General features: G+C 48.4%; 44 protein-coding genes and 4 tRNA genes (1 of these 48 cut by a window edge). 15 read left to right on the top strand and 33 right to left on the bottom strand.

Annotation, left to right across the window (positions count from 1 at the left end):
* Positions 1-129: 129 nt before the first annotated feature.
* On the top strand, positions 130-1,359 hold the full coding sequence (locus tag KOI40_RS09755; protein ID WP_369413170.1) for an SLC13 family permease: 1,230 nt from the start codon (positions 130-132) through the stop codon (positions 1,357-1,359).
* 50 nt (positions 1,360-1,409) lie between these two features.
* A complete protein-coding gene (locus KOI40_RS09750; RefSeq protein WP_216097309.1) occupies positions 1,410-2,306 on the top strand; it encodes an AEC family transporter in 897 nt (298 codons plus the stop codon).
* 7 nt (positions 2,307-2,313) lie between these two features.
* On the opposite strand, the gene KOI40_RS09745 is transcribed toward KOI40_RS09750, so the two are convergent.
* The 3 genes from KOI40_RS09745 to KOI40_RS09735 form a co-directional block, all read right to left on the bottom strand.
* Positions 2,314-5,664: a mechanosensitive ion channel domain-containing protein gene (locus KOI40_RS09745; RefSeq protein ID WP_216097308.1), complete on the bottom strand. Its 3,351-nt coding sequence runs from the start codon at positions 5,662-5,664 to the stop codon at positions 2,314-2,316.
* 113 nt (positions 5,665-5,777) lie between these two features.
* A complete protein-coding gene (locus tag KOI40_RS09740; RefSeq protein ID WP_233710140.1) occupies positions 5,778-6,638 on the bottom strand; it encodes an SPFH domain-containing protein in 861 nt (286 codons plus the stop codon).
* Between the two features lie 44 nt (positions 6,639-6,682).
* On the bottom strand, positions 6,683-7,129 hold the full coding sequence (locus tag KOI40_RS09735) for an NfeD family protein (RefSeq protein ID WP_216097307.1): 447 nt from the start codon (positions 7,127-7,129) through the stop codon (positions 6,683-6,685).
* A gap of 311 nt (positions 7,130-7,440) precedes the next feature.
* Between KOI40_RS09735 and KOI40_RS09730 the strand changes: the two genes are divergently transcribed.
* Positions 7,441-7,719, top strand: a complete 279-nt coding sequence (locus KOI40_RS09730; protein ID WP_216097306.1) for a polyhydroxyalkanoic acid system family protein — start codon at positions 7,441-7,443, stop codon at positions 7,717-7,719.
* Between the two features lie 36 nt (positions 7,720-7,755).
* Here the strand turns inward: KOI40_RS09730 and KOI40_RS09725 are convergent, their stop codons facing one another.
* From KOI40_RS09725 to KOI40_RS09705, 5 genes are all read right to left on the bottom strand, one after another.
* Positions 7,756-8,748: a YhdH/YhfP family quinone oxidoreductase gene (locus KOI40_RS09725; protein WP_216097305.1), complete on the bottom strand. Its 993-nt coding sequence runs from the start codon at positions 8,746-8,748 to the stop codon at positions 7,756-7,758.
* A gap of 30 nt (positions 8,749-8,778) precedes the next feature.
* Positions 8,779-9,840 carry a protease SohB gene (gene sohB, locus KOI40_RS09720; protein ID WP_216097304.1) on the bottom strand — a complete coding sequence of 354 codons (1,062 nt, stop codon included), beginning with the start codon at positions 9,838-9,840 and terminating at the stop codon, positions 8,779-8,781.
* 119 nt (positions 9,841-9,959) lie between these two features.
* Complete coding sequence (locus KOI40_RS09715) at positions 9,960-10,613, bottom strand: multidrug transporter (RefSeq protein ID WP_216097303.1); 654 nt, start codon at positions 10,611-10,613, stop codon at positions 9,960-9,962.
* A gap of 119 nt (positions 10,614-10,732) precedes the next feature.
* Positions 10,733-11,545 carry an NAD(+) diphosphatase gene (gene nudC / locus KOI40_RS09710; protein WP_216097302.1) on the bottom strand — a complete coding sequence of 271 codons (813 nt, stop codon included), beginning with the start codon at positions 11,543-11,545 and terminating at the stop codon, positions 10,733-10,735.
* Between the two features lie 11 nt (positions 11,546-11,556).
* Complete coding sequence (locus KOI40_RS09705; RefSeq protein ID WP_216097301.1) at positions 11,557-13,269, bottom strand: FimL-related protein; 1,713 nt, start codon at positions 13,267-13,269, stop codon at positions 11,557-11,559.
* Positions 13,270-13,680: 411 nt separating this feature from the next.
* On the opposite strand from KOI40_RS09705, the gene nhaB reads away from it, so the two are divergent.
* A complete protein-coding gene (gene nhaB, locus KOI40_RS09700) occupies positions 13,681-15,186 on the top strand; it encodes a sodium/proton antiporter NhaB (protein ID WP_216097300.1) in 1,506 nt (501 codons plus the stop codon).
* A gap of 129 nt (positions 15,187-15,315) precedes the next feature.
* On the opposite strand, the gene dnaQ is transcribed toward nhaB, so the two are convergent.
* The 3 genes from dnaQ to KOI40_RS09685 form a co-directional block, all read right to left on the bottom strand.
* Positions 15,316-16,020 carry a DNA polymerase III subunit epsilon gene (dnaQ, locus tag KOI40_RS09695; RefSeq protein ID WP_216097299.1) on the bottom strand — a complete coding sequence of 235 codons (705 nt, stop codon included), beginning with the start codon at positions 16,018-16,020 and terminating at the stop codon, positions 15,316-15,318.
* A gap of 62 nt (positions 16,021-16,082) precedes the next feature.
* A complete protein-coding gene (rnhA, locus tag KOI40_RS09690; protein ID WP_439653238.1) occupies positions 16,083-16,520 on the bottom strand; it encodes a ribonuclease HI in 438 nt (145 codons plus the stop codon).
* 11 nt (positions 16,521-16,531) lie between these two features.
* On the bottom strand, positions 16,532-17,452 hold the full coding sequence (locus tag KOI40_RS09685) for a class I SAM-dependent methyltransferase (protein WP_216097298.1): 921 nt from the start codon (positions 17,450-17,452) through the stop codon (positions 16,532-16,534).
* A gap of 124 nt (positions 17,453-17,576) precedes the next feature.
* Here KOI40_RS09685 and gloB point away from each other — a divergent pair, with 124 nt between their 5' ends.
* From gloB to KOI40_RS09655, 6 genes are all read left to right on the top strand, one after another.
* Complete coding sequence (gloB, locus tag KOI40_RS09680; protein ID WP_216097297.1) at positions 17,577-18,350, top strand: hydroxyacylglutathione hydrolase; 774 nt, start codon at positions 17,577-17,579, stop codon at positions 18,348-18,350.
* A 126-nt stretch (positions 18,351-18,476) separates the two neighbouring features.
* On the top strand, positions 18,477-20,102 hold the full coding sequence (locus KOI40_RS09675; RefSeq protein ID WP_216097296.1) for a lytic transglycosylase: 1,626 nt from the start codon (positions 18,477-18,479) through the stop codon (positions 20,100-20,102).
* Positions 20,103-20,425: 323 nt separating this feature from the next.
* Positions 20,426-22,294: an extracellular solute-binding protein gene (locus KOI40_RS09670; RefSeq protein WP_233710139.1), complete on the top strand. Its 1,869-nt coding sequence runs from the start codon at positions 20,426-20,428 to the stop codon at positions 22,292-22,294.
* 11 nt (positions 22,295-22,305) lie between these two features.
* Positions 22,306-23,382, top strand: coding sequence for a microcin C ABC transporter permease YejB (locus tag KOI40_RS09665; protein ID WP_216097295.1), 1,077 nt, complete (start codon positions 22,306-22,308; stop codon positions 23,380-23,382).
* Between the two features lie 4 nt (positions 23,383-23,386).
* The gene (locus KOI40_RS09660) at positions 23,387-24,439 is read left to right on the top strand and encodes an ABC transporter permease (RefSeq protein ID WP_439653237.1); all 1,053 of its coding nucleotides are present in this window, start codon (positions 23,387-23,389) and stop codon (positions 24,437-24,439) included.
* Positions 24,436-26,118, top strand: a complete 1,683-nt coding sequence (locus KOI40_RS09655; RefSeq protein WP_233710138.1) for an ABC transporter ATP-binding protein — start codon at positions 24,436-24,438, stop codon at positions 26,116-26,118. The genes KOI40_RS09660 and KOI40_RS09655 overlap by 4 nt, the downstream gene beginning before the upstream one ends.
* 94 nt (positions 26,119-26,212) lie before the next feature.
* Here KOI40_RS09655 and KOI40_RS09650 read toward each other — a convergent pair whose 3' ends face one another.
* The 13 genes from KOI40_RS09650 to KOI40_RS09590 all read right to left on the bottom strand — a co-directional run bounded on the left by KOI40_RS09650 (position 26,213) and on the right by KOI40_RS09590 (position 44,423).
* Positions 26,213-28,087, bottom strand: a complete 1,875-nt coding sequence (locus KOI40_RS09650; protein ID WP_216097294.1) for a SurA N-terminal domain-containing protein — start codon at positions 28,085-28,087, stop codon at positions 26,213-26,215.
* 219 nt (positions 28,088-28,306) lie between these two features.
* Positions 28,307-28,579: a non-specific DNA-binding protein Hbs gene (gene hbs / locus KOI40_RS09645; RefSeq protein ID WP_216097293.1), complete on the bottom strand. Its 273-nt coding sequence runs from the start codon at positions 28,577-28,579 to the stop codon at positions 28,307-28,309.
* Between the two features lie 245 nt (positions 28,580-28,824).
* A complete protein-coding gene (lon, locus tag KOI40_RS09640; protein ID WP_233710137.1) occupies positions 28,825-31,245 on the bottom strand; it encodes an endopeptidase La in 2,421 nt (806 codons plus the stop codon).
* Positions 31,246-31,458: 213 nt separating this feature from the next.
* Positions 31,459-32,769 (bottom strand): ATP-dependent Clp protease ATP-binding subunit ClpX, encoded by a 1,311-nt coding sequence (gene clpX / locus KOI40_RS09635; RefSeq protein ID WP_216097292.1) that lies wholly within the window; start codon positions 32,767-32,769, stop codon positions 31,459-31,461.
* Between the two features lie 222 nt (positions 32,770-32,991).
* Complete coding sequence (clpP, locus tag KOI40_RS09630; RefSeq protein WP_216097291.1) at positions 32,992-33,630, bottom strand: ATP-dependent Clp endopeptidase proteolytic subunit ClpP; 639 nt, start codon at positions 33,628-33,630, stop codon at positions 32,992-32,994.
* A 232-nt stretch (positions 33,631-33,862) separates the two neighbouring features.
* The gene (tig, locus tag KOI40_RS09625) at positions 33,863-35,179 is read right to left on the bottom strand and encodes a trigger factor (protein ID WP_216097290.1); all 1,317 of its coding nucleotides are present in this window, start codon (positions 35,177-35,179) and stop codon (positions 33,863-33,865) included.
* A gap of 82 nt (positions 35,180-35,261) precedes the next feature.
* Positions 35,262-35,346 (bottom strand) — tRNA-Leu (locus KOI40_RS09620).
* 200 nt (positions 35,347-35,546) lie between these two features.
* Positions 35,547-36,440: a TraB/GumN family protein gene (locus KOI40_RS09615; protein ID WP_216097289.1), complete on the bottom strand. Its 894-nt coding sequence runs from the start codon at positions 36,438-36,440 to the stop codon at positions 35,547-35,549.
* Positions 36,441-36,491: 51 nt separating this feature from the next.
* Positions 36,492-37,877: a hypothetical protein gene (locus tag KOI40_RS09610; protein ID WP_216097288.1), complete on the bottom strand. Its 1,386-nt coding sequence runs from the start codon at positions 37,875-37,877 to the stop codon at positions 36,492-36,494.
* A gap of 195 nt (positions 37,878-38,072) precedes the next feature.
* A complete protein-coding gene (fadA, locus tag KOI40_RS09605; RefSeq protein WP_216097287.1) occupies positions 38,073-39,248 on the bottom strand; it encodes an acetyl-CoA C-acyltransferase FadA in 1,176 nt (391 codons plus the stop codon).
* Between the two features lie 34 nt (positions 39,249-39,282).
* On the bottom strand, positions 39,283-41,433 hold the full coding sequence (fadB, locus tag KOI40_RS09600) for a fatty acid oxidation complex subunit alpha FadB (RefSeq protein WP_216097286.1): 2,151 nt from the start codon (positions 41,431-41,433) through the stop codon (positions 39,283-39,285).
* A 365-nt stretch (positions 41,434-41,798) separates the two neighbouring features.
* Positions 41,799-42,317 carry a helix-turn-helix domain-containing protein gene (locus KOI40_RS18880; protein WP_216097285.1) on the bottom strand — a complete coding sequence of 173 codons (519 nt, stop codon included), beginning with the start codon at positions 42,315-42,317 and terminating at the stop codon, positions 41,799-41,801.
* A 210-nt stretch (positions 42,318-42,527) separates the two neighbouring features.
* A complete protein-coding gene (locus KOI40_RS09590) occupies positions 42,528-44,423 on the bottom strand; it encodes a beta-ketoacyl synthase (RefSeq protein WP_216097284.1) in 1,896 nt (631 codons plus the stop codon).
* A gap of 288 nt (positions 44,424-44,711) precedes the next feature.
* On the opposite strand from KOI40_RS09590, the gene KOI40_RS09585 reads away from it, so the two are divergent.
* Complete coding sequence (locus KOI40_RS09585; protein WP_216097283.1) at positions 44,712-45,710, top strand: GlxA family transcriptional regulator; 999 nt, start codon at positions 44,712-44,714, stop codon at positions 45,708-45,710.
* Positions 45,711-45,758: 48 nt separating this feature from the next.
* On the opposite strand, the gene KOI40_RS09580 is transcribed toward KOI40_RS09585, so the two are convergent.
* From KOI40_RS09580 to KOI40_RS09555, 6 genes are all read right to left on the bottom strand, one after another.
* Complete coding sequence (locus tag KOI40_RS09580) at positions 45,759-46,301, bottom strand: class I SAM-dependent methyltransferase (protein ID WP_369413169.1); 543 nt, start codon at positions 46,299-46,301, stop codon at positions 45,759-45,761.
* A gap of 224 nt (positions 46,302-46,525) precedes the next feature.
* Positions 46,526-47,011: an Hsp20 family protein gene (locus tag KOI40_RS09575; RefSeq protein ID WP_216097281.1), complete on the bottom strand. Its 486-nt coding sequence runs from the start codon at positions 47,009-47,011 to the stop codon at positions 46,526-46,528.
* Between the two features lie 176 nt (positions 47,012-47,187).
* A complete protein-coding gene (modC, locus tag KOI40_RS09570; RefSeq protein ID WP_216097280.1) occupies positions 47,188-48,312 on the bottom strand; it encodes a molybdenum ABC transporter ATP-binding protein in 1,125 nt (374 codons plus the stop codon).
* A 3-nt stretch (positions 48,313-48,315) separates the two neighbouring features.
* Positions 48,316-49,008 (bottom strand): molybdate ABC transporter permease subunit, encoded by a 693-nt coding sequence (gene modB / locus KOI40_RS09565; protein WP_216097279.1) that lies wholly within the window; start codon positions 49,006-49,008, stop codon positions 48,316-48,318.
* Between the two features lie 142 nt (positions 49,009-49,150).
* Complete coding sequence (locus tag KOI40_RS09560) at positions 49,151-50,098, bottom strand: TIGR01777 family oxidoreductase (RefSeq protein WP_216097278.1); 948 nt, start codon at positions 50,096-50,098, stop codon at positions 49,151-49,153.
* 148 nt (positions 50,099-50,246) lie between these two features.
* Positions 50,247-51,323, bottom strand: coding sequence for a coiled-coil domain-containing protein (locus tag KOI40_RS09555; protein ID WP_216097277.1), 1,077 nt, complete (start codon positions 51,321-51,323; stop codon positions 50,247-50,249).
* Between the two features lie 206 nt (positions 51,324-51,529).
* Here KOI40_RS09555 and KOI40_RS09550 point away from each other — a divergent pair, with 206 nt between their 5' ends.
* The 3 genes from KOI40_RS09550 (at position 51,530) to glpK (ending at position 54,302) form a co-directional block, all read left to right on the top strand.
* Entirely contained in the window at positions 51,530-51,961 is a 432-nt protein-coding gene (locus KOI40_RS09550; RefSeq protein WP_216097276.1) for a universal stress protein, read from the top strand.
* Positions 51,962-52,235: 274 nt separating this feature from the next.
* Positions 52,236-52,604, top strand: a complete 369-nt coding sequence (locus KOI40_RS09545) for an HPF/RaiA family ribosome-associated protein (protein WP_216097275.1) — start codon at positions 52,236-52,238, stop codon at positions 52,602-52,604.
* Positions 52,605-52,817: 213 nt separating this feature from the next.
* Positions 52,818-54,302: a glycerol kinase GlpK gene (gene glpK / locus KOI40_RS09540; protein ID WP_216097274.1), complete on the top strand. Its 1,485-nt coding sequence runs from the start codon at positions 52,818-52,820 to the stop codon at positions 54,300-54,302.
* Between the two features lie 59 nt (positions 54,303-54,361).
* Here glpK and KOI40_RS09535 read toward each other — a convergent pair.
* The 3 genes from KOI40_RS09535 to KOI40_RS09525 all read right to left on the bottom strand — a co-directional run bounded on the left by KOI40_RS09535 (position 54,362) and on the right by KOI40_RS09525 (position 54,732).
* Positions 54,362-54,437: transfer RNA gene (locus KOI40_RS09535), tRNA-His, on the bottom strand.
* Positions 54,438-54,491: 54 nt separating this feature from the next.
* Positions 54,492-54,568, bottom strand: a tRNA-Arg gene (locus KOI40_RS09530).
* Positions 54,569-54,655: 87 nt separating this feature from the next.
* Positions 54,656-54,732: transfer RNA gene (locus KOI40_RS09525), tRNA-Pro, on the bottom strand.
* A gap of 319 nt (positions 54,733-55,051) precedes the next feature.
* Here KOI40_RS09525 and folD point away from each other — a divergent pair.
* Positions 55,052-55,827 carry the 5' portion of a bifunctional methylenetetrahydrofolate dehydrogenase/methenyltetrahydrofolate cyclohydrolase FolD gene (folD, locus tag KOI40_RS09520; protein WP_216097273.1) on the top strand. Its footprint extends 70 nt past the window's final position, so only the first 776 of its 846 coding nucleotides appear in the window; it begins with the start codon at positions 55,052-55,054; the stop codon falls past the right edge of the window.

Genomic DNA, 55,827 nt, shown 5'->3' with positions numbered 1-55,827 from the left:
TTGAGCTTGATCTGACTAAAGCAGTGGTGCCAATTGGCTACAAACTTCAACCTGACTAAATATTCAATATAATCAGTGATTTACGATCGAAGTGGCTAAATCCAACACTTTTGCCGGCCGGACCTCTTGGTGTTCATTGCCATCCTCTGGCTGACAGAAGCCATACACGTCACTTTTACAGCCTTACTGGTACCGTTATTAGCGATTTGGATGGGGCTACTGAATACACAAAGCGCATTGAGTAACTTCGCCAACCCCATTATTTTCTTGTTTTTCGGTGGTTTTGCTCTGGCAGCGGCACTCCATCAACAAGGGCTGGATCGGATGATCGCCAATCGAATTCTGTCTTTGGCAAAAGGTCGATTTTTTGTCGCTGCCCTGCTTTTATTCCTGGTGTCTGCCTTGTTATCCATGTGGATCAGCAATACAGCAACCACCGCAATGATGCTGCCTCTGGCACTTGGTTTATTGGGAAATCTGGATCCTAAAGAGCATCGTAAAACCTATGTTTTCATGCTGCTCGGGATCGCTTACAGCGCCAGTATCGGAGGCATAGCGACTTTGGTTGGAAGCCCTCCAAACGCAATAGCAGCCTCTGAAGCGGGCCTGAGCTTCAACGAGTGGATGGCAATTGGTTTGCCCATTAGTCTATTGATGCTGCCGCTCGCAACTCTCACACTCTATTTTATATTTCGTCCGAATTTAAGCTTAAACATCAGTATCGATCATGCTCCTACAGAGTGGACTCAAGGCAAGATAATCACGTTAATTATCTTTTTGTGCACCATCGCAATGTGGGTATTTTCCAAGCCTTTGTCAGCGTTGCTCGGGGGAATTGATAAATTTGATTCCTGGGTAGCAATCATGGCAATTGTTATGATTGGCTTGACTCAATCTGCCTCATGGAAACAAATTGAAAAGCAAACTGACTGGGGCGTGTTGCTCTTGTTCGGCGGCGGACTGACATTGAGCAGTGTTTTAAAAATCACTGGAACCAGTGTATTTCTGGCCGACAGCATGACGCAAATTCTGGACGCAGCTCCAATCTTTATTTCACTGCTGGGAATCTCATTATTTGTGATATTTTTGACAGAACTCGCATCCAATACCGCCAGCGCCGCCCTGCTTGTACCTGTATTTGCAGCTGTTGCTGAGCCATTAGGGCTCTCGCCTGTTATTACATCGGCGGTCATTGCTGTAGCCGCCTCCTGTGCCTTCATGTTGCCTGTGGCAACACCGCCCAATGCGATTGTCTTCGGCAGTGGTTATGTATTACAGAAGGACATGATGCGAGCAGGTTTGGTACTCAATATTCTCTGTGCCCTTGCAGTCGTCTTCTATTTTTATTGGCTCAGCTAACGACTATAACGACTCAAGACCCTTAAAAACTTTCTTACTATAACGGCGCCATGTTCATTCAGCTTATTAATATTATTGCCCCCATCCTTATCTGTGCCTGTATAGGCATTAGCTGGAAAAAAATGGGTTATGAGTACCCTTCTGATTTTATTGGCCGGCTTGTCATGAATGTCGGCGCGCCGTGCCTGATTCTTAAAAGTCTGGCCAATACGGCTGTGCCTTTGAAGGATATTGTAGATGTCGCTCTTGTCGCATCGATCGTATTGGTTGTTATGTTTTTAGTCTGCCTGGCTATTTTGAAAGTATTCAAACTTAGCGCCAAAACATACCTGCCTGCCCTATTGTTTCCTAATAGTGGAAACATGGGGTTGCCTTTATGTCTCTTTGCATTTGGTGACACCGGTTTAACCTTGGGCGTAGGTTATTTTTTAATGATGATGTTTGGTCATCTTACTCTCGGAATTCTCATTCTTGAAGGAACAGAGTCCGGCATTTCTCATGCCCTGAAAAACTTACTGAAGCAGCCCATGCTTTATGCCATGGTAATCGGCTTGATTCTATACGGTTACGATTTGACTCTACCACTTTGGGTTTCGCACTCGGTCAATTTATTGAGTGGAGTGACAATCCCTCTGATGCTTATAACACTGGGAGTATCATTGACCAGTCTCAAGGTCGAGTTCTGGCAACGTGCCCTTTCTTTAAGCGTAATCAGAGTCGGATTAAGCCTGGTTTTGGCTTTTGCAATTTGCCAAATGATGGGTGTGAGCGGGATAACGCGGGATGTGATTTTATTACAAGCCGCTATGCCAGCGGCAGTTTTTAATTATCTTTTTGCAGTCAGATACCAGCAATCCCCTGAAGAGGTTGCTGGTCTGGTCGTTGTCTCTACAGTCCTGGCGGTAATGCTGCTGCCATTGTTATTAGCGCAGCTTATCGCAACCTGATTCCCTCCTACAACGCGGCCCCTCCCGGAACCGGTGGAACAGTCCCGGGGGCATGAGAGCCTGGCACTTCACGAATCCACACATCTCGTTGTGGAAATGGGATTTCGATGTCATTCTCTGCAAATATCTCGTTAATCGCGACATGCAATTCATGCACCAGAGGCATCAGTTCAATCAGCCCCGGTACAAAAACCCGGACTTCAAAATCCAAACTGCTATCACCAAAGCCGACGAAAAAAACCGCTGGAGGTGGATCTTTTACAATGGTGGTATTCTTCTCGACCACTTCCGTAAGTAATTTATGAACTTTCAGAACATCTGAGCCGTAAGCGACACCAACCTGAATAACGCGTCGGGTAATGGGATCGCTCAGCGTCCAGTTGGTCAGCTGTTCTGTAATAAATACTTTATTGGGAATGATTTGTTCTTTACGATCCCAATCGGTCAATGTGGTAGCACGTATGCGAATTTTGCTGACCGTACCTGTATTTTCACCAACTGTGACTGTATCCCCTACCCTTATGGGTCTTTCAAACAGGATTAAAAGCCCCGAAACAAAGTTCGCCAGAATTTCTTGCAAACCAAATCCTAAACCTACCCCCATAGCCGCCACCAGCCACTGCAACTTGGACCATGGCAATCCAATGGCATTCAAAGATGACACTACGCCAATCAGAACAATAAGGTATTTAACAACGGTAATAACGGCATAGCTGCCACCCGGCCCCAGGTTAACACCTCTGAGAACAGAAATTTCCAAAATACCAGGAATGTTACGAATTCCCAGATAGGTCAGAATCAGCAAAAACACACTCAGAACAACATCATGGACTGTAATGATTTGAACAGGGATATTGGGGTCACCCGAGGTGACTGTCCAAAGCTCCATTTTGTCAAACATGTTTAAAGCCGGTAAGACATTATCCCAGAGGCCGGTTAACAGATAAATGCCAAACAAAACAGTTACCAGGCCGATAAAACCTCGAGACTGTCGGCTTACCTGGGCCATATCAAACTCAGGTTCAGGAATCTCCGGCGGTACTTCAGCAGCTTCTTCTGCAGCCTGACGGCTTTCTTGTTGTTCTCGCTCTGCTTTACGCTTTGCCTTAATACGTTCCAGCTTCATCCGTCGTTCCATTACTGACACCCCTCTTAAAGCCAGGGAGTAAAGTATTAGCAATGCTGCCAGTAAGCACGCGGAAAGAAACAGACGATTCTGCAGCTGTAACGCCGTGAAGTGGTAGCCAATCCAGGAAAGCACTAACATGACAATTGGCAGTACGGTAAACAGCACGTAGAGAGAATAACGAAAAAACTGCCTTTGCTTTGTGGGCTGAACCTGCTCTTCTTCATTGGTAACAAGAGGTGTAGGTTTCAACGCCTGATGTAAAACATAGGACAAGGTAATGGACACAGCACCAAACAACAAACGGGTAATGGTTTGATAAGAATCATTGGTGTGATTGGCCACCTGCATAAAAAAGGACAGCACAACCAATATGAGCATAAACCAGGGTAAGTGTTTTTGTGCCAGCATCAGTATTCGCTGATTCCACTGAAAATGGACATCAGCCAAACCGTTCTTTCGACAAACCTGGCGAAAAATACCCAATAACATCCACAATAAAGCGGCATTCACCAAACCCATCTGCACTCTAAAAGCGATTTCAGAGCTGTTATCAGGCACCCACTCGGCACAGGCCATCAATATCAGCGGACCTGGGAGCGCTAAAAAGATGGATATTATTAACGCATTAAATGTGTCTGAAAATTTATCTTTATTAACCTTGCCGACATTCTTGCCAGAGTTAAATAACCATTTCTTCAGTTTTGACTGGAACAGTAAAATGATAAGTGCAATCAAAAATAAAACGCTGCCGAAAGCCCCTCCCCACTCTCCTCTAGCAGTTGTCGAAAATGACTGCTTCCAATTCTGAAAGCTCAACAACCCTCCAAGTTCTGTTTCTAGGCCCTTGAAAAATGAAACATAGATTGGCGAAGCGCTGGGAATCCAAAAAAGTCGACTGTTTAACAGGTTTTGATACTCAGACACCTTGGTTTGAAGACCTTTATTTTCAGTCAGAATATCGAACAGAGCCGCCGTGTAGCGACGATAAGACTTAACAGCTTCCTGCAACAGCTGCTGCTGTTCAGCTTCAAGCTCTTGCGCCAATTCATTATCTGAGCGCTCAGGTCTTTGAGCGTATTCATACTGTCGATCTTCCAGCCTCAGTTGGCGCATCTGAGCTTTTGTCAGTTCTTTCTCAATGCTGCTGGTGTCGATTTCAGGCGGTAAACTTTCTGAAAACTGTTGTCTTTGAGCCAGCAGATCAACGCTCAGAGAGGCCAGTCTATCAGCCCCAGCAATAGACAGCTGCTGGGTCATGCTGGTGAAATAACGATCAACCCGTACACGCTCCTGCCGCAAGACCTCCAACTGCTCGAGTAATGTATCAATTCGGCTGGTGACCTGTGCCAGGTCGGAGGCCAGCCTGGTATTTTCTTCAGCAACAGCCTTAACCTCAGGTCCAGCAGTACTGACTCTGTCTTCACGAAGTTCTGCCTGCTTTGCTTTTGCTTTGGCGTCAGTCTGACGCAGATTATTAAGCGTATTATCTACGGCGGTAACTTTGGCTGAGGTCAGGCTGATTTGCCGAGCAATTAAACGCTGTTGACGGTCAATTATTTGCAGTCGAGTGTCTCGCGTCATCATCCTTTGACGCAACATTTCTACTCGTGAGTTAGCTGCTTCGACTTCACTTAATTGAAAGGCTTTACGAGCATTCGCAACCTCGACGGTTTCAGAAGAAGGTTGTGTACTGGAAGCTTTCAGGGCATTGGATTGCTGTTGCAGGGCTTCTTCCAGCAAGTTTGAGATATTCTGTTCTTCGGAAAGTGTTTTGGTGTTCAGATCTGCCTGTTTATTGCGTAATTGCAGCAGCTCTGCCTGCAGCTGAAGCTCTTGTCTTTCCAAAGCTTCCACTGATAGATTTTCCAGTGCCGGAGGATCAATATCACGGCTCTTGTCAATGCTGCTCTGCAGTTCTTTGAGCTTTGAGGGAGCTGAATCCATCTGTTGGATATATTGTTTCGCCTTCTCACGATTATCAGAAGCAGACTTGAGATTTTCTATAGAACGCTGATAAAAATCCTTGATGATTTCTTTGTCTTTATCTGTGACTGAATCCGAAGACTCCACCGCCTTAAGTCGTGCTTCAAGATCCTGGATAGAATATCCAATACCTTCTGACACTTGCGCTTCATCAGCTTCCATCGCTGATACCCAAGATGTCATCAAGACATGGAAATTACCAAGTAGAAGAACAAGTAAGGCTTTGAGAATGATTCTACGATTCACTGGTGCTCACCCTGACTGGCAATTAATCAATTTCCCCGGCCTTGACTGGAGGTTTATCACGAGCGCTTGGAAAGCCTCATTACTGAGGCTAGCATATTAAGATTCAAGATGACTTACTTGCCCATTAATCCTTTCAGAGTAGCTTGTAAGTCTGCAGGCAATACCACCATTTTGCTGTTATCTGAAAGAGACATTTGTTCAATGGAACCAATGTATTTCTCACCCAATAAATACATGACCGGTAACTCCTGATCCCCTATCGCGGACGACACCATCTCAATGGCTTTTTGGCTGGCTTCCGCCAAAATTACCTGAGCCTCACTATCTCTGCGTGAAGCTTCCAGGCGGCCTTCTGCCTCGAGAATAGAAGCAGCTTTATCTCCAGTGGCCTTGGTCACAGTAGCACGACGTTGACGCTCTGCTGCTGCCTGTTCCTCCATAGCTTTCTGCATCGTGACGGAAGGATTAATATCCTGAATCTCGACTGTTTTCAGTGTAATCCCCCAATCCTTGATATCATCTGAAATTCCATCTTTCAGTTTGGCCTTGATCAGGTCGCGAGACGACAGTGCATCATCAAGGTCCATTTCACCGATAATAGAACGTAAATTGGTCTGTACCAGGGTCTGAATGGCAATAGTGAAATCCTCAACCCCGTAGGCCGCCAGCTGAGGATTGGCAATATTGATATAAGCTACAGCATTGGCAATGATTACCGCATTGTCTTTAGTGATAACCTCCTGACTGGGGATATCAAGAACAATATCCTTGGTGGTCATCTTGTGTGAAACTTCATCCACGTAAGGAATCGTGAAATTCAGCCCCGGCCGCAAAGTGCTGTGATATTTTCCAAGACGCTGCACGATCCAGTTACTGCCCTGTGGAACCAGTCGTACACCTTTCGCGACAGTCACCAGGATAAAGACAAAAACCAGCCCCGTGATCATCAAAGTTCCAGTATTGATATCGTTCATACATTTCCCTATTTGCTGATTAGTATTGATTGATTATTACTGTTTCAGTGCGCGGTTAGTTTTTCAACGATCAATGTTTGATCATCAACATCGATAACCTTTACACGCTCACCCGTCTGAATGCCCACTATTGCGGTGGCTTTCCATTGTGACTCACCCAAAACAGGAATGGTAAAACGGATCACCCCCTGCCTTTCAGGAGTGATATCTTCTATCACCATAGCTACCTGACCGACCATGGCGTCTCGGGTTACAGGAGGAGTTTTGGACGGTTTGAAAACTTTAAACCACAGAATTGATGACACAATGGCCAATACAGACCAAACAACTAACTGCAGTTGCAAACTTAAATCGGGAAATATCAGTGTAATTAACCCGACGACGATAGCCGACAAGCCAAATAACAGGGCAAAAAAAGTGGGAATCAATAATTCAAGCAAAGCCAGGACAATTCCACCTGCAATCCATATCCAGTAATCAAAACCTTCCATAAAAGTCCTTGTCAATGAGTCAAACCAACGACGAGAAGATTAGTCTTCATCGTGCTTAAAGCGTTTTCTTAGCCCCAGCCAGGTAAACCAATAGCTGTAACCAAGGATTGTTCAACGACCAACATAAAACAGTTTACTTTAAAAAATAATCCTATCTAACTGATTTATATTGATATTTTAATAATTCTTGCCAGCCCGTGAAAGAAGCCAAGTGATCAAATCACTTTATGTAGTGAGCCTCTGGTATTATTATCTGCCTTCAACTCACCGGCATATTAATGCAAACCTACTGATTTGAGATACTTCCACTGATGAAGAATATTCGTGTAAAACGAGAGCATAATTTAGGGCAAACCGAATGCCTGAAACTGGCAGAACAGATTACAGACAAGCTTATTGCCCGAATTGGTGGCACCAAATCCATTGAGGGCAATGTCATTCACTACAAACACATTAGTGGCAGTAAAGGCATGCTGACCAGTAATGATGACAATTTACAGGTCGATGTTCAGCTGGGTCTGTTGGTCAGGTCATTCGGCTCCAGCATTGAAAAAGAAATCCATGAAAGTTGCGACGAGTACCTGTCTTAAGCCTGCCTGATCTGCTCGCTACTCAGGGAAAATCACTTACATCTTGACCAGATATCGCCCCAAAGCATGGCCGTTGTGAATTTGATCGAGATATTGGGGCACTTGTTCCAGGCTGATTTCTTCAGCCATTGAACCTAGTTTTTCTACCTTGTAATCCTGACTGAGCTGCTCCCATATACCCGCTTTAACCTCAAGGGGCAGCTCCACACTGTCTACACCCAGCAAGTTCACATTACGCAAGATAAATGGAATAACGCTGCCTTTAAAATCAGGAGCTGATGCCAGACCACAGGCAGCAACACTGCCACCATAATTTAAAGATTTCACAAGTGAAAAAAGGTAATCGCCACCAAGGCAGTCGATAGCGTGCCCCCACTGAGGCTTGGCCAGAGCTTTGTCGGTCAGCTCATCAAGGCTGTTTCGATCAATCACTTTGGTAGCCCCAAGTCCGGTGAGGCGTTCAGCAGCTTCCAGCTTTCCTGTGAGTGCCGCCACTGAAAAGCCCAGCCTGGCAAGAATCGCAATTGCCAGAGAACCCACGCCACCTGTAGCTCCGGTTACGGCGACATCGCCATCTTCAGGTTGCGCCCCCGCCTGTAACAGCTTGTTGATGCATAAGGCTGCAGTTAGGCCCGCGGTTCCATATATCATTGACTCGCGCAGAGTCATGCTGTCGGGACACGGAACAGCCCACGTTGCCGGGATCCGGATATATTCAGCAAGACCGCCTGCCGTATTCATTCCAAGATCATAACCTGTGACGATAACTTTATCGCCGGGCTGAAAAGTATCACTGCTATCAGAAACGACCGTACCGGCCGCATCAATACCTGGCGTGTGGGGATATTGCCGAGTCACCCCTTTGTGACCATGAGCCGACAAGGCGTCTTTATAGTTCAGGGAGGAATAGCTCACCTTGATTAATAAAGGGTGTTCGGGTAAATCTCCAATATTTCGCTCTACAATAGATTGCTCGTAATGACTGCTGTCATTTTCAACAACCCAGAGTGCCCTAAAGGTATTCGCCATAACTCTTCACCTCAAAAGCGAAGCCCATACTCAGGAAAAGAAGCGGCTATTCTGTACACGGCTCAACCAAGTCACCAACAGTCGATCAATAGCGCCCTGAGCAGCCAAACCAAGCTTCTCGTGAATGCTTTTCTTAAAGACATACTCGACCTCATAAACGTCAGCCGTTTCGGCCAGAGTATGAATGTATTCGTCACTGGTTAGCAGCTCGTCGACAAGCTGATTTTCCAGTGCCCTTTGACCAAACCAGACATCACCAGTGGCAACAGCATTTACATCCACGACAGGACGGTGCTCAGCCACAAAGTTTTTAAACAGCTCATGTGTATCTTCGAGATCCTCAACAAACTTTTCACGACCTTTCTCGGTATTTTCACCAAACATCGTGAGAGTTCGCTTGTGTTCACCTGCGGTCAATAATTCAAAATCCACATAGTTTTTCTTGAGCAATCGATGGAAGTTGGGTAATTGCGCTACCACACCAATTGAGCCCATTACCGCAAAAGGAGCAGCCAGGATTTTGTCGGCGACACAGGCCATCATATAGCCGCCACTGGCCGCAACCTTGTCAACACAGACCGTAAGCGGAATACCCTTCTTCTTGATCCGATCCAATTGACTCGAGGCCAGACCATAGCTGTGCACCATGCCGCCGCCGCTTTCAAGACGCAGAACCACTTCGTCCTTTTCACTTGCCAGACTGAGTACGCCACTGATCTCTTCACGCAAATTTTCAACAGCTGAGGCCTTGATATCACCATCAAAATTCAACACAAAGACCCGGGGCTTGGCCTGAGGGAGTTTATCATCGTGTTTTTTAGCGGCTTTCTTACGAGCTTTTGCTTCTGCTTTTTCTTTCTTTTGTTGCTCTTTGATCTCTTGCTTGCGGTCTTCTGCGTCAAAAATCGCATCTTTCAGAGCATCTTGAACAGATTCAAACTTGTCATTCAGATGGGTAACTTCAATGTGACCTTTGTCAGAGCCTTTACCTCTATGACCCGCAGACACTACCAATGCCACAATTAGCGCAATTGTCACCAACACTGTGACTGATTTGGCCAGAAAAAGGCCGTATTCCATTAAAAATTCCAAAAGTTACTCCACTACTCACTGAGACCGTTTCATAAGAATCATACTCTAAAGTCAGGCCAGAGACTAAATAAGGAATAACGGTCATACCCCCCTGCTCGCAACCCTGACTGTTTATATATCTACTGCCAGCGTTTGATGGCCAGCTTGGCTGGATCATTCAATGGACGGGACATCAACCCGGTGTGTGACAGGTTAACCTCGTACAGTGCGCCATCTGTCATCGGAACAAAGGTGGCACTGCCATAGAGAGCATCCAGCCATGGAACTTGCTTATCAACAGATTTAAACAAGCGCCATACATCTACAGAGGACTCACTGGGATTCAAGTTGTAAACGGTTCTCTCTGCATTTCGTTCCTTTTCCAGAGAATAATATCGACCAGACAATCGATCCAGACGGTAGCCGGGCTTCAAGCCGAAACGGGCAAGCGATGGACTCCATTTAAAGATTCTGGCATCCAACTGCCATTGGTCGCCCTTCAAATCGAATTTACTCTCTACCCCACTGGCGTATACAACTGTGGCCATATAGTGCTGATCTTCGAGCTCTTCAAAACTGATGGTCGCCACCGGAGTCTCACCAAGCAACTCTTCGTAGCTAAATACATCCCATGCCAAAAGCCCAACCACGACGGCAAGCACTAATAACACCAACCCAAAGGTCCCTTTCAACCAATTGAGAAACCAGCCGCGTCTGAAAAGCGTCTTGAGTGCACCGATCAGCACCAGTACGGCAATGATGGCAACCACTACCGCTAACCCGTTGTAGAGCATAAAAGTATCCTTTCCTGTTCTTTGATAAAGTCAGCTCAGAACCTTACTCTTCACCACATCTGACGACTCTACTGCACTTGAGGTTTTGAACTGTACTTGAGCTTAAATGCAGCTTCGTTCTACTGCCCCTCATTTCTTTTCACAAACTCTCGAATAAGCTTCCCGGCGAGAGAAGATGGCGGAGGTATCATTGGCAATTCATCGAACCGGAACCAATCAGCTTCTTCGATTTCCACACCGTCAACCACAATATCACCACTCTCATACTCTGCCAGAAAACCAATCATTAACTGTCCAGGAAATGGCCAGGACTGACTGCCAAAGTATTCGAGTTTTCCAACCTTGATTCCAACCTCCTCGGCAACTTCCCTACGCAGTGCTGACTCTATCGTTTCGCCAACTTCTATAAAGCCAGCCAGAGCACTAAAAAAGCGAGCAGGAAACGCGGGGTTATGGGCAAGGAGGCACTCTTCCCCACGGGTTATGACTGTAATAACACAGGGTGATAACCTGGGATAGAAGAGCATGTCACAGGGTTCACATCGCTTGGCCAGCTCCTTGTCATGATTTTGTGTCGGTGTACCGCATCGCCCACAAAACTGATGATCACGCTCCCAGTTGACGATTTGCACGGCTCTGGCTGCGACCTCATAATCAATCTCACTCAGCAGCCCCAGCAATTGGTATAAGTTGAACCAACTGTGCTCATGCACATCGGGCAGCTCATCCAGCAATACCACATAGCAGTCTTGCTCAAAGTAACAGCCAATGTAATGAGTTGTTGCATCTAATTGCGGGTTGGCAAACCGCCAAATGTTACTGGTTATTGGTCGCCAGCCTTCTGTATCAGAACAGAGCACCTGCCCCTGCGAGACGGGTATATAACATTTATCCTGCCCCTCGTTTTCAGGTGCATGGCCAGGAATAAACATAAACTTTTCCTTTATTTATCGACCGGAAAACCGAGAGCCTGGAGGCTCTCCTCTGCAATTGCCAGGATTGAGTCGTCTGCAGCCCGGTTATCCCTGACTTCATCAAGATAGTATTCCAGCCCTATAACCGCATCAGCAAAGGTTTCGAGGAGCTGCTGAGTCGCCACTACCTTGTCACTGCCTAACAGGGATTCATTGATGAACTCGACACAACTTGCCACCACCGCGGCTGCTCTTGGCAGGTTCAGCACGATCATACCACCACGAACAGACGTTAAGGTCGCACCAACGTTTTTGATGTGGCCATAATCATAGTTGGACTCGGCGAAAGCGCTCAATGCACGTTTAACCAGTGCCAGACCGGATTCTGCCTCCTGAATTACCAGTAACTCAGCTTCAGCCAACTGTGATGAGGCAATAATATCCTTACGTGCCAATTCATTGGCCTGCGCCAGTTTTTCACTGGTCAGATTCAACGTGCCCATACTGGAAATGGTGCTTTCGACATAGAGCAGTGAATCGGCGATCTCAATCAATTCCTCCGCCGAAGCGGGTGTATTTTGCTCTTGCCAACCGGTTATTTTGGCAGCATCTTCTTTTAAAGCAGATCCTGCAGTTACAAGCCCAATGACGGAAAGAATCTCTGCTACTTTGATGACATGGCCAGCCAGCTCACCGTAATTCTCCAGTCCCTTATCGGTAGCCTGAGAAGAGTTTTCAAGAATTTCCTTGATATCCCGAATTTCATCTTTAAGTACTGCGGCAACTGATGCGACCGTATTAATACTGGGGCCCTTAAGAGCTTCCCGTTCATTACGGATATCGTTATCGCTGTAGCCAAGTGGAGCCACGGCAAAGGTGCTCATTGCAAACCTAGAACGCTCAGTTGGTTTAGGAGCCAGAGCAACGACAAACAACAACTGCGTCATGAGCATATCCGAAGGCTGAGCTTCAAAAGCTTGAATGCCCTTTTCCTGAAGCGCTTTGATTTGTCTGTCCAGAGTTGTTAATACCAGCTTGCGGGATTTGTTCAGCTCCATATGGTTGGTACGAATGACCTCCAGTGCAGCGGCCCCCAGAAACCACAGTTTGGCACTGGCACGCTCACCAGTAATAATTTCCAGCCTTTCCAGTGATCTTTGCATAATGCCGAGAGCTGACTGCACCTGTTTACCTTGCAGGACATTGAGAAGCCCCACCTGAAACATATGCCTGAGTCGACGTATCAAGGCCGGCCAGTCATCAACGGAAACGGCTGAGCCGGCTGATTTGGGTTTATAGCTTCCCGTCAAGTCGGCCTTGAAGAAATAACACTCAGGGATTGGTGGTTTTTTAGTCAGCTGTCTGAGTTCGTTGATGTAGGGAATCAACAACACTGGCATATTGCGTCGGGTCTGTTGAGTATATTCAAGATAACGGGGAAGGATAAAGAACGCCCCCGTCAGAATGCTCAAAACTTGATCAACCCCCTGTTCTTCACCCAGAGTAATGGTCTGCGCCACAGACAATATTTCATCTGCCAGCATATCTGCACCATACAGCTGTATGAGTCTCAGAGTCCCTCGGATCTGTTCAATAGCCTCAATACTGGCCTGCAGCATCTCACCGTCATTGGTATTTGCGACAAATTGTTCCAGTTTTGTCGCTGCGTGCTCTATGGTCGCGACCAGCTCGTCATTAACCAAGTTAAGAGAGGTAATGTTGACGCTTTCGTTCTGTGCCACGCTTCTTCCTTAATATCTTAATTTACGTACCCTTGTACTTCGGCCTGAGTTGCTGATGCTCAAGCAGAGTATTGCTGTGTTGCATAGAAACCGCAGCCACCCCAGCTCAAAATGCAACCAAATAGACCGCCTGACGACCTGATAGCCATGCTTGGAGACAAGCGGCAAGCCCAGAGTTATCTATATTCTCAAAAAAGTCATCAAAATACAGTCAGATCTTATTGAAATGCTTGAATTTTTTCACGATCAAGGTACTTTCATGTTCGCGTTTGAGCCTGTCCGCCGTCGTTCGGGCTCAATCTACAGAAAAAGAGATCTAAGCCGATAAGTTACGGCATATAAGTCAACAACTTGCATAGCAATATCAGATAATTTGACCGCCGTCACGAATATGGCGTTTAGGGGTAAAATATGGAACAAACTTTTTTTCAGGCCCTCGGTAAGAACTTTTTGGGCCAGGCCCCAAATTGGTACAAACAGGCGATCATCTCTTTCCTGATCATCAATCCCATACTCTTTTATACCGCCGGACCCTTTGTCACAGGCTGGCTTCTGATTGGAGAGTTCATCTTTACCCTGGCGATGGCATTAAAATGCTACCCATTGCAACCAGGTGGCCTGCTGGCAATTCAGGCGGCTGTGTTAGGGATGACCAACGCACAATCAATCTACCACGAGGTTGAAAGCAACCTGGAAGTCATATTGTTGCTGGTATTCATGGTGGCCGGCATCTACTTCATGAAAAACCTGCTGCTCTTTGTGTTTACCAAGATATTGATCGGCGTACGCTCCAAGATGTTGTTATCGCTACTGTTTTGTACGGTTTCTGCGGTACTTTCCGCATTTTTGGACGCCCTTACGGTCACCGCCGTATTGATTACAGTCGCCGTTGGCTTCTACTCGGTCTATCACAAGGTGGCTTCCGGCAAGCCTCATCACCATGACGGCCACGATCACTCTGATGATGAGAAAGTAACCGCCTTTCACCGTGAAGATCTGGATGCATTCCGCGCTTTCCTGCGCAGCCTGATCATGCACGGTGCCGTCGGTACTGCGCTGGGTGGAGTATGTACATTGGTGGGTGAGCCCCAAAACCTGCTGATTGCCCAAACAGCCGAGTGGAACTTCATTGAGTTCTTTCTGAAAATGGCTCCAATTACCATGCCGGTTCTGGCCGCTGGTTTGACTACCTGCCTGTTGCTCGAAAAAACCAAGATCATGGGTTACGGCGCACAACTTCCTGAAGCGGTTCGTCATGTTCTGGAAGAATTCGCTGCCAATGAAGAAAAGAAAAGAACCCCTAGAGATCTGGCACAACTGGTTATCCAGGCCATTGTTGCACTTCTTCTGGTAGCCGCACTGGCGCTCCACGTTGCCGAAGTCGGCCTGATCGGCCTGCTGATCATTGTTCTTTTGACCGCCTTCAATGGCGTGATTGAAGAGCATCAGATTGGTCATGCATTTGAGGAAGCCCTCCCCTTTACGGCACTGCTGGTAGTCTTTTTTGCTGTTGTTGCGGTAATCCATGATCAGCATCTGTTTAGCCCGATCATTCACTACGTACTGGCCATGGAGGAATCCATCCAACCGGCGATGTTTTTCATCGCTAACGGCGTACTATCAATGATCAGTGATAACGTCTTTGTGGCAACGGTTTACATCAATGAAGTGAAAGCTGCGCTCGAAGCTGGAGAAATCACCCGGGATCACTTCGACAAGCTGGCAATTGCCATCAACACCGGTACAAACCTTCCCAGTGTTGCGACCCCTAACGGTCAGGCCGCCTTCCTGTTCCTTCTTACTTCTGCTCTGGCCCCTCTGATCCGTTTGTCCTATGGCAAAATGGTGCTGATGGCTCTTCCTTATACCGTCGTTTTGGGTGGCGTTGGCTTGTTGATGGTAGTACTTGAACTTTAATCCGTAACAAGTTCCAGAGAGTTAATACCCCAATAAAAAAGCGAGCTTGATGCTCGCTTTTTTATTGGGTGGGTTTGGGGCCCCAGATTTCAAACTCGCAGACAGACCCACTCGTTTTATTGACTTGTATCAGGATTGGCGCCAGAGGCATGACTCTCCCAATTCATTCAGTTTGGCTTCATGGGCGGATAACTCATCTGAATTGGCCCGAATGACCCTCAGTGGAGCGCGACTGGCAGACACCCTTTGGATACCGCTCACATACTCAGAGTCTGAATCGGAATCTTCAGACTCTGCACCCAGCATCAATTTGGTTTGCCCACCTGTCATCAACAGGTACACGTCGGCCAGGATTTCCGCATCCAGCAAGGCGCCGTGGAGATCTCGCTGGGAGTTATCTACCCCATACCGTTTACACAGTGCATCCAGGTTATTTTTTTGCCCTGGATGCTTCTGCCTGGCCATCACCAGGGTATCAATAACACTGCAAAACTCAGAAACTGGCTGGACGACTGGACGCAGCATGGCGAACTCGTGATCAATAAAGCCAATATCAAAGGGAGCGTTATGTATCACCAGCTGAGCGCCGTTAATAAACTCCAGAAATTCCGGTGCTATCTGGGCAAAACGTGGCTTATCTTTCAAAAATTCATCGGTAATACCGTGCACTTCCATCGCCCCTTCATCTACCAGTCGATCTGGTTGGATATATTGATGGTAGTGACGACCGGTAAGCTTGCGATTCACCAACTCAACACAACCAATTTCAATGATTCGATGTCCTTGAGATGGTTCCAGCCCGGTAGTTTCTGTATCGAGTACAATCTGCCGCATGGGAAATTTAGATCCTGATTGATGTCGTTTACTGACGTTAAACGTTTTACGAACAGTCTTGATTAATTCTTGATCGTTTGAATGCCCTTGTTGGCAAGCTCATCTGCTATTTCGTTTTCTCTGTGGCCACTGTGGCCTTTTACCCAAAACCATTTGACGTTATGGCGATTGACCTGCTCATCCAGCAGACGCCACAGATCTTCATTTTTAACGGGCTTGCGCGCAGAAGTCTTCCAGCCATTTTTTTTCCAGCCGTGCATCCAGGAAGTTATCCCCTGACGGACATATTGAGAGTCGGTCGTGAGGTGAACCTCGCAACTTTCCTTTAATGCTTTTAACCCCTCAATAGCTGCCATTAACTCCATACGATTATTCGTAGTATTGGCCTCACCACCACACAGTTTTTTCTCTACGTCACCATATCTTAATAAGGCCCCCCAACCACCAGGCCCAGGATTTCCCTTGCAGGCTCCGTCGGTAAACATCTCTATTTGTTTCACAATATCCTCTATCAGTTACTTCTCTTCGGGTCCTTGCGGTGACATATAGCGTCATTTCTTGCAGGTTTGTCCCTCCGAATATGCTTTGTTCCTTTATTACCTGATCGGTTACAACCTGTGCTGTGACCCGCTGGCTCAGGCATCCTGGATGTGGGCTTACCAATCACCAGGCCAGCCACAGGATTGAAGTTACTCCATACAGGCTTGATCGGTGTCATTGATACGCGTTCTTTGCGCGCCACCAAAATATAATAACCACCAAAAGGCAACCTTAAGGACTGACACAGGCGCTCCAAAAAAGTGAAACGCTCCAGCAATCCAGCGTGGTTGACTGGCAAACGGTAAAAGCCACGCTGCACTTCAACCGGTTCACAATCCAAAAGTCGCAGCCAGTCTTTTATTCGGCTGGGACGCAAGGAGTTGCGACGCCAAAAACTGCCTGCACCGAACCACTGAGCCAACAGTTTATAACCTCCCTGAAGGCTCCAGGGATGAAAACCAACGATGATCAAGTGTCCTCGTGAGATGAGCACCCTATTGGCTTCACGAAGAATTTGGTGAGGGTTGGTTGCGTATTCAAGCACATGATGCAACATAACCACATCAATGGACTCTTCCGGCAATGGTAGCGCCTCAAAATCTGCCAGAGCCCCACAATCAAAACCCAGCTCTGGGGAGAGCCTGAAACGGTGATTTATCCGGCTTCCAGCACTCAACCCAACCTGATTGAAACAGCTCATTTCAAGCAGGTGATACCCAAAAAGTTCACTGAGCAATTCGTCAAGCTGCTCATGCTGCTGGCCAAAAATCGCCTTACCCAGTGGCGATTGCTCCCAGCCCTGCAGAGCTTTCATGGTCTCACTCAAAGATCGCGTACCGTGGCGCTTGTCCGCCCAGCGCTTCATTTTGGCGAAACCGTTCATTGAGCTCATAGTAACTTCCTGACTTGAGGTGACCACTTTCCAAACTGCTGACTGTGTATTTACTGCTCACTGTGCATTTGATGGTGCCTTTCGGTATTATGCCGATATACCAGCAAAAGCTCTATGAGACAGTATGTTAAAGATTATTACAGTACCCGCCTTTACCGATAATTATCTTTGGTTGTTCCACCCGGAGAACAGCAATCAAGCTTATGTTGTGGACCCAGGTGACGCTGCTCCCATTGAAGACGCCCTGACGCAATACGGACTCACCCTGGCAGGTATCCTGGTGACCCATCATCATGGGGATCACACTGGGGGGATCGCAGCTTTAACCAAAGGCCGTTCGATACCTGTTTTCGGGCCAAAATCACAGAACATTCCCAGCATTACTCATCCTCTAAGCGAGGGAGATGAGGTCACCATCGAAGGGCAAGCTGCTTTCAAAGTGATCGAAGTTCCGGGACACACCCTCGACCACATTGCCTACTACTCTGCCTCCGAAGCTGTTCTGTTCTGTGGAGACACGCTCTTTGCGGGCGGTTGCGGGCGCATGTTTGAAGGTGAACCACAACAAATGCAGTCATCCCTGGCCAAGCTGGGCAGCCTTCCTTCAGAAACTCGTGTGTACTGTGCCCATGAATACACCCTGGCTAACCTGAAATTCGCTCAAGCTGTCGAACCAGACAACAAACACCTTCAAGCTCGCAATGAGCAAGCAGAGAAAGCCCGGGCTCAGGGTCAATCAACGGTACCGTCCACTATTGGCCTGGAACTTGAAACCAATCCTTTCCTACGGGTTAACGAAACCAGCGTGATTAATGCCGCAAACAAACAAGAACCGGGCAATACCAATGAACCCTGGCAAGTTTTCGCGGTCTTGAGAAGCTGGAAAGATAATTTTTGATTATTAGCTGACTCTTCTCTAATAGCTCAAAGACGCAAAAAAGCTGTCCATTTATTGACCAGTGCGACAGGCGTCCGTAAAATCCTTCCTCTTTGATCCTTAATCGAATGAAAACAGTGCCTAGTTATGCTTAAAAGTAGCCATTACACGCTGATCGCCTGCGCCTTTCTGGCCGGTTGCAGCCAGATGTCCCCCACAAACAATCTGACAGCTTCTGCGCCAATCGCCACCGATCAGGGCATAGCTGTACTTCACAATGCCAATAACTCGAGTAACGCCACTGCGCCCCAGGCAGAGCCTGTAGAGGTCATATCTGGCCCAAAGTACGAAGATCTTTGGACTCGTATGAGGGATGGCTACCAGCTATCTGAAATGGACAACAAGCGCATTGATCAGCATTTAAAACGCTATCTGCGCCACCCAGACTACCTTCAACGGGTGACAGAGCGCGGTAACAGCTATCTGTATTACATTGTCAGCGAACTGGAAGCCCGGAATATGCCGCTGGAGCTCGCGCTGTTACCCATCGTAGAGAGCGCATTCGATCCCTTTGCCTATTCTCATGGTCGAGCATCAGGCATGTGGCAATTTATCCCGAGCACCGGCAAACATTTTGGACTCAAACAGAACTGGTGGTACGACGGCCGACGCGATGTTCTGGCTTCCACCGATGCAGCTCTGACCTATCTTTCGCAATTGAACAAGCGTTTTGACGGTGACTGGCTTCTCGCCCTGGCAGCCTACAACGCCGGTGGCGGGAATGTTAACAAGGCCATTCGCGCAAATAAGCGCAAAGGCAAACCCACCGACTTCTGGTCACTGGATCTCCCTAAAGAGACCCAATCGTACGTTCCTCAACTCATTGCCATCAGCAAAATCGTCAAGGCTCCTGAAAAATACAATGTGACTCTGTCGCCTGTTCAGAACCAACCTTTTTTTGAAGCCGTTGATACAGGGTCACAGATTGACCTTGCACAGGCTGCCCAACTGGCGGATATCAGTCTGGACGACCTGTACAAGCTAAATGCAGGCTTTAACCGCTGGGCGACAGATCCTAAAGGGCCACACCGTCTGCTGGTGCCTGTCGAAAAGGCGGAGGGTTTTAAAGACGCCCTCAATCAACTGCCCAGTGGGTCCCGGGTAGGCTGGGAGCGTTACAAGGTAAAGTCCGGTGATTCCCTACTGGCGATTGCCAAACGTTTCAACACAACCGTTGACGTTATCCGCGAGCACAATAACATTCGTGGCAATCTGATTCGCAAAGGCCAGATGGTGTTAATTCCTCAGTCCACACTGCCTGCCGATCAGTACGCTCACAGTGTGTCGCAGCGTGTAAAAAGAATCCAGGCCAACTCCAAAGGTTCCAGCGACGCCAAGAAAGTATCCTACTCTGTTAAAAGTGGTGACTCTCTCTGGAGCATCGCAAAACGTTACGGTGTCAGTGTCTCTAAACTGGCAAAATGGAACGCCATGGCGCCAAAAGATACCCTCCGGGCCAATCAGAAGCTGGTTATTTGGACTTCCTCTCAAAGCAGCGGCACAGCAGCATCAACCGGTGCTGGATCACGTGACAACTCTGTCATTCGAAAAGTTGCGTACCGTGTACGCAGCGGTGATTCTCTGGCCAGAATTGCAGGCAAATTTCATCTGTCTGTAAATGACATTGTCCGCTGGAACCCGATCAAACGCCCTGACTACCTTAAGCCGGGTCAATCCTTAACACTGTTTGTGGATGTTACTCGTACTAACTGATCAAACAACCCTCAAAACATACCTCCATACACCGTGGAGGTTAAAAATCATAAAGCCCCTCCTTCAAGGGGCTTTTTTCGTTATCGCTCTATACCTTTCACTGGCCAGCAGGCTCCCGAGCTGTATGTAGTTATTAAAATACAGTTATTACAATACAGTCCCATTTTGTTAAATCGGCTCGTTTGACACGAGCATTCAATGTATTGGTCATTTCATTTAACAGCTAATTGGAATTTGGGATAAAAGTCCGTAATCTATGGTCTAAACGAGCAGATCACCCTAGTCGTCAACTTTGGTCAACCATTACCGATCCTGGACACATCATGCCCAAATACGGATTTTTTAACTGTACCAATCCCCGAACACGCACTTCACCACTGCATCAGATATTGTTGATAAGCACCGCTCTGTTGATGATCGTCAATGGTCCGGCAGCAGTATCGGCTGAGATAATTAAAAGCCATGCCATTGCCATGCATGGTCAACCCAAATATGGCCCCGACTTCACCCGGTTTGATTACACATCTGCCGATGCGAAAAAAGGCGGAGAAATTAAACTGCACAGCATTGGCACCTATGATTCTCTGAACCCGTTCGTAGCAAAAGGCAATCCAGCAGATCGATTGGGCCTTGTCTACGATACTCTGACCACCAGTTCGGCAGACGAACCCTTCACACAGTACGGTTTGCTGGCGAAGACCCTTGAGTACCCTGAAGACCGCTCCTGGGTTATTTATCATCTTGATCCTGACGCACGCTTTAACGATGGCAGCCAGGTAACCGCGGAAGATGTCGATTTCAGCTTCAAATTACTGTTGGAAAAAGGCAATCCGTTTTACGGCTATTACTACGCGGATGTCATCAAATCAGAAGTACTTGACAGATCACGTATCAAGTTTACGTTCCGTGAAGGCTCCAGCCCAGAAACCCTGTTGATCACAGGTCAGCTTCCCGTCTTTCCAAAACACTTTTGGACAGACAAAGACTTTGAACACTCTGCCCTGTTGCGGCCTTTAGGCAGCGGCCCCTATCAAATCACCCAGGTCGACCCGGGTCGATCGATAACCTACGAACGGGTATCGGATTACTGGGGTAAAAACAAACCTGCGCAAAAAGGTTTGTTTAATTTTGATAAGATTGTGGTGGATTATTACCGTGATGACACCGTGGCCCTGGAGGCTTTCAAAGCCGGTGAATACGATTTTCGCTATGAGCGCGTCGCCAAACTATGGGCAACGGCTTATGACAGTCAGGCTATCAACGATGGTCGAATCATCAAGAAAGAAGTTGCTCACAATAATCCCGCAGGCATGCAGGCGTTCGTCTTCAACTTGCGTAACCCCCTGTTTCAGGACATTGCTCTGCGTCAGGCCATAGGGATGGCTTTTGACTTCGAATGGACCAACAAGAATCTCTTCTACGGCGCCTATTCGCGCACAAACAGCTACTTCGCCAATTCTGACCTGGCTTCATCCGGTTTGCCGTCCAAAGCAGAGCTTGCTCTATTGGAGCCCTATCGTGACCAACTGCCTTCAACAGTATTTACAGAAGAATATAAATCACCTGAGTCCAAAGGTGATCAACACAACCGCAAGAATTTGCGGGCTGCGAAAAAATTACTGGACTCAGCCGGTTATAAAGTGGTCAATGGTAAGCTGATGACACCGGACGGGAAACAACCGGTGAACTTTGAAATTCTGCTTTACGACAGCGCCTTTGAACGAATTGCCAACCCCTTCGTTCAGGGACTCAAAAAACTGGGCATAGATGCCACTGTCAGTAAAGTCGATACCTCTCAATACATTAATCGCCGTCGTGATTTCGACTTTGATATGATCACTCATGTATTTGGTCAGTCGTTAAGTCCCGGCAACGAGCAGAGGGACTTCTGGTCATCACATGCCGCTGAAACTCCGGGCAGCCGCAACATCATTGGCATTAGCAATCCGGTCATTGATGCACTGGTCGATAAAGTCATTGCCGCCCAAACCCGCGAGCAACTGGTCACAGCAACTCACGCTCTGGATAGAGTGCTGCTGAACATGCATTACGTGATTCCACAGTGGTACACCAGCTCTCATCGCCTGGCTTATTGGGACAAATTCAACCAGCCTTCTACCAGCCCTGAATACGATGTAGGCTATGGCACAGGCCTTATGACCTGGTGGGTTAAACCCGCAGACGCGAAATAGATTCGGAAAGTATGACTACTTACATTTTGCGTCGGTTACTGCTCATGATCCCCACATTGCTGGGCGTGCTGGTCATTAATTTTTTGATCATTCAATCCGCTCCAGGTGGGCCCGTAGAACAAATGATTTTCCAACTGGAAAGTCACGAAGGCAGCTCCACATTGGGCAGTGGAGGCGGCGACACCATGTCATCTGGAAACGGCTCACAGTACCGGGGCTCTCAGGGCCTGCCACCGGAAGTCATCGCCAAAATCGAAGCCATGTATGGCTTTGACAAACCTCCCCTTCAACGATTCTGGGATATGCTGGTCAATTATTCTCAATTTGAGTTTGGAGACAGCTTTTTTCGTGACGCCAGTGTCATCAGCTTAATCAAGGAGAAAATGCCGGTATCAATCTCTCTGGGGCTTTGGAGCACGTTAATTATCTATCTGATATCCATCCCCCTGGGCATCCGCAAAGCGGTAGCACACGGCTCACGCTTTGATGTCTGGACCAGTGCAGCCATAATTGTCGGCTACGCCATTCCCGGTTTTTTGTTTGCCATCATATTGATTGTATTATTTGCTGGAGGTAGCTATTGGGATGTTTTTCCCTTGCGAGGATTAACATCTTCCAACTTCGATTCACTGTCTTTGAGTGGAAAAATTGTCGACTATTTCTGGCATTTGGCACTGCCACTGCTTGCCTACACTATTGGTGGCTTTGCGACCCTGACCATGCTGACCAAAAACTCGTTTCTGGATGAAATCAATAAACAGTACGTACAAACAGCACGAGCTAAGGGTATTTCTGAAAAGCGTGTTCTCTATGGACATGTTTTTCGAAATGCCATGCTGATCATCATTTCCAGCTTCCCGGCCGCCTTCATAGGCATCTTCTTTACCGGATCTTTACTGATTGAAGTTATTTTCTCTCTGGATGGGCTTGGCTTACTTGGTTTTGAGTCCGTGCAAACCCGGGATTACCCGGTCATATTTGGCACTTTATTTATTTTTACTTTAATCGGTTTGTTTGTGAAGCTGATCTCTGACTTGGCATACGTTGCTGTCGACCCACGAATTAACTTTGATAGTCAGGGTAACTGATTACGTGAAAAAACCTTTGCTTTCTATCCGGGACAAATTGAACCCCATCAACCAGCGCAGACTGGATACGTTTTTTTCCAATCCCCGAGCCAAGTGGAGCTTGTGGGTCTTCGCAGTTTTGTTTGTTCTGTCTTTATTTTCAGAATTAATTGCCAACAATAAACCACTGCTGATTGCCTATGATGGTGATTGGTATACCCCTGTCTTTGTCTCTTACCCTGAAACGACCTTTGGTGGTGATTTCGACACTGAAGCTGATTACAGTGATGAATACGTTAGAGAGTTAATCAACGAAAAAGGGTGGATTTTATGGCCTCCTATCCCTTACAGCTATGACACACACATAGCCGACCTTGAACAACCAGCCCCCTCGCCTCCAACGACAAAAAACTGGTTAGGAACAGATGATCAGGCTAGGGATGTAGCTGCCCGAACGCTTTATGGCTTTAGAATTTCTATCTTATTTGCCCTGGCTTTAACTATAGGCAGCTGCATCATTGGGGTGATGGTCGGAGCCATACAAGGTTATTTCGGCGGCAAAATTGATCTTCTCGGGCAAAGGGCTCTGGAAATCTGGGGTGGTCTCCCAGTGCTTTTTTTACTCATCATTATGGCCAACATCGTGACACCCAACTTTTGGTGGCTTCTTGGGATTATGCTGCTGTTCAGCTGGACGTCGCTTGTGGATGTAGTCCGAGCGGAGTTTTTAAGAGGGCGTAATCTGGACTATGTGCGGGCAGCAAAAGCACTCGGCGTACCCGACAGAACCATTATGGCTCGACACATTCTACCCAATGCGATGGTGGCAACTGTGACTTTGGTCCCTTTCATTTTAACAGGTGCTGTCACAACCCTAACCTCTTTGGACTTTTTGGGGTTTGGTATGCCCCCCGGTTCACCGTCGCTGGGTGAATTGGTAGCCCAGGGGAAAAGTAACTTACAAGCACCTTGGCTGGCGCTTACCGCTTTTACCGTACTGGCCCTGCTGTTAACTCTTCTGGTTTTTATCGGCGAAGGAATAAGAGATGCTTTTGACCCAAGGCTGGTGACGCAATGATGACCAATACTGACTCAGCTGAGCAAAAATCTTCGCCCAAACTCGACACACCTCTGCTGCAAGTGAACGATTTATCTGTTGCCTTCAGACAGGGAGACTCTATCAGCGAAGTGGTCAAAAAGATCAGCTTCGATATCCAGCAAGGCGAGACCGTTGCTCTTGTAGGGGAATCAGGCTCAGGCAAATCGATGACCGCTCATGCGATCATGAAGCTGTTACCCTACCCTATGGCATTTCACCCCAGCGGTGAAATCCTGTTTAAAGGGCAGGATCTGATTCAATTCAACCCCAAGCAGATGCAAAAGATTCGGGGCAATCAAATAGGGATGATATTCCAGGAGCCAATGACGGCCCTGAATCCGCTGCACACAATTGACAAGCAAATTGGCGAAGTGATTTGCCAGCATCGTGGAATCAATATAAAACAAGCTCGCCCGCTAATTCTAGATTTATTGCAAAAGGTTCAGATTCCAAATCCTGAATCCCGCTTGAAGTCTTATCCCCATGAACTGTCCGGGGGGCAGAGACAGCGGGTCATGATTGCCATGGCTTTAGCCAATGAGCCCCGGTTATTGATTGCTGATGAACCAACTACCGCACTGGACGTGACCGTTCAAAAAGAAATCCTTCATCTGCTTAAGGGACTCCAGCAGCAAGAGAACCTTGGCTTACTGCTTATTACTCACGACCTGGGTGTAGTAAAACACATGGCCCAAAGGGTTCTGGTCATGAAGGACGGCGAACTGGTTGAAAACAATGAGTGCCAGACAATATTTAATGAACCATCACACCCATACACCAAGAGCCTTCTGCAGAGCGCCCCTTCAGGTACACCTGCAGATATCGCTTCGAGCCTGCAAGAGGACACTGCTCCGCTTCTAACCACCTCAAATCTCAACGTAAGCTTCACTGTACGCAAGAGTCTGTTTGGAAAGCCTCTTGAAAGGTTCAGGGCTGTTAAAGATGCAAATATCAGGATTCACAAAGGCACAACGCTGGGTATCGTCGGAGAAAGTGGTTCCGGGAAATCGACTCTTGCCCTGGCTATTCTCAGATTAATAGAATCGGAAGGTGAAATACGTTTCGATAATACTTTGATTTCCGATATACGGGAAAAACACTTGAGGAGCTTACGCAAAAACTTCCAGGTCGTATTTCAGGATCCCTTTGCCAGTTTAAGTCCAAGAATGACCGCTGAAGAAATCATTCAGGAAGGACTGAACATCCATAATCCATCCAACTCTGGGAACACAGAAACAGCACAGCCACTGAGCAAAAAAGAAAAAGAACAAAGAGTTAAGGATGTGATGCGCGAAGTTGGTCTGGATAGCGAGCTTCGGCATCGGTATCCGCATGAATTCTCAGGCGGGCAACGCCAACGCATAGCGATAGCTCGCGCACTCATTCTGAATCCTGCCCTGCTTATTTTGGACGAACCCACCTCTGCATTGGACAAAACGGTTCAGGTACAAGTCGTGGATCTACTGCGTGAACTTCAACAAAACAGGCAATTAACCTACCTGTTTATCAGTCACGATCTAAGTGTTGTGAAAGCGTTAAGCCATCAGATCATTGTCATGAAAGATGGTGAAATTGTTGAGCAAGGTCAGGCAGATTCCGTATTGTCCCGCCCCTCAAATGCATACACACAGCAGTTAATAGCCGCCACACTCCCTTAAAGCGAAAACAAAAAAGCCGGACATTAAGTCCGGCTTTTAATCTCCTGATGATCAGGAGATTATTTTCAGATGAGTTTGAACGTTTTACTGCGACTTAATAAATATCAATGTCGGCAGAGGTATTCAAACTCTCTTGGTATGTTGAAATTTCTGCACTGCCAATATCCTGAGCCAAACGCTGCTTGATACCGGTCATTTGTGACTCATCCAGATCAGGTAGCTTACCTGGTTTAACGACAGTCAACTGGGCGACCACAGTATCGCCATTTGCCAAGGTCAAAGTGGAATTAACCGGCTTGGATTCCTGAGGCTTCGGCAGCGCGAACATGTGATTCACAAACTGGGGGTCCAAAGAACGGTCATTTCGCTGAACATCAGTTTTCACCTGCCAGTCGATGCCCTTCTCTGTCGCCAGAGCTTCAAGGTTTTGTCCGTTCTCTAAAGCTGCAACCAGTTCTTTTGCCTGGTCAACAAGAATCGCTTCGACCTTCTCCTTGGTTAACATGCTTTTAACTTCATCAAAAATATCAGCCAAAGGCTTAACTGCCGGCAGTTTATGATCTTTAAGCTTTACAACGACAACGTGATTGTCGGATAAATCAATCACATTACTGGCAAGACCAGCATTCAACACATCATCACTGAATACAGCTGCCAGAACCTGGTTATTAGACAACACACCAGGACCGCCGTTTCTGTCAAACAAATCTGAGGTTTTCGCCTCAATTCCCAAGCTCTGAGCTGCCGCTTCAAGGCTTGCTGCGTTGTATGTAGCATCAGGCAGCGCCTCAAGCAGTTCTACGAAAGTAGACTCGGCTGTGGCGCGTGCAAGGTTTTCTTCTATACCTTTTTTGGCATCCTCAAAAGATGGAGGATTGGTGTCTTCAGTATCCAACAGCTTGATAAAGTGGGTACCGGCATCAGTTTGAACCGGTGCAGAGACCTCACCTACTTCGAGTTCAGCAAGTGCGGTTTCGAAGGCTTCCGGGAAGGTAGAACCATCACTCATACCAACATCGCCCCCAAGATCCTTGGAGCCCAGGTCCTCAGATAATTCACCGGCAACCACGGCAAAGTCTTCACCAGCATCCAGGCGTTTTTGAACCTCTGCGACTTTCTGCCCGGCGTCATCACCGTCTTCAATCAGAATATGAGCAGCATGGCGATTGATTGTTGCATGGAAATTGGCAACGTTCTGCTGGTACTGAGCTTTGACTTCTTCGGGATCAACGCTTGCATTGGCTGCCAAATCTTCAAGATTCAGGTCGATATATTCAACTGATACTCTCTCGGGAGCCATAAATTGAGGCTGGTTTTCGTCATAATAAGACTTAACTTCTTCGTCTGTTACAGTAACCTGATCAACGGCTGACTCATATGGCAACGTCAAATAGTAAAAACTGCGCATTTGCTGAGTCAGTGCCGTCAGGGTACGAATATCACTCTCAGTTGCAAAAGAGCTACCACCGAGACCAGAAGCATGTTGGTTTACCAGCAAGTCTTCGATCAATAACTGCTTATAGCTGGCAGGGGTATAACCCATATTGCGCAGAAGCTGGGTGTACAGATCCGCACTAAAACGGCCATCCTGCTGGAATTGCGGTGTAGAGATAATCAGTTGATTTACTGTTTCATCACTAATTGCCATGCCGCCTTTTTCAGCTGACTGACGTAGCAATTCCCGATTAATCATACGAGCAAGAACGGGCCCGCGAAGCTGCTCATCGCTAACCAGATCGGCAGGAGCCTGTTCACCAAAACGATCCAAAAGCTGCTGTTTCTGGATTCTGACAGCCCGGGTTAACTCCATTTCGGAGATAGGAGACCCATTAACTTCGGCCGCTTTGCCTGCAGTTGAATCCTGAAGAAACAATGAATCAACACCAAAGAGTGCAAATGGAATCATCATCAGGCCGACAATAATGATTGCCATTACACCTTTGAGATTGTCCCGGAATGCCTGAAGCATAAAAGACCTCTGTCTGAAATTAAAAACGGCTGCGCAGTGTGCCGACGGTTACTTAATAGATATGCCTGAGAACCAAAAAGTTCTTATTTTTTTCATTAAAAAAGGCGCATACATGATGCGCCTTTTTTAAACTCTTTACCGTTAACTTTCCATGAATTCAGTACTTTTTGTACTCTTTCACCCTAACTATTTACCGGTAAAGTCCAGGACGCGCCAATATTAGTTGACGGCGTCTTTCAAAGCTTTGCCGGCTTTGAAGCTAGGAATCTTAGCTGCTGCAATCTCAATAGGCTGACCTGTTTGAGGGTTGCGACCAGTACGTGCAGCACGGTCTTTTACTGAAAAGGTGCCGAAACCGACTAATACTACCTGATCATCATTTTTAAGAGCGCCTGTTACTGCTTCGATCATGGCGTCAACGGCGCGACCTGCTGCAGCTTTTGGAATATCAGCTGAAGCGGCTACCGCCTCAATCAGTTCAGACTTATTCACACTAAACCCCTTTTGTTCGGATTAAATCAACTAAGTAAACGGGAATCATAAAAAGGATCTTACATATCCTTCATTTGCCCCTGAGCCTGCTCATCGCAAGGAATAACGATTTATACCAACTGCATATGAGAGGGTCAAGGTAAGTTTGGCAGAATTCACAGGCATTGAGGATAACTGCTCAGTTTACACCCAACTCGTATGAAAACCACGCCAGCCAAGGGCTGGCGCGCTTTCGGGCAGTCAGATTAATGAGTGCTGATCCTTGTAGACGACGACTTATTATCCTGCGCTTTTGCTTGCAAAGCTTCGTATTCTTCGTCTGTAAATGGTGTTGGCATGTGCTGTAAAGCCACCTCCAAAACCTGGTCAATCCATTGAACCGGAATAATTTTGAGATCTGCTTTGATATTGTCAGGGATCTCTTTCAAGTCCCTTTCATTATCATGAGGAATCAAAACGGTTTTGATGCCTCCGCGATGTGCAGCAAGCAGTTTTTCTTTCAACCCACCGATCTTCAGTACTTCACCACGCAGAGTAATCTCACCAGTCATGGCAACATCAGCCATCACAGGAATATTGGTTAATACTGACACCAGTGTAGTGCACATGGCGATACCGGCACTAGGTCCATCCTTGGGGGTTGCCCCTTCAGGAACGTGGATATGGATATCAGTATGATCAATAAAGTCCGGAGCAACACCCAACACCTGAGAGCGTGAACGCACGACGGTCATTGCAGCCTGAATTGACTCCTGCATAACATCACCGAGAGAGCCGGTTTTGATAATACGACCTTTACCCTTCACTGCAGATGACTCAATGGTCAGCAACTCGCCACCTACCTGAGTCCAGGCCAGGCCAGTTACCTGTCCCACTTGGTTTTCTTCTTCGGCTATGCCGTAATCAAACTTGCGAACACCAAGATAATCTTCGAGCATGTCTGCAGTCAGGTTGTCCACACTGTTGTTTTTATCTTTAACATGGCGGGTAACCACTTTGCGACACAGCTTGGCCACTTCACGGTCCAGGCCACGAACACCCGCTTCGCGTGTGTAATAACGAACAATATCGCGAATCGCATCTTCTTCAATGGTCAATTCGTTGGCTTTTAAACCATTGTTTTTCATCTGCTTGGGTATCAGATAACGGGTCGCGATATTAATTTTTTCGTCTTCGGTGTATCCAGGAATCCGTATAACTTCCATACGATCCAGCAACGGACCAGGAATATTCATCGAGTTTGACGTACAAATAAACATTACATCGGAAAGATCATAATCGACTTCCAGGTAATGATCGTTGAAGGTGCTGTTTTGCTCAGGATCGAGGACCTCCAACAAAGCAGACGCTGGATCTCCGCGATTATCCATGCCCATCTTGTCAATTTCATCCAGTAGGAATAACGGGTTCTTTACGCCGGCTTTAGCCATCTTCTGAACCAGCTTGCCTGGCAAGGAACCAATATAGGTGCGTCTGTGCCCCCGAATCTCAGCTTCATCCCTGACCCCACCCAGCGCCATGCGGATAAACTCACGATTTGTGGCTCTGGCAATAGACTCGCCCAACGATGTTTTACCTACACCCGGAGGCCCAACCAGACACAAAACAGGCCCTTTAATCTTTTTGACACGTTTCTGAACGGCCAAATACTCGAGAATACGCTCTTTAACTTCTTCCAGACCGTAATGATCTTCTTCGAGCACTTTCTCGGCACGAGCCAGATCGTGACGCACCTTGCTGCGTTTCGACCAGGGTACGCTTACCATCCAGTCAATATACGCCCTGACAACCGACGCCTCTGCAGACATGGGCGACATCATTTTCAATTTGTTCAGTTCGGCACGGGTTTTCTTCTCGGCCTCATCCGGCATCTTGGCCTTGGCGATTTTTTGCTCCAACTCTTCCATCTCGTTGGGCTCGTCGCCAATTTCTCCCAGCTCTTTCTGAATCGCTTTCATCTGCTCATTCAGATAGTACTCACGCTGGCTTTTCTCCATCTGCTTTTTAACGCGGCCACGAATGCGCTTCTCAACCTGAAACAGGTCAATTTCAGCCTCGATCAGACCCAGCAAATGCTCCAGACGATCGCGGATATCGAACATTTCCAGAATTTCTTGCTTTTGCTCCAGGTCCAGACTCATGTGTGCAGCAACGGTGTCAGCCAAACGTCCAGGCTCGTCAATACCTGACAAGGATGTCATGACTTCGGAGGGGACTTTTTTGCTCAGACTGACGTACTGTTCAAACTGGGTCATGGCTGAGCGAAGCAGCGCATCTGATTCTGCAGAAGGAATGTCTGTGGAAACCAGCTCTTCAGCTTCGGCACTGAAATAATCTTCTTCGTCACGGATACTGATGACTCGTGCGCGCTCACCGCCTTCCACAAGAACTTTTACCGTACCATCAGGAAGCTTCAACAGTTGTAGAATGTTGGATACAGTGCCAATTGAATATAAGTCGTCTTTTCCGGGATCGTCGTCGGAAGCATTGCGCTGGGCAAGCAGCAAAACCTGCTTACCGGACTCCATTGCCCGCTCAAGCGCCTTAATGGATTTTTCCCGGCCAACAAACAAAGGGATGACCATATGCGGGTAAACAACCACATCACGCAGAGGTAACAAAGGAAGTTCGATCGTATTCATATCCGTCAATTCAGTCTGCTCCATCTCTAACCTCTTTCATCTCGGCCACAACAGCCATGGATGATAAAAGAATGGGGGCTACTTGGGGGAAATACAACATTTCAGAGTCGAAAAAACAAAAAAAAGGAGCCTGAAGCTCCTTTTTTATACAAGTTTGGCGCTGACCACACAAGACTGATCAGCTTTTACTCAAAGACCACTCCAAACCTGCGGGTATGGTGATCGCTGTGAATGCAATCAATCCTCTGGAGCCGCCTTTTGCTGCTGGGGCTCTTCAGACTCAACATCGTTCGATTGATAAACCAGCAAAGGCTCAGATTCACCTTTGATGACAGATTCATCAACAACGACCTTGCTGACACCCTCTTCCGATGGAATCTTGTACATGGTGTCCAGAAGTACGGACTCCATGATTGAGCGCAGACCACGAGCTCCGGTTTTCCGCTCCATAGCCTTGTTGGCAACAGCCTCCAAAGCATCCTTGCGGAAATCCACTTCTACACCCTCCATTTCAAACAGTTTGCTGTACTGCTTGGTGAGAGAGTTTTTGGGCTCGGTCAGGATTTGCACAAGCGCCTCCAGATCCAGCTCTTCAAGGGTTGCAATCACCGGCAAACGCCCGACAAACTCTGGAATCAGGCCGTAGCGGACCAGATCTTCTGGTTCCAGATCCTTGAAGGTTTCGCCAACGTCTTTGTCGGTATCCTTGCTTTTGACTTCGGCGCCAAAACCAATGCCACCCTTCTCGGAGCGATCGCGAATCACTTTATCCAGGCCGGCAAATGCACCGCCACAGATAAAGAGGATGTTCGAGGTATCAACCTGCAAGAATTCCTGCTGGGGATGCTTACGTCCACCCTGAGGTGGCACAGAAGCTACCGTACCTTCAATCAACTTCAACAAAGCCTGCTGTACACCCTCGCCGGAAACGTCGCGAGTGATAGAGGGGTTGTCGGACTTGCGGGAAATCTTGTCGATCTCATCGATGTAGACAATACCCTGCTGGGCTTTCTCAACATCGTAGTCACACTTTTGCAGAAGCTTTTGGATGATGTTTTCGACGTCTTCGCCCACATAGCCAGCTTCAGTCAACGTGGTCGCATCAGCAATGGTAAACGGAACATTCAAAAGACGAGCCAGAGTCTCAGCCAGCAGCGTTTTACCACTACCAGTAGGCCCAACCATCAGAATGTTACTCTTACCTAACTCTACGTCTTCCTGATCTTTCTTTTTCTCACCAGCGCGCAGACGCTTATAGTGGTTATACACCGCTACAGCCAGAACCTTCTTGGCACGCTTTTGACCGATGACATACCCGTCAAGGATCTCGGAGATTTCCTGAGGTGTCGGCAAACGATCACTGCCGCCCTCTGACGCGCTCTCCTGAATTTCTTCACGGATAATATCGTTACACAGGTCTACACATTCATCACAGATGAAGACCGAGGGGCCGGCGATTAACTTACGAACTTCGTGCTGACTCTTTCCACAAAAGGAACAGTAAAGCAGCTTGCCGTTGTCATCCCCGCTTTCAGTGGTGTCGGTCATTAAACCTCTCCATCAAATCTCTTTTCTAAGGACTAACAATGCGTCCTACAGCTTATTTTTTCAAGGGTAAAACCCAGTAGATACCCACTATTGGTGCGATTTCGTAAGTTTTTAATTCCGACTCACAGGTTAAAACCAATGGTTTATAACTCTTGGTTACTAGAAAGGGGCGACAGGATGACCTCAATCACCTCCCCCGACCCTTTCATTTCGCAGTATCAGTTATTGGCCTGCGACACGCTTACTGAGCACCTCATCGATCAAGCCATATTCTTTTGATTCCTCAGCGCTCAGGAACTTATCACGCTCGGTATCCAGCGCAACCTGATCAACGGGCTGGCCGGTGTGATAAGCCATAATTTCGTTCAGACGCTGGCGGGTCTTGAGGATTTCCTGCGCATGAATGTGGATATCACTGGCCTGCCCCTGTGCGCCACCACTGGGCTGGTGAATCATAGTACGGGCATTTGGCAGACAATAGCGCTTGCCTTTCGCTCCTGCAGTCAACAAAAAAGCCCCCATACTGCAAGCCTGACCGATACACATGGTGCTGACATCAGGCTTGATGAACTGCATGGTGTCGTAAATGGACATACCTGCAGTCACAGAGCCGCCTGGTGAATTAATATACAGATGGATGTCTTTATCCGGGTTTTCAGCCTCAAGAAACAGAAGCTGAGCCACCACCAGATTCGCCATGTGGTCTTCTACCTGGCCCACCATAAAAATCACACGCTCTTTGAGCAGCCTGGAATAAATATCGAACGAGCGCTCACCTCTAGCCGTCTGCTCGATCACCATAGGAACGAGACCTGAATTTTGGATTTCTAACGACTGAGAATTAAAGTCTAATTTTGCCATGGGTTTTATTTGCTTCCTTAATCGACAAGCACACTGTTACTACTCATATCTGCCATTACTCAGCGGAATTCATACTGATCAGAGTAATTCAGACGTTGTGAATAGACTTGGCCTGAGCTTAAACCTTGCTGAAAAGATATTCCACCCCGAAGGCAGAATTGAAGGGGATATTGCCGCGAAACGGACGTTTCGCGGCGAGCTTGGATCAATAAACGATCTAAACGTACTGAGTTTACTCAGCGCTTTGGGCGGGCTTGATGACTTCTTCGTAGGTGCTATTGGTTTCAGTAACCTTGGCGCCGTCCAGAATGTGATCAACAACCTGATCTTCCAGAACAACAGACTCAACACCAGCCAGCAATTCACGGTTGTTGAAGTAATAGTTAACCACCTCTTCCGGATCCTGGTAAGTCGAGGCCAGCTCTTCAACCATTTCACGAACACGGTCACTATCGACTTTGATTTCGGAGGCTTTAACAACTTCGCCCACAATCAAACCCAGAGCTACACGACGCTCTGCCTGCTCGCTGAACATCTCATCCGGGAGCAATGACTTCAGATCCAAATTAGGTTGAGCACCACCAAACTGTTGCATCATTTGATTGCGCAGAGCTTCAATCTCACCTGCAACCAGTGCTTTTGGCAGCTCAACTTCGTTGGCTTCGATCAGCTTGTCCATAACCTGATTTTTCAGTTTGGACTTGGCAGCGTTTTTCAGTTCACGCTCCATGTTTTTGCGAACATCAGCACGGAACTGAGCTTCGTCATCACCTTCAACGCCATACTTGCTAAAGAACTCAGCGTTGAGCTCAGGCAGCTCTTGCTCGGACACAGAATTCACTTTTACAGCGAACTCAACAGCTGCGCCCTTCAGCTCTTCTGCGTGATAATCTTCAGGGAAAGACAGAGACAGAACTTTCTCGTCACCAGCCTTCAGGCCAACCAGGCCATCTTCAAAACCAGGGATCATGGAGTTAGAACCCAGAACCAGGTCCTGACCCTCGGCTTTTCCGCCTTCAAACTCTTCACCGTCTTTTGTGCCGGTGTAGTCGATATTAACCTGATCATCGGTTTGGGCTGCGCGATCGACCTGGGTCCAGGTAGCTTGTTGCTTGCGCAGTACGTCGATCATGTTATCAACGTCGGAATCCTGAACTTCAGCAACCAGTTTTTCAATTTCGAAACTGCTGGTGTCACCCAGAGTAATTTCAGGGTAAACCTCAAAAGTGGCTACGAACTCTACGTCCTTACCTTCAGCCATCTCTTTGGGCTCGATTGAAGGCTGGCCAGCTGGCTTAACATCTTCCTGCTGAACAGCATCGTAAAAAGAGCGACTCATGAACTCACCCAGAACTTCCTGGCGAACACCGGCGCCAAAACGCTGCTTAACCACTTTCAAAGGCACTTTACCTTTGCGGAAGCCGTTCAAGCGAACTGTTTTGGTGGCCTCTTGCAAACGTTTAGTAACTTCAGTTTCTACTTGCTCAGCTGGAATACCTACGGTCATACGACGCTCTAGGCCAGTGGTTGTCTCGATTGAAACCTGCATGGTGTTCCTCGTGAAAATCAGGTCAATACCTGTCGGTATGTCTGGGTCGTGGGTTCAGTGTGATCACTGAACCTCGCTTGTATGGTGCGGACGGAGAGACTTGAACTCTCACACCTTGCGATACTAGAACCTAAATCTAGCGCGTCTACCAATTCCGCCACGTCCGCGTGACTTGTTCTATCCAAACCTGCTCAACAATCAATCAAGTTTGGCGCAACTCATTGATTTTAGTGAAATTATCTTTCTGCTAAAACGGCTGCTCATTTAAGAGGGTGGCAATTCTGCCATAGACCCGAGTGCGGTTCAATACCCGGCGCCAGAACTTTGCCGTTTACCACACTGCAAAACTTGATAAGGCGTTGATTTCTCAAGGATGAAGGGCTTTCACCTGATAACCCTCCTGCTCCAGCAAGCCTCGCAGGCCTTCGCTGCCCACCACATGCCCGGCACCCACTACTACAAATAACCTTTCTCCCCTGCCCAGCCTTGCGGAAACCTTCTCTTGCATCATTGCGTTTCGGTCTGAAAACATCCGCTGAAAAAGCTTGTCTTCGCGATTTTCAAACGCACCATTGATCAGTGCAGTCAGGGAGGCCTCATCGCCAGCTTTCCATGCAGCCATAATAGCCCTGAGCGAATCCGGAGCCTTATGAAACTCGGTAAGCGTCTGCTGGAGAAAGGACGCTTCCTCATTGTCGCTCAACTCATCAAACAAGCTCATTTGCTCAGCAAAACTTTCCAATTCGATAATTGGCTGGCCAGGACGGGACTCCTTAAAGGTTTTGAGCATATAACGATCGATGCCAAAGCTTTCATCAAGTCCACTGCGGCGAATTTGAGCTGCCGTGATCTGCACAGCCACCAGCCAGGGCTGGAGCCGCTGAAAAGCTTCTACCGAAAAACCCAATCCTGATGAAATATCTTTCAAGGATTGCCATTGGGCCTCGCTGAGCCGATCCCGCAAGGTAACACCGGACGGCAGCCGCCCCCTGAGAGCCAATTGATAGCCCGCCTCAGCCTGATCAACAGCGGAGATGTCCAGCTCAACGACCAGTGAGTCGGAGTTATTAAAAGCCTGTTCGACGTATTCGGGTAGTGGGTATAAGGATTCATCACCAAAATGAATGGATCCAAACAAATAGGCTCGCCCACCGCTATCAGGTGCATCAACCTGCCACAGCAGAGGCTCGGCACAGGAAACCCAGGAAACCCATAACAGACAAAGGAGCCACAGGCGGCCACCTTTTAGAGGCATCATCATGCTTTTACAACACTCTTGAGGTAACTCGAACAGCAGAGATCAATATTCGATTCATTTGGGGAATGACACCAGCAGGACGGCATCTTGGTCGCCTGCCACCAGCAACTTGTTTTGTGACTCTGCGGCTATTAAACACGCCTCTTCGCCCTGGAGATTTTGTCCCTCGACGGCAACGGTTCCACTGACGCCTATTACCAGTGCATATCCCTCCCTGCTGAGTCGGTATGTTTCACCCGATTGCAAGGTAATACGCCAGACCTCAAAATCAGAAAAAGAAACCACCTCTTCAATCAGAACAGAGCCCCGGTCACGACGCTCAATAACCGGCAATGGTTGCAGCTGATGGTCACCAAGATTCATGCAGGCGACTGCTTTATCCGTATCCCAGTGATTTTGTGTTAATACTTTCTGGGCAAAAGACAAAATCTGCCGTTCATAAACGGGCGTCTGAAACTCGATGGTCCGCACACCATGCAGCAAAGAATGCGGGGTATAGCACGGCACTTTTAATACGCTGCCAACATCCAATGGCAAAGTCGCCTTATAAGCGTCCATGGCAAGCCGAAGGCCTTTTTCTTTCTGCAGCAACGGCTCAGGTAGCGATGCCAGCCACCGCTTTGTTTGGCTGGCGCTAACCGGTTCAGAAAGCCCCACTCCTGCCGCAAGTCGACACTGATCCAACTCCGCATCTATTTGCCGACGAACAGCCTCATAGGATTTCACTGCAGTCTGAAACGCCGACACAAACGCCTCATCGGTATCAAATTCTGCCCGTTTAAGCGGATCGAAACCTATTCGTATTCCACCGGTACCAGTAGGCCAAGCAGTTTTGTCCACATTGGTAACGACATAGACTTCCTGTTTTTCTTCATGAAGCTCAAAATACAAATCCCCAAACACCTCTTCAGGAAGAGGGTCGAGAATTTTAAGCAGATTTAAATCTTTGGCCTGCCCTGCAGTTAAATAGTCTGGCAACAGTGACAGGAACCAGGGCAGCGGCATGCAATAACGACCATCGGTGATTTGGGACTGACCGCGCTCTTCAATCCCGGTGTACCAGATTTCCTGTCCCCACGGTTTTGCGATGGAGATTGGCGAAAGTCGGATGCAAGTATCCAGAGATTGCAAAGGCCACTCAAGGGTATCCGAAGCGGAACGCATGTCTGATTCAGACACAACGCCACGACACACCTTCTCTGCCTGATCGGTGTGAGCCCCTAAAAGCACCTGAGAAATGCCCTTTTGCTGATCCAGAGAGACCAATGCCAGCAAGGTAACCGCAGGCGAATCCGGCAAGTAGTACTGCTGATAGTCATACCTGAAACACAACAAGCAGCTCTCACCGGCTGACAATTCAGTCAGTGCATCCCGTATATGACCCTCAGGATTGCTTACAACAGGACAACTCAACAAGGCTTTCTCCAGGCCAACGAACATTCAGCCATTGATACTTTTAATCATCGATAAAGACAGGGCGGGAAGTCTACCAGAAAGCCCCAAATCGCAAAATTACCAATTTTAGTCTCTTTCTTGCGATTCCAAACTCTAGAAACACAAAAGCCGGGTGAACCCCGGCTTTTGTTGTATAAGTGTAAACCCCGCCAAAAAGCTTCCAGCGGGGTTGATTTACACTTAAACGCGCTCGATAACGGTCGTAATGCCCTGACCAAGACCGATACACATGGTAGAAATACCCATGGTCCAGTCCTTTTCCTGCATTACCGTCAACAAAGAACCACTGATACGAACGCCGGAACAGCCAAACGGGTGGCCCAGTGCAATAGCACCGCCATTGAGGTTTACCTTAGAGTCCATATCGTCCAGCAGGTTCAGATCTTTCAATACCGGCAAAGCCTGTGCGGCAAACGCCTCGTTCAGCTCTACATAATCGATATCTTTGATATCCATACCCAGTTGTTTCAGGGCTTTTTGGGTAGAGGGCACAGGGCCATAACCCATAATGGATGGATCCACACCAGCAAGAGTAGCCGCGTTTACGCGAGCAATAGGCTTCAGGCCCAGCTCTTTGGCTTTCTCTGCTGACATAATCAACATGGCGGAAGCACCGTCGGTAATCTGCGAAGAAGAACCTGCAGTAACGGTACCACCCTGAGGGTTAAACGCAGGACGCAACTGGGCCAGACTTTCCACAGTGGTTTCCGGACGAATGGTTTCGTCCTGAGTCACCATAAAAGGAACGCCCGCTTCGTCGTGACCCATTACAGGGATAATCTCACGATCAAACTTACCTTCTGCACGTGCAGCTGCAGCCAGACGGTGCGAACGTGCAGAAAAAGCATCCATATCTTCACGCTGGATGCCGTGCATCAATGACAGCATTTCTGCTGTCATGCCCATGCTGCCTGCAGCTTTTGCAACAGACAACCCCAGGGCTGGGTTGATATCGACAGCGTCCATCATGTTCAGGTGACCCATGTGCTCAACACCACCAACCAGGTAGACATCACCGAGGCCAGCCTTAACATTGGCAACAGCGGTATGCATGGCGGACATTGATGAACCGCACAGACGGTTAACAGTTTGTGCCGGCACAGTGTGAGGTAAACCTGCCAGCAGACCGACCAAACGAGCCAGGTTCATCCCCTGCTCTTCACGCTGCATCACACAACCCCAGATCAAGTCGTCAATGGAAGCTGGATCAACTGCCGGGTTACGAGCCAGCAAACCTTTTACCACTTCTGCGCTGATGTCATCAGCACGAACATTGCGAAAACAGCCGTTCTTTGAGCGGCCCATCGCACTGCGAGCGTAATCAACAATTACGGCGTCTCTTGAATTCAAGCTCACGTCTTATCTCCTAAAATCGTTAGTTGGACCGCACTTATGCGTAATATTTTTTACCGGCTGCAGCCATTTCGCGCTGCGCATCGGTTGCTTCGTACAGTTTGCCAAGGTGCTTGTACTTGTCGCACATGGCAACAAAGGCCTCGACACCCATGCTGTCAATCCAACGGAAAATACCGCCGCGGAATGGAGGGAAACCAACACCGTAGATCAGTGCCATATCAGCTTCGGCAGGAGAGCCTACAATGCCTTCTTCCAGACAACGAGCAAGCTCAGTCGCCATAGGAATCATCATGCGAGCAATGACCTCTTCCTGATCGAACTCTTTGGTTTCAGCAACAACTGGAGCGATCAGGTCGTAAGTATCTTGCTTGGCAACTTTCTTAGGCTTGCCGCGCTTGTCAGTTTCATAGGTATAGAAACCTTTACCGTTTTTCTGACCGTAACGCTCGTTCTCGAACATGACATCGACTACAGTCTTGTAATCTTTGGACATGCGATCAGGGAAGCCTTCTGCCATCACGTGCTCGGCATGTGAACCGGTGTCAATACCAACAACATCCATCAAGTAGGCAGGACCCATTGGCCAGCCCCATTTTTCCATAACCTTATCAACTTTCTGGAAATCGGCGCCGTCACGTGACAGGCCAGCAAAACCGGCAAAGTAAGGGAACAGAACACGGTTAACCAGGAAGCCCGGGCAATCATTGACCACGATGGCTTTTTTGCCCATGGCGTTGGCGTAAGCAACAGTGCGAGCAACTGCTGTGTCAGACGTTTTTTCACCGCGGATAACTTCAACCAATGGCATGGCATGTACAGGATTGAAGAAATGCATGCCACAGAAATTTTCAGGGCGCTGCATGGCTTCAGCCAGGTGCGTAATGGAAATGGTAGAGGTGTTGGAGGCAATAATGGTGTCTTCAGAAACCGTTTTTTCAACGTCAGCCAGAACTGCTTGTTTGACTTTAGGGTTCTCGACGACAGCTTCTACAACCATGTCGACGTCGCCAAAACTGTCGTAAGACAGGGTCGCATCGATTTTGGCCAGAATACTGCCCATTTTCTCAGGAGTCATACGACCACGCGCAACTTGCTTGCTCAGCAATTTGTTTGCTTCTGACAATCCCAAATCCAGACCTGCTTGAGCAATGTCTTTCATTTTGATTGGCGTGCCTTTCAAGGCGGACTGGTAAGCGATACCGCCGCCCATGATGCCAGCACCTAATACAGCAGCGTGACCGATTTTCTTGTCCGCTTTCTTTTCCCAGCTTTTTGCATTCTTGGCGATCAACTGATCACTCAAAAACAGACCAACCAGGGATTTCGCAGCTTCGGTAGAAGCCACTTTTACAAAACCTTCTTTTTCTACTTGCAGAGCTTCATCACGGCCCAAGCCAGCAGATTTCTGCATACACTTCACAGCCACAACCGGGGCAGGATAATTTGGTCCAGCCTGACCGGCAACAAAGGCTTTGGAGGTTTCAAAAGCCATCATCGACTCAATGCCATTGAGTTTCAGTGGTGCTTTTTTCTGCTCACGACGACTCTGGTAATCCAGCTTGCCATCGATACACTGCTGCAACACATTCAGAGCTGCATCACGCAAAGCTTCAGGAGCAACAACGCCATCAACAACACCGGCTTTCAGTGCGGCTTCGGCCTTTTGGTCTTTACCAGAAGCAATCCACTCGATAGCCACATCTGCACCTGCAAGACGAGGCAGGCGTACGGTGCCACCCCAACCCGGGATCAGACCCAGTTTGGTTTCTGGCAAGCCCACTTTCGCAGCATTGCTGGCAATACGGAAATCACACGCCAGACAAAACTCGAGGCCACCGCCCAATGCGAAACCATTAATCGCAACAACAACCGGCACACCGAGATCTTCAAGACGATTAAGGTTTTCAGCGTTCTTACCCAAATGCTCGCCTGCAGCTTCAGGCCCCTGCTCAAACAGCGGGACAAATTCGCTGATATCAGCACCTACAATGAAAACGCCCTTGCCACTGGTCGCCAGAACCCCTTTCAGGTCTGCCGTATTTTCCAGCGCCGTAATGGCTTGTTCCAGCTCATTTACAGTGGCGCTGTCGAATTTATTCACCGACTCGCCCTGTAAATCAAAATTCAACTCTGCGATGCCTGCCTCAAGCATTTGCACCGAAACAGCGTTACCTTTAAAAATCATGTTCGACCTCGTAAGTTCCTTTCGATCTCATAAACCCGACTGAATATACACTCAACCAAAGGCTTAATCCTGCGAATGACTATTGCCGTGAAAGTAGCCTCGCCAATGACACTCCCCCCATATTTGGGAGCCCAGAGGACGAGACGCCGGAGTATAACCATTTAAAACAGTTGTTTGAACCACTCATCGTGACCCGATGGTATTGAAAATGAGTTCGCTTCCGCTGGTCCGACCCAAAACCCACACAATAAGCCTAAAAAATAGTCGACCCCATGGTTTGCCGCCACTCCGGCGAAGCTCATAGGGGGTAATTTAGGTCGGGGTTTAGTTGCACTCAGGGAATCGATGAACTCAAAAGCTCGCCATCAGGAAATAGACGCCACCACCCATTCTGCAGGCCCACCAATGGGCTCAAGACGAAACGGTGTTGGTGATTGCAGCGACAGACTGCTGCCACTGACCAAGTGATGCTCTACACCAAGGGCATGGTATTGCGCCTCACCTGCAACAAGAAGAATCATGGTTTGACCGCGAGACATAAGATTGACAACCGGGTCATCGGGTCTGCACTTGAATGAACGCAGCGTTAATTCCCTCCCTGCATTTCCTTGATAAGCAGCAAAGAATGAGCCTGTACCTTGCTCATGATCCTCATGGGAGACCTTGGCAAGCTGCCGATTCATGCTGATCGCGAAGAAATCAGTAAGAGTAATGGGAAAGCCTTTAAGAACTCGTTCCAGCGAGGAGACTGAGGGACTCACAGAGCCCTGTTCAATCACGGAAATAGCGCTATTGGGCACGCCGGCACGCTTTGCCAATTCCCTCTGAGACCAGCCGTAAAATTCACGAATCGCCTTTAATCGAAGTCCTAACGGTTCAGCCATGAAAATCTCGATCCATCTTGTAGCAAGATCTTCATCCTAGCAGTGGGTGTCGGCGCTGACCATATCCCACACGACTAGATTCAGTAACAAAATCAATCACTCAGGATTGCAAGAGCACACCATTTTCGCCGATCTACGAACCTAATGGCCATCCAGAAGTGCGTTTTACTGCAAACTGGCCTCTACCCATACAAGCCGAATTAATTGAAATTAAAGCATATCGGTGTAGCGGCTTTCTTTTTTGAAAGTCACCGGATGATCAAGACCGGGGATTCCGACAGCAGACTCAGAAAGGGTCAGACTGGCATCATCGATCATATTGGTGCCAAAGTTGTAGGTAATATTGAAGTTGCCATGAAGAACCGACTGGTCGTAGGCTTCGGCAGTTTCGATTACAGCATTCAGCCTGGCCTTATACCCAGTCATAACGTCCTTGCCATAACGCTTGGCCAGCATCTTTTCAACCACTACGGGCGCAAGCACAACGCCTGTGGCGTTATTGCCACCAAAGCCCTTGGTATTAATAAACGCCACATCAATTTGCTGCTTGGAGATGTCCGACACTGAGATAGACAGACGTTGCTGATGCACATCATCCGCCACCTGGTCTATGGTCTTGATGCCAGGTACAAGGTTGTATTTGAAAGAGCCCAAAGCAGCAATGAGCTGATCCCCACTGGCCGGCCCGATGGAATGCCCCACATAGGCCTTAACGGCAGCCACAGGCCAATCCGTGATACCGAACGTTTCAGCCACGCGATCCAACAATTCAGACTCGGTCTGACGGTTTGCTGGCGTGCTGGATCCGTGAGCATGAACCATGCTGCGGGTTCTTACCGATTCGTCACCAACGATTTCACGTGCAGAAGCCACAGCCTTGGCCAAGGTAATGTAATTGCCAGGCCCCGGCGCAGAAATGGATTTCTTAAAGCCATCGGCATTAATAAAGACATCGGTTACTGCCCCGTGAATCTGGGCGCCAAGTTCCACCACGAGCTCATCATCCATCAAAATGACGAACTGACAGGCTTCGGCGATGGTAAATCCACAGTTTTCACCAAATGGACGACTGGACCTTCTCAGGTCAGGCTCATCGGTACCCTCAACCTTTTTAAGTCCCTCATAGGTTCCCAAAGCACTCATGGCGGCAAAGCCATCAATAATTTCCTGAGTAATCGGCGCCTCACTGTTGCCCACAATCACGACACGTGATTTCCCGGACTGAATGGCTTCAATACCTTGCTTCAGGTTATACAGGAAGGTGGCGCAAGCTCCAGTGGTACAACCTGTCGTGCCGACACTACCCAGCACATAGGCATTAATGAAATCTGCGGGCATGGTATTTAACCCAAGCGGAAGCTGCTTGGCAGTAACACGCCCCCCCTTCAGGCGCGACTGCATCATCCCACCAAAACCGTTTTCATCCGATTGGCTCATCACACTGCCTGCGTAAACAGCAATTTCGTCAGGATGTACGGAAGACTTTACGGTTTCCCAGGGAATCCCCATGGATTGCAGCGCATCACTGACGCCAACAATGGTCATTTGAAGCCCCCTGGGGTGGAAGCGAGAACTGTACAGAGCCGCAGGATCAAACCCTGTTGGCAACTGCCCCGCCGATTTCACATCGACATTACGGGTAGAGTCGATTTTAACGTCACAGTTGTCCGCAAGATGCACACTGACATGAGAATCAGAATAGTCGGTTACAGTCCAGGAGGCTGGAATCGTTTTGGGAAGCTGGAATCGGGACAATAGAAAAGATGTGCCACTGCTGCCAGGGCCTACGGTGACGGACTGCTGCCAGGGGGCGGCATCCACATCGAAATAGGACTTCTCAATGCGTCGGATCAGGGTTGCCTGCATGATCTCATCGCCAAATTGAGACTCGATATCAGCCAATGTCAAACCGCCGCCGTCTTTAGACTTAAAACCAGATTCATCGGCTTCGATAATATGAGTCATCACTCCCAGGCCAGCCAGAGTTTCCTGTCTGGCCTTCTCATCCAGGCTTTCCAGAACCATACGGCGAAATCCATGGTGGAAAGAGCTACGACCAGCGGCATTGTAACCACCAAAACCAGCAATAATGGGCAAACGAGACATGGCAACTTTCCTTCTTTCAGTACTGGATCAGTACTTTGACTGTATTGGCGCAAAAGCTCTTTTATATTGGCGTTGAAATACTGAGGTCATGCTTCAAGGGTTAGCACGGGGGCTCAGTTGCAAAAAATATTTCAATAGTTCAGACGCTATGCACACTCTTTCATTCATTTTAGAAGGAGCCAAATAGATAAGTTACCGGTATAATGGACAAAAATTACGGTATTAGAGTCAGTCAGACCAGTTTTCAGTCATATCAGGCGCATAGCGCCCCATATTGGTACACAGATTATGAAGAAACGTCTTGGTGCGACCTTTTTGGTCATTGAAGACATGCTCGCCACAAGCATTACATTGCCTATTGAAATGATGAACGCAGCCGAGAGTGCAGCCAAAGGACGGGACCGCAACGCCATGAAGTTGAATATTGCGACAGCTGGCGCCCGCAAAGAAGCCATTAAAACTCGCTCTGGCTTCAACCTGACCCCGGAACTGAGTATTGATGAGATTGGCAGCAGTGACATGGTGATCATCCCGTCTCTGTGGCGCAACCCACGCCCAATCATCAGACGGCACCCTGAAATTGTCCAATGGCTGCAGCAACTGAATGAACAAGGCGCCATTCTGATTGCGGTCGGCACGGGATGCTGTTTTCTGGCTGAAGCCGGCCTGCTGAACGGTAAGGCCGCCACTACCCACTGGCACTATTTCGATCAGTTTCATCGTGACTACCCCGACGTGGAGCTGAAACGTCAGTATTTTATTACGCAGTCAGGCAACATTTATTGTGCTGCCAGCGTAAACGCCGTTGCCGATTTAACGGTTCACTTTATTCATCGCACATACGGTCAGGAAATTGCGACACACGTACAGCGCAATTTTTCTCATGAAATTCGTCGCCCCTATGAATCGACCAGCTATTACGACGATAAACATCGCTACCATCCTGACGAAGACATTGTTCAGGCTCAGATATGGCTGCAAGACAACTGCCAGAAAGAAATCCTGCTAAAGAATGTTGCAGAAAAATTTGACATGAGTGTGCGTACATTTAACCGACGCTTTAAAAACGCTACTGGCAAGACACCTTTACAGTACCTTCAGGAAATTCGCATCGACATGGCAAAAGATTTACTGCAAACCAGTAACCTGTCCGTCAGTGAAATTGCCTACAAAGTCGGCTATCAAGACATGGGGCACTTTTCGAGCCTGTTTAAAAAATTGCTGTCCACAACACCCAGCGATTACCGTTCTACCGTAAGAGCCAAATTGTTCACGGCAGAAACCTGACCCGCTGAAAAAGTGCCAGACCTAAGACAATAAGAACGGGCTTTAACATTAGCTCACTGGCTTTCTCAGGAAAGCCACATCCGCACCGGCCAGATCCAGCTCGGCCCCAAGACGATGCGCAATAAACTGTAAGGTTTGCTCATGAAAAAAAGTAATGTGGGTAGGATCATTCTTGTAGTGCCAGGATTTAAACGCTTCAATATCGACAACACGCTTGGTCATGATTCCAAGCACTCCACCGGACTTTAATAACATCCAGAGCCTGTCAATCACACTCATGGGATCCGCCAGGTGCTCTACCACTTCGGTGGCGGCTATAAAGTCGTATTGTTGTTGCAACACCGAGTCATCCGGATAATAGTAGAGATCGTATTTTTCCACTGAATGACCAGCCTCTTCCAGCATTGAGGCAAGTGCCGGTCCAGGCCCACAACCAAAATCCAGCCCATAAGCTTTGGGTGGAATACGCTCACAAAAAGGGTCAAAAAAGCGAGACAGGAAGCGACGATAAGACGGGTCTTCAGGATGGTTCTCGTGTTTATCGTACTCTGCTTTTTCCAGAACAGGGTCAAGGTGGAAGTCAGCGGGCACGTGAACCGATAAACATTGGGGGCAATGATAATAATCTCTGCGTCGATCTTGATAAAACTTCTCAGTTGAGCCGAGACAAAAAGGACACAATTCAACGTTACTCATACTTCCCCGAAAACCGACCACAACAGAGCCTGAACTTCTACAGAGATTGAACACAAAGGGCCTCATAAGAGGCCCTTAAAACAGTTTGAGATATTTCGGCTTCTCAGCCAGCCTTAACTTCAGGCTACCTTGTGAGGCACTGAATTCAGAGAAGCTTCTTTGCGCTGGCCAGTTTCAGAAGAACCTGATTGAATTTCAATGGTCCGAGGCTTCATGGCCTCTGGAATTTCCCGAACCAGCTCTACATGCAGCAGACCATTTTCCAGCCTTGCCGTCTGCACACGTACATGATCAGCCAACTGGAAGCGGCGCTCAAAGTTGCGTGCTGCAATCCCCTGATGCAGGAACTGCCTGTCACCCTGCTCTTCGGCTTTCTTGCCGGTAATCGTCAGTGTGTTCTGTTCGGATTGAATACTCAACTCGGACTCAGTAAACCCTGCCAAGGCCATAGTGATTCGGTATTCGTTTTCGTCGATCAACTCGATATTGTAAGGAGGGTAACCTCCCTGACTTTGATCGTTACGACTCAGGTTATCCAATATGGAAGCCATGCGGTCAAAACCAATGGCAGTGCGATAAAGTGGAGAAAAGTCTGTATTACGCATAATCATACCCTTACATTGAAGCAATATGTGATTTGTCGGCCTATCCTGCGATCAGGCCATTCCGTTAAGCCCCTCTCATGAGCAGGCTTACTTCATAAATATGGCTTCAGTGTTTTTTTTCAAGGGTCCTAAATTATTTTTTTATTATTTTTTTGAGGTGGTGTGGAACGAAGCGCTTAGCGCACAATCGCGACAGACTTGATTTGCGCCCATAACCGTTGACCGGTTTTTATCTGTAAATGCTCCGCCGAACACCTTGTGATTCTGGAAAGCAGCCGGGTCTGACCGGCTCCCAGTCTCACAAGGCACATGGCTGGATCTGTATCCTGCCCCACTTCCAACACTTTCACCGGCAGCCTGTTCAGGATACTGGAGTCGTCGTGTGACTCTTTAGCCAAACTGACGTCACGGGCCAAAATCCTTAGCCGTATTGACTGACCGAGACGCTCGCCTGAATCCCTTAGCCAAAACTCCCCGCCCGAAAACTCAGCACGCAACAGGTGCCACCTGGAGGACTTTTCCACCACCGCTGCCTCAACAACCATACCAGCTTCTGACGCAGGTAGTGGCACATCAATCCTGGACAAGACCTCATTGAGCCTCCCCTCGGCGACAACCTTACCATCCTCCAGCATGACCAGATTGTCAGCCAATCTTGAAACCTCTTCCATAGAATGACTGACATACAAAATCGGAACTTTCGACTCCTCTTTCAGGGATTCCAAAAAAGGTAAAATTTCCTCTTTTCTGGCTGAGTCCAGGGATGCCAGTGGCTCATCCATCAGCAGCAGCTTTGGCTTAATCAGCAGCGCTCGCGCAATAGCCACCCTTTGACGCTCCCCGCCCGATAACTGATCAGGCAATCGACTCATTAGCGCTTGAATCCCCATTAACGAAAGGATATGGCTATAAAACTCTGCAGACGGCTTGTCTGATATTCTTCGAATGCCGTATTGAATGTTCTGCTCGGCAGTTAAATGCGGAAACAAGCCAGCCTCCTGGAAGACATAGCCTATGGAACGCTTGTGTGGAGCCAATAAATTTTCCTGATCCTGCCAAACCTCTCCGCCGACCTGAAGCCTGGCAATAAATCCCTCTGAGCATGCTTTTTTGTTAAAAGATTGCAGCCCGGCGATGCACCGAAGCAGAGTTGTTTTGCCAGAGCCCGAGTGCCCATAAATGGCCGTTACGCCGCTCATGGGCAGGCTGACATCGATGTCCAGAGAGAATGTATCAGGTCTGTTTTTATCACGGGCGGAGTACTTAAAAGAGAATTGTGCGTCGATGGTCTTTTCAGTCACTTGTCAGATCCCATACCCAATACGGGACTTGGCAAACTTTCTCTGGTACACGGACAGAGCCAACAATACGGCAAACGAGAACACGACCATCACCCCCGACAAACTGTGCGCATGGGTATAATCCAACGCCTCAACGTGGTCGTAAATTTGCACCGAAACCACCTGTGTTTCACCGGGTATGTTGCCACCAATCATTAAAACCAGGCCAAACTCACCGACAGTGTGGGCAAACCCCAGAATGGCTGCGGATATAAAACCAGGTTTGGCCATGGGCAACACGACAGTAAAAAAACGATCCCAGGGCCCCGCCTGTAAAGTAGCCGCGACTTCTAAAGGACGCTCACCCAGCGCCTCAATGGCATTCTGTATCGGTTGAACGACAAAGGGTAAGGAATAGAAGATTGATGCGACAACCAGCCCCTGAAACGTGAATGCCAGGGTTCCAAGTCCCAGAAACTGGGTCAGCTCACCCAGCCACCCTTGGGGGCCCATAGCGATCAGAAAGTAAAAACCCAATACCGTCGGCGGCAATACCAGCGGCAACGCCACCACCGCGCCAACGATGCCCCTCCACCAGGAATCCCTGCGAGCCAGCCACCAGGCTATGGGAGTACCGATAACCATAAGGCAAAGGGTAACCGTGGTCGCAAGGCGCAGGGTTAATCCAATTGCAGCAAGATCAGCCTCAGAAAACATCCCGCTTTCCCACAAAGATTCCGCGCCGCTTCATACGTTTCCGATCAAATACCATTTAGCGTCAATTAATTGTCCCCGCTTTAATCCCAGGCGGGGTTGTTACATCGGACGCATTAAGCGTCAATGAACTTGTGATGGCAGATCATACACCAGTTTGCAGACATTGCTTTAGTGCAGACTCGAGATCAGGGTAGGAAAACTCAAAACCGCTGCGCACAATCTGTTCAGGTACAACCCGCTGACCGCTGAGGAGCAACTCCTCCCCCATTTGGCCAAACAGTAACTTAACCGCCATGGATGGCATGGGTAACAACGCAGGCCTCCTCAGCTGTGCCGCGAACTGTCGTGTGAATTCCGCATTTGTTACGGCATTGGGGGATACTGCATTGATGGGCCCATGCAAGGTTTCGTGCTCCAGCACGAACAGTATCAGGCGAACCAGATCCTGGCGATGGATCCAGCTCATCCACTGCCTGCCGTGGCCTATTTGACCACCAACCCCCATAGAGAATGGTTTTTTCAGCTTCTCGACCATTCCGCCATCAGCCCCTAAGACAACACCGATTCGCAAACAGCAAACCACAGAGCCTAATGCAACAAACCGGGTAGCCTCCTCTTCCCAGCCTTTGCATAGATCATAGGCAAAACCAGGGTGGCTTCGGCCCTCCTCATTCAGCAACTCATCATCGTGCGCCCCATAAAACCCGACTGCCGAGCCAGAAATTACACGCTTGGGGGCCTGATCCTGCTGCCCGTAATACTCAACCAGGGTCCGGGTTAGCCCAATTCTGCTATCTTTAAGCTCTGCCTTGCGTCGGGAGCTCCAACGCTTGTCAGCAATCCCCTCTCCAGCCAGATTAATAACCAGCTTCGGCAAGGGATTGGGAAGCGCCGTCAGGGAATTCACATAGTGAGCTTTACTGTTTGCCCCAGCTCCACCACCTGGCTGACGACTCAGAACCCAGCATTCGTAGCCAGCATCTGCCAAATGCGATACCAGAACACGACCGATAAATCCGGTGCCGCCCGTGATAAGGACTCGCCCCTTATCGGTATGCTCAATAGATGTTGTACCTTGGTGAGTAACCATAATTGCTCCTTAATCACCGATCAGTTTAGCAGGAGCTTGCTTCACAGCGAGAAATAGGCGCATGGTATAAACGAGAACAGGCGACAGCCAGTATTGCCTGACTGTCGCTCACCCGGCAAGCCGGGTGCGAAGGTGTTTGAAATTGCTTTTAGAAATCGCCGATCAGAGACTTTTTGAACATCACCAGGCGCGGGCGGGACAGTCGTTTGGCATCGTAGATAAACACATACTCTGCACCATCATCTGATGCAGGAATGGTGCGACGGAACTTGTGACGACCAACTTCAAAAATTTGACGGCCTTTAGTAACTACAGAGTCAACGCGGTACTGGTCACCTCCCAGAAACTCAAAACTGGCAGCGTCTATTTTATTTCCTTCCAGGGCCAAATAACGAAAGGTCGGACGACCTGCACTCGAAGAAGACAGCAATTTTTCCAGCCGGGCAACTTCTTTTTGCGCGTACTCGAGTGCCTCTTTATCAAGCTCACTCAGTTCTTCCTTCTCAGAATCGCTGAAATCTTCTTCAACTGCTGACGCAACTGGCTCTTCGACAATGGTGGCTGAAGACTCGTTTTGGCCGGCAGCCGCAACCTCTGCAACTGCTGGCTGAGAAGTGGCTGGCGGCTCGATTACCGGCATAGCTGCAGCTGCACGTTTAGCAGCCTCAGCCTGACGCTTTTCTTCAGCCATACGTCGCTCAGCTTCTGCGCGCGCCTTATCAGCCTGGGCCAGACGGATTTTGGCCATTCTCTTTGCTGCTGCGACTTCACGCTCCTGAACCTCAATACGCTTTTGAGAATCTGCCACCTGCGCCTGCAATCGGGCTTGAGTCTCCTGTAACTCTTTCATGGACTCCTGAACACGCTCAAGACGTCGGGTACGGGTACGCACACCGCGCTCAGACATTTTCAAAGCATGCTCAGATAAGTTGAAGGCTCGCTGATTATCTTCGGAGTTATTCGCAGCAAGATCGCGCTTGGACTTTGCGTGCTCCTGTTCGGCGGCAGCCAACTCCTTCTGTGCGGTTTGTAAATCTTTCTGGGCGCGCTCAAGTTTATAGTCGTAACCAAAAAGCTCGTTTTCAATATCTTCCAGCTCTGATGAGCGGTTTTCGAACGCCTGGTAGAAACGGTCAAGCTTGTCTTCTTCCTGACTGACGGTTCCAGCTAAGATAGATTGTGAAGACGATAAAATAAGGGCTGATAGGACTAACTGTTTGATCATTTTCTGTACATCTTGGATATTGGGTTGTCTTCCGTAACATCCTGAAAAACAAAAAGCCTTTAGAATGCGGGTTTCAAGTAAGTTTCACTGTACCGAGCAACCCCTTGAATTACAAGAGAATCCCCTCTCATTGCGGGGCAAAAAACAACCAAATAAAGTAAACTTAGACCAGACATACATTATTTTTTTGCCTCAGGGAGATATCAGTGTCCTGCTACCAAAATATACTCTGTGCCATTGACCTGGATGCCAACAGCTCCAGGATTCTGAAAATGGCAATCTCACAAGCCGGCGGCCAAACCAGCAAGCTACAAGTCATACACACCTGCGAGCACCCCATCACCGGATACGGTGAACTGACTGGCAGCAATCTTCCAACCACAGAAGCTCAAATCAGACAAAAGGTCTATCCCGAGTTCAGAGCCATTCTGGAAAAGCATGAAATTCCTGCCTCTCAAGGGCACATCGAGTTTGGGCAACCCTCTGAGGCCATTCACAAACTGGCCACACAATTATCATGTGATCTGATTGTCGTCGGTAGCCATGGCCGGTCCGGACTGCAATTACTGCTTGGATCAACCTCCAATAGCGTTCTCAAGCACGCGCCCTGTGATGTTCTGACCGTGAAAGTTGAATAGGCAGGGACTAATGAAATCAGGCGTGAAATCGGGTTCACGGCCGTATATGAAGGGAATCTTGAAGAGATTATCCGAATAAATCTAGCACGGTGTATCTGAACCGCCAAGACATTTTCGGCTATTTCGAATTTTATTTGATTCTTCGCATTTTATTACAAAAAAACACTTGAATTTAAAACTGCCAGAGGCAATATAAATTTCAAAGGTGGCCGCCTTAGCAAGAACACTTCTAGCCTTAGCTAGAACTTCTCTAGATCCATAGGAGCTACTAATTATGCACAACATGAATAATGTCGTTTACCGTGACCTGGACGCCTCTCAAGCACTCACCAGCACCATCGACAAAAAGCTCAAAAAGCTTAATCGGATCTCCTCGCAAATTCAGAGTAGCCGGGTTGTGTTAGACAGTCCGCACCAACACAAACATAAAGGTAAACTCTATCGCGCTCAGATCGAACTGGGAGTCAAAGGCAATTCCTTCACGCTGCATCAGGACGACACTTCTATTCATGTCGCTGTAAGAGATGTTTTCAAAGCGGCCGAAAGAAAGCTTAAAGAGGTTACCGCCAAACAAAACAGCAAACCATCCGGCAAAAATATTCTGGATCTGGTTGAATCCCCTGAAGACAACGAACTTCACTAATTCAATATTAATATTTAGAAGTCAAACTCGGAAGTCGGCTCTGGCAACAGAGTCGACCTTTACAATATAGAACTACCCCCCTTCAGATTGCCCAATAAAATTCCAAGCCACTCAACACACTGCCGTCATTATCTTTCAGCGACTTTTTAATTCTGTGGTCCTATGCCAAACTTCAGTGATGCAATCACTATCGGCAATAAATAAGACGGACCTATGGCCAAATACATTCTTTCGATCGATCAGGGCACGACCAGTTCAAGAGCGATCATTTTCAACGAACAAGGTCTTCCACTCCAACAAGCGCAGCAAGAGTTCGAACAGATCTTTCCTGAAGATGGCTGGGTAGAACACGACCCAGAAACTATCTGGCAAACTACCCTTGAGGTATGCCAACAAGCCATACGGCAGGCGCGACTAAACGCTTTCGATATAACCTGTATTGGCATCACCAACCAGCGGGAAACCACAGTTGTCTGGGATAAGAATACCGGCAAGCCAATTTACAACGCCATTGTCTGGCAAGATCGTCGAACAGCCGAGACCTGTGAGACATTGAGACAACAGGGCCGGGAACCAATCATCGCGGGTAAAACCGGCCTGCTGATCGACCCTTACTTTTCGGCCACAAAAATCCATTGGATTCTGGAAAACATAGAAGGCGCCAAAGAAAAAGCTCAGCAAGGCGAGTTGCTGTTTGGCACCATAGACAGCTTTCTCTTGTGGCGTCTGTCTGGCGGCAAAAGCCATAAAACCGATGCCACAAATGCATCGCGCACCATGCTGTTCAATATCCATGAGCAGCAGTGGGACAACGACCTGCTTGACCTGTTTTCTATCCCCAAATCCATGCTGCCTGAAGTTTGTGATTGCAGTGCAGACTTTGGCTCCACCCTTCCCGAATTACTGGGAGCCGAGATTCCCATCACAGGAATTGCAGGAGACCAACAAGCGGCACTGATCGGTCAGGCCTGCTTCAAGCCCGGCATGGCGAAAAGCACCTATGGCACGGGCTGCTTTATGATTCTCAACACCGGCAAAACTGCCGTGCAATCGGAAAACCGCCTGCTCACGACCATTGGCTATCGCCTTAACGGTGATGTCACCTATGCCATTGAAGGCAGTATTTTCATAGCCGGAGCGGCCATTCAATGGTTGCGCGACGGCCTGCAACTTATCGATCACGCCTCTCAATCGGAAGCCTTGGCAGAGAGTGCCGATCAAAAATCCGGTGTTTATCTGGTACCAGCCTTTACCGGCCTGGGAGCCCCCTATTGGGATCCTAATGCACGAGGCGCCATTACCGGGCTGACTCGCGACACAGGCATTAAGGAGATCGTTGCTGCAGGCCTCAGGTCCGTCTGCTACCAAACCCGGGATCTTCTCGAAGCCATGGCAGCTGACGGCGCTAGCCTGCCCTCAACATTGCGGGTAGACGGCGGCATGGTTCAAAACAACTGGCTGGTGCAATTTCTGGCCAATCTGTTGAACACCGATGTAGAGCGGCCCCAAATCACTGAAACCACAGCACTGGGAGCCGCCTATCTGGCTGGCTTGCACAGCGGGATATTCTGCTCTTTAGAGCAAATTCAGAAACTCTGGGCCTGTGAACAGAAATTCAGCCCCGAAATGAAAGAGGCTACAAGGGAAAAGCTGTACCAAGGCTGGCTTGATGCGGTACGGAGGGTCACATCTCACTGAGATGGGCAGAACAGATACCCCAAAACGAAAAAAGCCCCCAAATTTGGGGGCTTTTAAGATGGGGTGGACGATGGGACTTGAACCCACGACGACTGGAATCACAATCCAGGGCTCTACCAACTGAGCTACGCCCACCATTGATCGTTGCCTTCTGACACCTGGTTAATGTCAGACCTGCCTGCGCGAAGATGGCGCGCCCGGCAGGATTCGAACCTGCGACCATCCGCTTAGAAGGCGGATGCTCTATCCAACTGAGCTACGGGCGCACTGTTTATTGCCGAGGGGCAATTTGGGTGAGCCCTGGACTCAAAGCCTGTAAAGGCAGCCTAGACTAGGCTCGAACTTTGAAATAGTGGTCGGAGTGGAGGGATTCGAACCCCCGACCCTCTGGTCCCAAACCAGATGCGCTACCAAGCTGCGCTACACTCCGACTTGTCTTAAGTGGCTGTTGCCGCTGAAGAGGTGCGCATATTACCCATGCACCCTTACCTCGTCAACGGCTTTTTTCAAAAAAATGTTCAACAAATGCAGTAACTTAGCCGAGCCTTTTCATAAACATGGCTCAATTGGTCATTCTTTGTTCTGGCCGCTTTATTATGCACCAGCTTAGCCTTGCAGGCCCCTTACTTCCAGAAAAGAAAGAATGATCAGGAATATCAAGCACATATTGGCCTGGACACCCCGCATGTGGGAGAATAGCCACCTGTTTATTACTCCTTTTTGACCACTCTATAGAACGGGAACCCTCGATGTCTGCACTGGTACTGGACGGCAAAGCACTCGCGCAAAAAACTGAACAAGAGCTTTCAGGCCGCGTCACCGCTTTAAAAGAAAAAAGTAATGGCCAAACCCCCATTCTTGCCACCATTCTGGTTGGCGGGGATCCGGCATCAGCCACATACGTCAAAATGAAAGGTAACGCCTGTACCCGAATCGGCATGGATTCCCTGAAAGTAGAAATGTCTGAAGAGACCACTACTGAAGAATTGCTGGCCAAAATCGACGAGCTCAACAACAACCCAAATGTACACGGTATTCTGCTGCAGCATCCGGTACCGGCCCAAATTGATGAACGCGCCTGTTTTGACGCCATTGCCCTGGAGAAAGACGTAGATGGTGTAACTTGCCTGGGCTTTGGCCGCATGAGCATGGGCGAAGAGGCCTATGGTTGCGCCACTCCTAAAGGCATTATGCGCTTGCTAGAGGCCTACAATATTGATATTGCAGGAAAACATGCCGTAGTCGTTGGCCGCAGCCCTATTCTGGGCAAGCCTATGGCGATGATGTTGTTAGGTGCCAATGCCACCGTCACCATCTGCCACTCACGCACACAGGGGCTGGAAGAGCACATCAAACAGGCTGATATCGTCGTTGGTGCCGTTGGCAAACCCGAATTCATCAAAGCCGACTGGATCAAAGACGGCGCCGTAGTGGTTGATGCCGGCTATCACCCGGGCGGTGTGGGCGATATTGAACTGGAACCTCTTAAGGACCGTGTTGCTGCGTATACCCCGGTACCGGGTGG

The organism is Pseudomaricurvus albidus, assembly GCF_018863235.1.
GTDB classification, from domain to species: domain Bacteria; phylum Pseudomonadota; class Gammaproteobacteria; order Pseudomonadales; family Cellvibrionaceae; genus Pseudomaricurvus; species Pseudomaricurvus albidus.
This window is presented reverse-complemented; position numbering and strand designations above follow the sequence as displayed.

Bases quoted from the DNA above. Each gene is read 5' to 3' on its own strand.
- KOI40_RS18880 (WP_216097285.1), bottom strand. From the start codon at position 42,317: ATGGCTGAACCGTTAGGACTTCGATTAAAGGCGATTCGTGAATTTTAC.
- lon (WP_233710137.1), bottom strand. From the start codon at position 31,245: ATGGAGCAGACTGAATTGACGGATATGAATACGATCGAACTTCCTTTG.
- KOI40_RS09670 (WP_233710139.1), top strand. From the start codon at position 20,426: ATGCCCAAATACGGATTTTTTAACTGTACCAATCCCCGAACACGCACT.
- KOI40_RS09560 (WP_216097278.1), bottom strand. From the start codon at position 50,098: ATGGTTACTCACCAAGGTACAACATCTATTGAGCATACCGATAAGGGG.
- KOI40_RS09675 (WP_216097296.1), top strand. From the start codon at position 18,477: ATGCTTAAAAGTAGCCATTACACGCTGATCGCCTGCGCCTTTCTGGCC.
- KOI40_RS09590 (WP_216097284.1), bottom strand. From the start codon at position 44,423: ATGTCTCGTTTGCCCATTATTGCTGGTTTTGGTGGTTACAATGCCGCT.
- gloB (WP_216097297.1), top strand. From the start codon at position 17,577: ATGTTAAAGATTATTACAGTACCCGCCTTTACCGATAATTATCTTTGG.
- nhaB (WP_216097300.1), top strand. From the start codon at position 13,681: ATGGAACAAACTTTTTTTCAGGCCCTCGGTAAGAACTTTTTGGGCCAG.
- KOI40_RS09575 (WP_216097281.1), bottom strand. From the start codon at position 47,011: ATGCGTAATACAGACTTTTCTCCACTTTATCGCACTGCCATTGGTTTT.
- KOI40_RS09730 (WP_216097306.1), top strand. From the start codon at position 7,441: ATGAAGAATATTCGTGTAAAACGAGAGCATAATTTAGGGCAAACCGAA.
- KOI40_RS09610 (WP_216097288.1), bottom strand. From the start codon at position 37,877: ATGTTCGTTGGCCTGGAGAAAGCCTTGTTGAGTTGTCCTGTTGTAAGC.
- KOI40_RS09725 (WP_216097305.1), bottom strand. From the start codon at position 8,748: ATGGCGAATACCTTTAGGGCACTCTGGGTTGTTGAAAATGACAGCAGT.
- KOI40_RS09555 (WP_216097277.1), bottom strand. From the start codon at position 51,323: ATGATCAAACAGTTAGTCCTATCAGCCCTTATTTTATCGTCTTCACAA.
- KOI40_RS09665 (WP_216097295.1), top strand. From the start codon at position 22,306: ATGACTACTTACATTTTGCGTCGGTTACTGCTCATGATCCCCACATTG.
- KOI40_RS09650 (WP_216097294.1), bottom strand. From the start codon at position 28,087: ATGCTTCAGGCATTCCGGGACAATCTCAAAGGTGTAATGGCAATCATT.
- dnaQ (WP_216097299.1), bottom strand. From the start codon at position 16,020: ATGCGGCAGATTGTACTCGATACAGAAACTACCGGGCTGGAACCATCT.
- KOI40_RS09735 (WP_216097307.1), bottom strand. From the start codon at position 7,129: ATGGAAGGTTTTGATTACTGGATATGGATTGCAGGTGGAATTGTCCTG.
- KOI40_RS09615 (WP_216097289.1), bottom strand. From the start codon at position 36,440: ATGATGATGCCTCTAAAAGGTGGCCGCCTGTGGCTCCTTTGTCTGTTA.
- KOI40_RS09750 (WP_216097309.1), top strand. From the start codon at position 1,410: ATGTTCATTCAGCTTATTAATATTATTGCCCCCATCCTTATCTGTGCC.
- KOI40_RS09545 (WP_216097275.1), top strand. From the start codon at position 52,236: ATGCACAACATGAATAATGTCGTTTACCGTGACCTGGACGCCTCTCAA.
- modB (WP_216097279.1), bottom strand. From the start codon at position 49,008: ATGTTTTCTGAGGCTGATCTTGCTGCAATTGGATTAACCCTGCGCCTT.
- clpX (WP_216097292.1), bottom strand. From the start codon at position 32,769: ATGACCGACACCACTGAAAGCGGGGATGACAACGGCAAGCTGCTTTAC.
- fadB (WP_216097286.1), bottom strand. From the start codon at position 41,433: ATGATTTTTAAAGGTAACGCTGTTTCGGTGCAAATGCTTGAGGCAGGC.
- KOI40_RS09715 (WP_216097303.1), bottom strand. From the start codon at position 10,613: ATGCTCTACAACGGGTTAGCGGTAGTGGTTGCCATCATTGCCGTACTG.
- glpK (WP_216097274.1), top strand. From the start codon at position 52,818: ATGGCCAAATACATTCTTTCGATCGATCAGGGCACGACCAGTTCAAGA.
- KOI40_RS09740 (WP_233710140.1), bottom strand. From the start codon at position 6,638: ATGAACGATATCAATACTGGAACTTTGATGATCACGGGGCTGGTTTTT.
- tig (WP_216097290.1), bottom strand. From the start codon at position 35,179: ATGCAGGTTTCAATCGAGACAACCACTGGCCTAGAGCGTCGTATGACC.
- KOI40_RS09585 (WP_216097283.1), top strand. From the start codon at position 44,712: ATGAAGAAACGTCTTGGTGCGACCTTTTTGGTCATTGAAGACATGCTC.
- KOI40_RS09655 (WP_233710138.1), top strand. From the start codon at position 24,436: ATGATGACCAATACTGACTCAGCTGAGCAAAAATCTTCGCCCAAACTC.
- KOI40_RS09685 (WP_216097298.1), bottom strand. From the start codon at position 17,452: ATGAGCTCAATGAACGGTTTCGCCAAAATGAAGCGCTGGGCGGACAAG.
- nudC (WP_216097302.1), bottom strand. From the start codon at position 11,545: ATGTTTATTCCTGGCCATGCACCTGAAAACGAGGGGCAGGATAAATGT.
- clpP (WP_216097291.1), bottom strand. From the start codon at position 33,630: ATGGCAAAATTAGACTTTAATTCTCAGTCGTTAGAAATCCAAAATTCA.